This is a genomic window from Umezawaea beigongshangensis, from assembly GCF_016464305.1.
Classification (GTDB): Bacteria; Actinomycetota; Actinomycetes; order Mycobacteriales; family Pseudonocardiaceae; genus Umezawaea_A; species Umezawaea_A beigongshangensis.
The window spans coordinates 113,501-169,129 of record NZ_JAEIOJ010000011.1 but is presented as its reverse complement, the minus strand read 5'-3'; the positions used below and the strand labels follow the sequence as shown (position 1 = coordinate 169,129).

Sequence of the window (55,629 nt, the reverse complement as noted above, 5' to 3'; positions counted from 1 at the left end):
CCACCTCGGACTGATGCAACTGGCCTGCGTACTGATCTGCTACCGCAAGCTAGCAACCTCATTATGAAACGAGCTGTAAGAGAGGTATCCGATCTTGGTTTGGGGTGATCTGTCCGGTTTGCCGACCGCTCTAAAGTTGATCAACTGTGAGCTCTCGGCGTGCGTACCCCAGTGACCTGTCCGATGCCCGGTGGGCGTTGATCGAACCGATGCTGACGACCTGGCGGGCCGCCCGGCGCGGGCCGGGAACCGCGGCACGGGTGCACGACTTACGGGAAATCGTCAACGCGATCCTCTACGTGTACCGGACGGGGATCGCATGGGCCTACCTGCCGCACGACTTCCCGCCCTACAAGACTGTCTACGACTACTACGCCAAGTGGGAGGCCGACGGTACCGCCGAGGCGTTGCACGATCTGCTGCGAGACCGGGGTCGTGTCGCAAGTGGACGAATGGTCACGCCGACGGCGGCGATCCTCGACTCGCAGAGTGTGAAAACCTCGTGCAATGTCAACGAATCCAGCCAGGGCATCGACGCGGGCAAGAAGATCAAGGGACGCAAACGGCACATCGCCATCGACGTACTCGGACTGCTGCTCGCGGTGATCGTGACCGGGCCCTCCGTCCAGGACTCGCCCGCTGGTCGGCAACTCCTGGACCACCTGGCTGTGGCGCACCCGACCGTGTCCACGGCCTGGGTGGACGGCGGTTACAAGGACGAGGTACTACGTCACGGCGCCACACCCGGGATCCGCGTGGAGGTCGTCAAACGTATTGCGGCTACGGGGTTTCACGTGTTGCCCAGGCGTTGGGTGGTCGAACGCACCCTGGGGTGGCTGATGCAGCACCGCCGCCTCGCTCGCGACTACGAGACCCTGCCGCAACGTTCACGCACCATGGTCCACTGGGCGATGACTAACATAATGAGCCGCGTTCTGACCGGAGAATCCACCCAAACCTGGCGAAACGATCTACGTAAAACGGATATGCACACCCAAAAGTAGATCAGATGCCCTCTAACTGGTCCTAACAAAATCGTCGGACGTGTCGGTAGCAGATGATGCAGGTGGCGAGGTCGAGGAGTGCTTCGTGCATGTCGTCGCGTCGTTCCCAGCGGATGCGTAGGCGTTTCATGCCGTGGTGCCAGGCGATCGTGCGCTCCACGACCCAGCGGACGGTGCCCAGGCCGGAGCCGTGGGGTTCGCCGCGACGGGCGATCCGAGGGGTAATTCCCCTGGCGCGCAGGCGTCGGCGGTACTTGTCGTGGTCGTAGCCGCGGTCGGCGTAGACCGTCTTCGGGCGTCGGCGGGGTCGATCCCGCCTGCCGCGCACGTTCGGCACCGCGTCCAGCAGGGATTCCAGGCCGATGACGTCGCCTGCGGTTGCCGCCGGTCAGCAGCACCGCGAGCGGGATGCCGCCGCCCTCGGTCAGGACGTGGTGCTCGGAGCCCGGTCGGGCGCGGTCGACCGGGCTCGGCCCGCTTGTGGGCCGCGTCGCGCGGCCCGCACGTGCGAAGTGTCGACCACCGCGCGGACCCAGTCCAGCCTCCCCGCCGAGTGCAACTCCGCGAGCAGCAGCTCGTGCAACCGGGACCACCATGTCGATGCCGGAAAACGCGTGTCCGTCACGGGTTGAAAATATCATTTCTCGGCGATTCTGCGATGCGTAGAGGTGGTACGACTGGCCGGGATGTAGAATCTGCTGGCCGAGTACGACACCAAGACGGCAAACATGCCGACCGTGACAATTGCGACTGCCGGCAGCAGATCAGGAATGGGCGTGGAGGTGTCGGTGAAGCTTATGAGCGCAGTCGCAACCAGGAGTGAGGCCGATGAGAGGCATGCGGCAGCAATAGAGATAAAGCGCGTGACACGGAGGTGGTGCTGAGGCTTGCCGTAGAGCCTGACGGCGAAGATCCCCCCTGTCGCCCATGTAACCAGAAGGATCGACATGGATATCCAGTCGAGGCCGACGAAACCTGCGTCAACACCATATTTTTGAATGGCATGGTCGCGCACTCCGCTCCACATCAAGAGAACGATGAGCGGCGACACGGCTAGCACGATCACCGTTCTGACCAGGTTGGCCATCGCATGACTGGTCGCCCTGTTCCTTGGTACATCGCTGGCCAGGCCGCGAACAAGGACGAGAATCGAGTACAGCAACATCAAACCGGCAACGCTGAATCCCAGACCGGACGTCGTCTGCAGTGCGGCCACTCGCGCAGTTCCAGCGGTCTCACCCGCGACGATAGCGTAGTTCAAGCTCGACACGGCAAGCGCCAGGAAAGCAGCCAGCAAAGGAGCGCCACTTTCCAACGTTCTCCCTGCGTGATTGGTCGTCAATTGAGCAGCGATCAGTGCGATCAGACCTGCGAAACCAAACCCTGCAAGCACACCCGCAAGTTGCGAATAGAGCGCAGCTACCGCAGGCAGGTTAGGCGGTGCTTGCGCGGACAACACGACGATCAACTACGGCCACCCCCTTCGCAAGTACTGACGCTATCGCGATCCTCCGATGAGCGCTACGGCTCCGACCAGCCAGATCCACGTCATTTGTCATATGCGATCGGTACATCCACGGACAGCAGTCTGCCGCAATGCGCAGGTTGGCTTCGACGAACAGTCCCTGGTGATCGCAGGCCAGGACGAAGTCCGGACGTGGCTCAGCGGACAGGTTGAGGGAAGGGAACGTCGGGCACCACCACGCACGAAGGAAGCATCAGGACCCGGCGACGGCGAACACCCCGCCCGGTCGCCCAGCAGGAACGCGCACTGCGCCTTCCGAGGCGCGAGGACGGGGAGCGCCTGGCCGGGTCGGCGCTGCGACGACGCGCAACGGCACGACCGGCGCGCGATCGGAGCACGGCCGGTCACCTGACGATGGGCCTGACCTCACCGCACCGGTGTCGGCGGTGGTGCAGCTGGTGTCGAGCCGCAGATCGCCTTGGCCGCCGATGCGGATGACGCCGCACCGCCGGGACCAGGGCGGTCATCGCTTGCCTCCCTCGTCCTCACCGAAGAGCGTCGCGGGCGGTAGCAGCTGCGGCACAGGTACTCGGTCCGCCCGCCGGTCGGGGTGGGTGATGCGCCCCCAGACGGGACGCGGAGGATGCGCACGGGCTTGCCGTGGGCCTCGGCGAAGGCGATCTCGCTGCGGGTGGAGTCGCCGATGTAGTCGGTCTCCTCGGACACCACGGCGATCTCGTCGGCGAGGCGGATCGGGCCTGTCCGCCGGGGCAGCGTCCGTCCACACTCGACACACGCCAGCGCCGCTTGGTGGCAGGTGCCGTCGATTTCGTGACGCTCGGGTCACGGCCTGCCGGTCAGCCACAGCCCTCGTGCGACACCGGTCGTGTAGCGGCGGTCGTCCCGGCGCCGACTGGGCGTGTCCCAGCCTGCACGTGCCGGTCTGACGTGGACCAGTCGCCACCCGGCCGCCCGTAGGCTGGCACCGGACTCCCCGGCCGACGTGTAGGTGATCATGTGGTCCAGGCCGAGCACCCGACGCAACCGCTGCGATGTCCACAGAGGGCGGAGTTGACGTTGGGGTGCTGCCGGTGCAGGTCCGGTGCACTTCCCAGGTCACGTGGTCCTGGTAGCCGCGGGCCGCGGGTTGCCGATGATCGCGACCCCCACGACGGTGCTGGCGATGCGCGCCGCGCGGGAGAGGCGGTGTCCGGGCAGCGGACCGTGGCGCACGAGCGCATTCGCGACGGCGAGGTCTGTGATGCGGAGCGGCACCCCGGGCGTGAGCGGCCTGGCACGCGTCTCCCGACCACCTGCGAGGAACCGGCGACAGCGCCGACGACCAACGCAGGAAACCCGGCTCCTCATCCGGGCCGGCAGCGCGGCGACGGCGTTCGTGCCGGATCCACGCAGCGCCCTCTTTCCCGCCTGCGCCGCGCCACCGGCCCTGGCGGCGGGCGGCTGTCTCGCGGGCGAGCCGCCACCGTCGCGCAGGGGCGTGTGTGCCGGCCGCCATCACGTGCAGGTCGACATCGGGGGTCGCGGTCGCCCGCTGGTCGCGGTCGGGGATCGGTGTGGACCCGGTTGACACCTGAGGGCTCTCCCGCACCCGCCGCTCGCGCACTCCGGAGCCGGAGCCGGAGTTGCGCCGCGCGCTGCACGGGGCACGGTTCACGACGCCACCGGCGACGAGATCGGCCCGGTATGCGTGCACAACCGACCAACGGCCCGACCGCTCCCCGGTGCTGAACCCCGCCGCCGCACCGATGTACTCCCGCGCCGAAGCCGCCATCCCCGCTACTGGATCCTCGACCTGTCCGCTCCGCTGTCGCTGGTCGACTGCCACCACGCCGGGGAGTTCTGCTACCAGGACGCCGCAGCGGTCTCCGGCACCTGTAGCTCGACCGTGACCGCACGCGACGGACAGACCTTCCCCGTGGACCTCGCTCTGGACCGCCTGCTCTGACGGTCACGACGCGGCTGCTGCTTCACCTCGTGCGTCCGGCTCCTGCGCCGACCGGCGGCGCTGGGCGTGCGGCCGGCCGCTGCACCGGCCCGGCCCCCCTGAGCACCGCTGTCGGTCGACGACCTCGTCGTGTGCGGGGGTGCACGACCGGTCAGGACGCAGCGTGGGCCGATCGTTGCGCACCGGCGTGCTGTGACAGGCCTGGCACCAGCCGGGCCGCGCCGCGGTGGCCGCGTACCTCGCGGTGGGCGAGGCGGCCACGCTCCGGAGGTGGGCACAGCAGGCCGGGTCTGCGCACTTGTGCGGTGTGCTGGCAGGTCGCGGGTTTGCATGGTGTGGGTTTGCACGGTGGGCGTGCTGGTGGATCGGTGGGGTCAAGCGGGAGCGGGACGGTGTGCGTGGCGGACGCGGGTGCCGGGAACGAGCCGGGAGAGGGTGGGGACGCGGCCAGGGTCGAGCAGCACGTGGCTGCCTCCAGCGCTGGGACGGTGGTGCAGGCCGGTCGTGATGCGATGGTCGCCCTCCAGCAGCTGGCACCGCGGGTGCTGTGGCCGGTGCGGATAGGAGTTCCACCTGTGCTGGCGGGGCACTACCAGGACCGGCAAGCCCACGTGCTGCTGAGGTCAGCGCTGACCGCCGATCACGCGGCGGCGCTGACAGGCCCCCCGCCAGGGTCGGGTGTGGTGGTGTCGGGGTTGGGCGGGGTGGGCAAGTCCCAACTGGCCGCACGGCACGCCCGACGGGTGTGGTCGGACCCAGGTCTGGACGTGGCCGTGTGGATCTCGGCGGTCTCGCGGGCGGCGGTGGTCACCGCCTACGCCGAGGCGGCTCGGCGGATTCTCCTCGAGGACGACCGGTGCGTCGCCGAGCGGCCTGCGGAGCAGGCCGCTCAGGCGTTTCGGGAGTGGCTGGCCGCTACGTCGCGGCGGTGGCTGGTGGTGCTCGACGACCTCGGTGATCCCGCCGACGTGCGAGGGCTGGAACTGTCCGGGGGGCCGGGCGGGCAGGTGATCGTCACCAGCCGGCTGCGCGGTGCGGCGCTGGCGCGCGGCGGGTACCGGGTGATCGAGCTGGAGGTGTTCACCGAGGACGAAGCGCTGGCCTACTTCACCGCGACGCTCGAGCAGCACGGCAAGGGCGGCGATCTCGAGCAGCTGCGGAGCCTGGCGCGAGAGCTGGGGCGGCTGCCGCTGGCGCTGGGTCAGGCCGCGGCGTTCATCGCCGATCAGCCCGTGCTGACCGTCGCCGGCTACCGCCGGATGCTGGCCGATGAGCACCGCGCCCTGGCCGAGCTGTCCCCACCGCAGAGCAGGCTGCCCGAACACCAGCTCGCGGTGGCGGCGACGTGGTCGTTGTCCATCGAACGCGCCGACCGGCCCGACGATCCGGCACGGCCAGCGGGCGCGGGCCTGGCCCGGCCGCTGCTGCAGATCGCGAGCCTGCTCGACCCCGACGGCGCCCCGCTCGGGTTGTTCACCAGCACACCGGTCCTGGAGCACCTCGCGGCCCGCGCGGATCGCGAGGTCAGCGTCGAGGACGTCCACGACGGGCTGACCCGGCTGCACCGGTTCACCCTGATCACCCTCGTGCCCGCCCGCAGCGCGCGGGAGGTGGCCGTGCACGCACTGCTGCAACGCGCTGTCCGCGACACCATTCCCGCCGACCGGCTGCACGAGCTCGCCCGTGTCACCGCCGAGGCCCTGCGCGCCCTGTGGCCCAGCACCGACACCGACGATCCCGACCTGGTCGGGGCGCTGCGTCGCAGCAGCGACACCCTGCTCGCCCAGGCCGGCACCGCCCTGTGGACTCCCGCGCCCGATCCGCTGCTCGATCGTGTGGGCGCTTCGCTGGCCGGCGCCGGCCAGGTCGACGCCGCGCTGGCCCACTGGCGCACCCTGCACCACCAGGCCCACGCCCTGCTGGGCCCCGATCACCCCGACACCCTGACCACGCGGCACAACCTCGCCCACTGGCGCGGTGAGGCCGGTGACCCGCCACGGGCGGTGGCGGAGCTCACTGCTGTGCTTGCCGACCGGCTGCGGCTTCTGGGTCCCGAACACCCCCACACCCTGACCGCGCGCAACAACCTCGCCCACTGGCGGGGCGAGGTCCGTGGCGGAGCGGACACGGTGACACAGTTGCAGGCCCTGCTGCCCGACCAGGTGCGGATACTGGGCGCCGATCACCCCGAAACGCTGTCCACCCGCCACAACCTGGCCACGTGGCTGGGGCGTCACAGCAGTGCGGCACGCGCGGCGCAGGAGCTTCAGGCTCTGCTGCCCGACTGCCTGCGGGTGCTCGGGCCCGATCACCCCTACACCCTCACCACCCGGCACAACCTCACCCACTGGCAGAGCCTGGCCCTGGGCCACAACATCATCTTCTGGCCGGGCGAGCTCCGCGACTCGGCGCGTGTGGCCGAGGAGTTCGAAGCCCTGCTGCGCGATTCCCTGCACGTTCTGGGCCCCGACCACCCCGACACCCTGAGCACCCGCGCCAACCTCGCCCGGTGGCGCGGTGAGGTCGGCGATCCGGCAGGCGCCGCAGCCCAGTACGAGGCCGTGCTGACCTCCACGCTCCGCATCCGGGGAGCTGCCCACCCCGACACCGCCCACGCCCGCGCTCTCCTCGACCACTGGCGAGCTCGGGCGCACTCCGCAGCGCGAACAGCCGACTCGCACGACCCGCCCGAAGCCGGGTTCTCACCGGCCTGGAGCGACGAGCAGTCCTCCACCCTGATCATCCGCCACAAGCTCGCCTACCTGCAGGCGATGATCGGCAACTGGGCAGGCGCGGCCGCCGCGTTCGAGATCGTGCTGACCGCGACGCAGCAGATGCTGGGCCACGACCACCGCTGCACCCTCGCCGCCCGCAACAACCTCGCCCACTGCAGGGGCAAGACCGGCGACACCGCAGGCGCGACGGCCGAGCTGCAGGCCCTGCTCGTCGACCAGCTGCGCATCCTGGGCCCGCAGCACCCCGACACCCTGACCACCCGCCACAACCACACCCACTGGACAGCAGCGGCACGACAGCACGGCACCGTGAACTCGGCACCGACCACCGACCCGACATGACCCCCGCCGTGACCAGCCCAACCAGACGTGCGCCCGCGGACACAGCGGCCGCTGCCGCACACGCCCGCTCGCCGGCCAGTTCCCGCTCCAGCAGCGGCAGCCAGTCGCCCAACAGTCCCCGCCCTGCGTCACCGCCGCTGACACCACCACACGAGCGCCGTCACCCTCGGCTCGCGCAGCATCAGTCCGACCCGCCCCCTGTGGCCGACGACGAGGTCGCTGATGCCAGACGGTGCGATCGGGATCTGCCACCCCCCGACGTCCCGGCGGGGCGATAGATCTGTTCCGTCCTACAGGCGCGTTCTCGCCACGGCCTGCGCTCAGCGGGTGATCGCCCCCTTCCAGATCGACTCGGCGCACGTCACCCGCAGGAGCGAGCACGAACTGGCCGACGTCTGATCGAGCTTCACCGCTGAGAAGCGCACGTCGACCCCCGCGGCGTGCTGCCGCACGCGACGGTTCACCACGACGACGAGGGCACCCCGCGTGAGGGGGCGTGGGTCGCCGAGGCCACCGGCGTGCTGGACCTGTCCGGATGGCCGAAGGGCATGCGGATCATCGTCCGCAAGGAGCGCCCGCATCCCGGCGCGCAGCTGCGGTTCACCGACGCCGACGGCCTGCGGCTGACCGCGTTCGCCACCAACACCGGTCGCGGACAGTTGGCGGACCTGGAGTTGCGGCACCGCCGTCGGGCACGCGCGGAGGACCGCATCCGCGCCGCGAAGGCCACCGGGCTGACCAACCTGCCGCTGCACGGCTTCGCCCACAACCGGGTCTGGGTCGCGATCGTCGCTTTGGCGCTGGAACTCACCGCCTGCACCCAGATGCTCGCCCCGACCGACCATCCGGCCCGACGCTGGGAACCCAAACGCCTGCGGCTACGCCTGTTCTCCGTCGCCGGACGCCTCACCCACCACGCCCGACAAGTCCACCTTCGACTCGCCGCCCACGCACCCTGGGCCGATCTGATCCTGACCGGCCACCGACGCCTACACGTCCTACCCCGAGTGACCTGACCAGGTCCAACCCGCCCCTACCAGGAGCAAGCACCACCACCGGGCAGTGGAACCCTGCGGCAACCCAGCCGACAACGGGCCACCTCGACCACCCCGAACAGCGGAAGGAGGACACGCAACAGCTACCGGCCACGGCCGCGACCCAGGACACCAACCACGTGAAAGATCCGGGCTGGCGGTGCGGCTGATACCGCAGGCGGAAGTCGGTGATGTCGACCCGGTCTCCGCCGTGGTAGCGCTGGCTTCCCTGACCGTGGCGCTGGTGTCGGCCAGGCAGGCGGTGCTCGCGCTGCGCTCCGCACACCCGGTCACCGTCGAGGTCGCGGCACGGTTGGCCATCGAGATGCGGCACCGGGAGAGCCAGGCCCACGCACGACTGCTGGGCGGGCGCAGCCGCACGATCGACGTGGACTTCGACTTCCGCCCGGCCCCCGCCCACGACGCCGGATCGGCAGCAGGTGGCGGCGCCTCGACCCCGGACGCCAAGCCCTGCTGGTCCTGGCCCACCTGCGCTGCGGCGACACCCACACCCGCTTCGCCGCCGGGTTCGGCATCGCCCCTGGCCACCGTCTGCCGCCACATCCACGAAGCCGTCCGGGTCTTCGCCGACCTCGCTCCGGATCTCGCCGTCGCGGCGCGGGTCGCCGCCCGCATCCGCGCCCTCGGCGAACGAGCCGTCTCCACCCTCAAGACCTGGCGACTACTGCGCAGACTCCGCTGCTCCACCACCCGCATTACCGACCTGACCCGAGCCGTTCTCACGCTCCACCTCAACGCCGAATGAGGTTGAAAGGGCTCACTGGAGACCTTATCGACCTCAAGAGAAAAACCGGCTATGACCCGGCCTCCTACGAGGACAATAAGACCATGTCCTACATGGTGGTTTTGAGGAGGCGTTTCCAGCAGAGCATGGCCGCGGCCAAGTCGAGGAAGGCCAGGTAGTTGCGCAGAAGCCTTTCATAGCAAGGTGAAAGGCGCCGGTAGCCGGTCAGCCAGGACATGGTGCGCTCGATCGCCCAGCGGTGGCAGCCCAGCCTTTGGGAGGACTCGACTCCCTTGCGGGCGATGCGCACCCCGATCCGCTTGCCTCGCACCCATCGCCGCAGGCCGGAGTGGTCGTAGGCCTTGTCCGCGTGCAGCTTGCGCGGCTTGGCGTGCCGGCCCCGATCAGGATCGTGGCGCGAGAGCAGGCCGGTGAGCACCGGCTTCAGGCCATCGGCGTCGACTGTGTTGCCACGTGAGACACCGACCACGAGAGGCATTCCCGACCGGTCGGACAGAACATGCATCTTGGTACCCGCTTTGCCCCGGTCCACGGGGCTCGGACCTGTGTGTTCGCCCCTTTTTTTGCCCTCACGTGGGCGGTGTCCAGCAGGACTCGGGACAGGTCGATCAGGCCCGCCCGCTCATTCTGTCCAGCACCTCCCGGTGCAGGCGGGCCCACACGCCGGCCTTCGCCCAGATCATGAATCTGCGGTGCACCGTCGACTTCGAGGCCCCGAAGCACGGCGGCAACGCCCGCCACGCACACCCCGACACCAGCACGTACACGATCGCGGCGAACACCGCCTCATCATCGAGCTTCCGCACCCCACCGCCCTGCGGACGCACCCTCGCCGCAGGCAGCAACGGCCGCGCCAACTCCCACAAGCCCTCCGGAACGATCCACGACCACCGGCCCTCAACCATGACCAACACAACGACCGACCACCATGTAGGACACGGTCTTACTGATTCTGCGGAGCTTGTCCCGGGTCGCGTGCTGGGCGACGATTTGCTCGGCGGGGTTGGGGCACTTCCTGAGCGAGCTGGCCGCAGGCGGCGCGTCGGCCTCGTTCAGCCCGTACGGCTCCTCTTTGCCTTGTTCGGCACACCATCTTCGGTAGACCGTGGGAAAGGCGCGCAAGCAGTCTCCGACGAAGAAGGTCCGCAGCGAGGCGCCTCCCTCCGCAGACCAGCCCTCGCCGACCAGGGCGTATCGGTGGAACACCCGCAGTGCGGTAGCCACGCTCTCCGCCGCCAGCTCGAACCGGAGCAACTTCGAGGTGGCCGGCCGTGCGCAGGCCGGAGCGTGGGTCAGTTGTAGATGAGGCGGTTGACCCGGACCAGGAAGTCCTTGCCGAGGTCGCTGGTGGGGTCGCCCATCAGTTCGGCGATGACGTGCATCGCCAGGTCCCGGCGTTTCGGGGAGCGTTCGGCGATGGCCTTGCCGAGCGCGGCGGGCATCTGTTCGGCGGTGAGGTCGGTGCAGTAGACGGGGCTGCCTGGCTGCTGGCGCCACGAGTCGGTGATGGTGCCGGCGTCGAAGCCCTCGAAGCCCGTCTGCTCGACCAGCGACATGCCCAGGGCCCGGTCGTCGTCATCGTCCGCGGCGACGGGGATCGCGATCCGGCCGGGGGTGCCGCTCGGGTTCGCGTAGGCAACGAAGGACTGTGCCGTGATGGCGTTCCACGCCTTGACGACGGGCCGGCCGAGGTGCTCCTCGACCCAGCGGCTTTCCACCTGCCCGCGATCGAGGGCCGCGATGTGCCCGTCGCGGGCCGGGTAGTAGTTCGAGGTGTCGATGACGACGGCGTCAGCGGGCAGGTCGGTCAGCAGCGGCTTGAGGTCGGGCACCCGGATGAGGGGGACCGAGGTGATGAGGACGTCCACGTCCGCGGCGACGTCGGCCGCCGGCACCGCCTGGGCGCCGGCGGCGAGGACGTCGGCGGGGATCGTCTCGGGCCCGCGCGAGTTCGCGATCTTGACGTGGTGGCCGTGGGCGCTCAGCCGCTGGGCCAGCACGCTGCCGATGCTGCCGGCTCCCATGATGCCGATCTTCATGAAGTTCTCCTCCTGAGTGATGTTCTGCGTGTCGTTCGTGTGCGCGGTGCTCTGCGGTTCTTCGTCTTCACGCCCCCACGACCAGGGCGATCAGCGAGAGCCGCGGGGAATCTGGTTGGCTCGGGCGCGGCACGCAAACGGTCGTCTCACTACTTGCGGCAATCACCTGAGTCCGGTCACTGCTCGGCGCCGGTGATGCGTGGGTCGAGTCCGTACTGGTGGGGCACGCCGAGGTTCGCGCGCAACGTCGTGCCCGGGTACTCGGTGGGGTAGATGCCGCGTTGCTGCAGGATCGGCACGACCTCGTCGACGAAGGCGTCGACGCCGTCCTCGTAGATGTCGGGTGTGACCCAGAAGCCGTCGGCGGCTCCCGCCTCGAACCACTCCTGCAGGTGGTCGGCGTGCAGCTGTCCCGGGCCCACGACCGTGGGGTGGAAGTCGATCACGCCGTGGGCGAGGACGTCGCGGGGGGACCAGCCCTGGAGTGCCACCGCGAGAGCGTTCGACGAGCGCGGGTCCCTCGGTGAGGCGTGCGCGAACGCCAACTGCTCCGGCGTGAGAGGTTCGTCGTACCGGTCCGGGTGGATCCGGATCCCGAGCATCGCGCCGAGGTGGGGCAGACGGGCCTCGATGACGTCGCCCGCATGTTTCAGGCGCCGGTCGAGGCCCTCGCGCACGGTCGGGGCGACGGTGGTCATGATGCCAGGAATGTACTTGATCTCGTCGGGGTCGCGGCCGGCTTCGCGTGCCGCGTTCCGCACGAGTTCGCGCTGGGCGCGCGCCTCCTCGATCGTCCACACCTCGGCGATGAAGCCGCTGGCGTAGCGGCCCGCGATCGACAGCAGGTGCGGGCTGGGGCCGCCGGCGGTGAAGACGACGGGCTGGCCCTGCTCCGACGGCGGGATCGCCAGGGGGCCTCGCGAAGCGAGGTACTCGCCTTTCAGGTTGATCGGTCGCAGCTTCGACGGGTCGATGAAACGGTCCGCTGCCTGGTCCTTGACCCACGCGCCCTGCTGCCAGCTGCCCCACAGCGCCTGGACGATCTGGATGGCCTCGTGGGCGCGCTGGTAACGCTCGTCGCGGTCGGCGACGGGTCTGCCGTAGTTGGCGGCGACGGCGGGATCGCTCGTCGTGACGGCATTCCAGCCTGTGCGACCGTGGCTCAGGACATCGAGGGCCTTGAACTGGCGTGCCGTGTTGAACGGCTCCTGAAAGGTCGTTGACCCGGTGGCGACGAAGCCGATGTTCGTCGTCTCGCGCGCGACGGCGGACAGCTGGATCAGCGGGTCCATGAGGTTGCTGATCGTCGAGTGCTCGACGTCGCCGCGCACGGCGGGGAAGTCGGGGGTGAACAGGAAGGTGAACTTGCCGCGCTCGGCGGCTCTGGCGTGACGCACGGTGGCGTCGACATCGGCGTACGCACCCGGGTCCACGTGCGGGGCACGCCAGGCTCCGTGCAGGCCACCGTATCCGTCGATCAGCCCCATACCGAGGATGAGCTGCTTGTCCGTCGTGGTCACCGGGCCACCGTCTCGCCGACCGCTGCGTCGGTGGCCGATGCGTCAGCCACCGCCTCGCCGCCGACCGGCACGGCCGCGACCGTCACGTCGGCGGCGGGACTCGGTGTCCGACGGACGAAGAAGGCGCCCACCAACACGAGCAGGCCGATGGCCCAGGCGGTCAGGAAGGCGGCGTGTCCGGCGGACGTGGCCTGGTCCGTGCTGAGCACGCCGGCGTCCCGAGCACCGGAACCGATGGTGTAGGCCGAGACGAACACCGCACCGAAAGCGGCACCGGCGAGCTGCTGGGCGGTGGCGAAGGCCGAGGCGGCGTGCGGGTAGAGCTCGGGGCGCAGGCCACCCATCGCACTCGTCGTCAGCGTCGCCCACATCGCGGCCTGCGCGCTGGTGAACACCAGCCACGCGACGATCAGCGTGACCACGCTCGTGCTCTCGTCGACCCGGCTGAGGAACCACAGGACGGCCAGCCAGACGATCGCGGCGGGGATCATCAACGGGCGTGGGCCGAAGCGGTCGTACACCCGGCCGCTCGCAGCCGCAACGATCGAGATCGCGGCCCCGCCGGGGATCAGGAAGAGGCCGAGCTGCAGGGTGCTCAGGCCGGTGACGTGGGTCAGCACCAGCGGGAGCACGACCAGCAGGCCGATCCCGTTGCCCGCGACGAAGAGCATCGTCAGGAGAGGTGCGGTGAACGACCTCCGGAGGAAGATCCGCATGTCCAGGAACGCGCTGTCGCGACGCTGCAGGGGAATCTGCCGGAGGACGAACGCCACCAGGCCTGCCAGGCCCACAGCGATCGGCAGGTACGGCGAGGTGGAGGTGTGCCCGGAGGACGCCTCGCCGATCAGGGAGAGTCCGTAGACCAGGCCGCCGAACCCGAGCGCGGACAGCAGCAGCGACGGCACGTCCAAAGCCACCGGCTCCGGGGTCGTGGTGTTGCGCAACTTCCACGCGCCCAGCGCCAGCGCAGCAACCGCGAACGGCAGCATCAGGATGAACAGCCAGCGCCAGCTCAGTGTGGACAGCACGAGACCTGACAGTGCCGGCCCGACCGCCGGCGCCACGGCCGGAACGGCCGTGGTGATCGCCATCATCTGGCCTCGGCGAGCGACGGGGACCAGGCGCATGGTCGTGGTCATCAACAGGGGCAGGAAGACGGCGGTGCCGGAGGCCTGGATGACGCGGCCGGCCACCAGGACGCCGAACGTCGGCGCGATTGCGGCGAGTGTCGTCCCGACGATGAACAGTGACAGCGCGACCAGGAAGACCGTTCGCATGGGGAACCGTCGCATCACGAAACTGCTGGCCGGGATCAGCACGGCCATGGTCAGCAGGAATCCGGTCGTGACCCACTGCCCGGTGCTCGGGGTGACCCCGAAGTCCTCGATCAGCGTCGGAAGCGCGACTCCCAGGAGCAACTCGTTGAGGAAGACGATGAACGTCGAGACGATCAGGATTCCGATGACCAGGGCGACGCCCGGCGGAAGCCGGTCGTCGGAGGGGACCGTCGGTGCCGGAGCGGCGACGTCAGATTCTGGTGGGGTGCTCATGTGCGTGCTCGCTGTCTCAGGAAGTCGGAAGAGGAGGATCAAGCGGTGCGACGTGCGCGAGTCGTCGGCGCTCAGGAGTCAGGTCCGGGCCGAACAAGTCGGCGCCCGAAGGACAACCGGGTGGGTGGCGGTCGGGCGTGGGTACTCACCGACCCGTGATCGTCTACGAGGATGGCGCTGCTTCCCGAACAGCCGACGATCTTCGCGGCGATGACCGCAGCGCCCCGTCGCGAAGCCCACACGGGTGCGCCGCATCGTCCGCGGTGTCACGTTCTGCGGGCGGCGTTGTGGGAGGTTGCTGGTCCGGACCATGCGACCATCGTGCAACCTTCACACCATGTGAATGTCAACCTCGAGAGACGAGGGGTCACTCACACCCCGTCAACCTTGACATGACTGTAAGGTTGCACAGGTGCCGAGGAGGTGATTATGAAGATTGGTGAACTGGCGAAACGCACCGAGGTCCCGACGCGCATGCTGCGCTACTACGAGGAACAAGGGCTCATCACGCCGCGGCGGCAGCAGAACGGCTACCGAGAGTACGACGAATACCTGGTGGATCGGGTGAAGAAGATTCGCGGCCTGCTCAACTCCGGCATCCCCACGCGCATCATCGGTGACATGCTGCCGTGCCTCAACCAGCCCCAGGAGATCGTTGTCGCTGATCCCGATCCTGAGCTGCGCGAGATGCTCGTGCGTGAGCGCGATCGGATGGCCGAGCGCGTCGCCCTGCTGGAGCACCATCGCCACGCCCTCACCCGGTACATCGCCGCCATGGACCGATCCATCGCTGCGACGACTGCGCCCCGCGTACCGACATGATTCTCCACCCGGGGTGACCGGAGTGACCTTGCTCTGTTCTCGACCCGGACCAGTCGCTCTCCCCACGCGGGCGGTCCGCAACGCCTCGACTTCACCCGGCCGGTGCCCGACGACGCGATCCGCGGGTGCGTGGCGATCGCCCTGCAAGAGCCGACGGGATCGAACATCGTGACCATGCGGTTCGTCGTGGTCCGCGAGGAGGCGAAGCCCCGGGCGGTCGGCGCCGCTTACACCCAACTCCGTCTCGCCCGCGGCGCGGTCGCCGATTCGCGCCGCCCTTGGGAACGTCCCGCACCAGCCGAGCGACTCACTCCCGCCCGAGTACGGCGAGGGTTCCGGCACCTCCACGGCAAGAGGGCCGTCCGCGAAAACCGGTGGGCCGAACCGTGGAATCCACGCTGACCAGTTCCAGCCCGACCTGCCCGCGGGACGCGACCTCGGCGATCGACGCGCCCACCAGCGCCTGGAACAACCCGGCCTCGACCCAGGTGTTGAACCGGGAGCAGACGGTCGACCACGGCCTGTACCGCTCGGGGACACCGCGCCAGCCAGAACCGGTGCGAAACCGTCACAGGATCCCGTTGAACTGATCCCGCACCCGACGCGGCAACGGCCCGGTGGCCGCCACCGGCACGTGCGGCTCGATCAAGGCCCACTCGGCATCGGTCAGACCACAACGCGCCACATCCGTGTTCTGCCAGCCCAACCAGCACACCACCGGGCCTCCCCCAGATCCGAACCCCGAACAGCACAGTGCTGAGCTTGTCCCCACCCGCCCCGCGTCCGGGGACAGGTCACGTACTCCCGAACAGCCGGTCCAGATGCACGTCGATCGCGGCGAGCGCGTCCCGGGGCTCGATCACGTCGAGTTCGATCAGGGAGGTGAAGCCGGTGAGGGCGAGGAGCAGGTTGGTCTCGGTGGCCGGGTCGCGGCCGGAGTCGATGTGCCCGTCGGCGATCGCCTGGCGAACCAGCTGCTCGACGTGGGTCCGCCCTTGGACGAGGCCGCGGCGCGCCTGCTCGTGCACGGCCTCGTCGTGCAGCGCCTCCAGGACGTAGGCGGCGCTCATCCGGCTGGTCGCGCGGGCGTCGGCATGCAGGGGAAGCATTTCCGCGAGCGTCAGTCGCAGCACGTCACGGGGGTGCGGACGGTCACCGAGCTTTTCGAGCCCCCGGTGCACGCGCGCCGAGGTCTGCTCGGACGCGAAATCCATGGCGAAGGAGAGCATGGCGGTCCGGGAGGCGAAGTAGTGCTGCAACTGCCCGAGTGACATGCCCGCTTCCTGCGCCACCACGCGCATCGTCAGCTGCGTGACGCCGCGCTGCTCCACCACCCGCCACAGTGCGCGGGCGATCGCTTCGCGGCGTCCGCGGTGATCCACCTGCTTCGGCATCGCCGGCCCCTCCCCAGCACCCGGGACTGTTCCAATACGATTGACATAATACACCTGACCTACAACCCTGGGTCCACTCCAGGGAAGGAATCGTCATGTCCGAACAGCCAAAGGTACGAACCACGCAAGGCGTGGTGCAGGGGCGCCGGCGGCAGGGGCACGCGGTGTTCCGCGGCATCCCCTACGCCCAGCCCCCGACCGGAGCGCTCCGCTTCGCCGCGCCCGCGCCGCCGCACCGCTGGGAGGGGACGAGACAGGCGGTCGAGTTCGGCCCCGTGGCGCCGTTGTCCCTGCCGATCGACGTGCCCCCGCAGGGCACCGACTGGCTGACGCTCAACGTCGGCACCCCGGATCCCGGCGCGGCGGGACTGCCGGTGCTGGTCTGGATCCCCGTGGGGGGCTACCTCTCGGCGGCGTCGAGCGACCCGATGTACGACCCGGCAGCGCTGGCCGAGGCGGGAGTCGTCGTGGTGACCATCAACTGCCGCGTGGGCGCGGAGGGATTCGCGTTCCTCGACGACGTGCCGCCCAACCGCGGATTCCTCGACCAGATCGCGGCGCTGGAGTGGGTGCAGCGCAACATCGCCGCCTTCGGAGGCGACCCCGGCCGGGTCACCGTGGGCGGGGTGTCCGCCGGGGCGGGCTCGGTCGCCGCCCTGCTGACGATGAAGTCCGCGCGCGGCCTGTTCCGGCGGGCCATCGCCCATTCGGTGCCGGGGCTGCACAGCACCCCCGCGCTGGCACGGCAGGTCACCGCCGCGTTCGCGGACCGGCTCGGCGCAGCGGCCCCCACCGCCGAGGCCCTGCGCGACATCGACCCGTGGCACCTGGCCGCCGAGCTCACCTCCTTCAACGCCGGCCTCCACGCGCACCGGGAGAGCTGGGGACGCCTCACGGAGACCGGCACCGCGCTGTGCCCCGTCGTCGACGGCGAGGTCCTCCCGGAAACGCCTTGGCCCGCGCTGACCGGCGCGCGCGCAAGCGGGACCGAACTGCTCGTCGGCCACACCAGGGACGAATTCCGGTACTTCAGCGTCATGAGCGGCCGGTACGGCACCTTCACCGAGGAGGACGCCCACGCAGCCCTGGAACTGCACGCCCCGCAGCCGGACGGCGCGCGGGCCTACCGTGCCGCGTTCCCGCAGGCAGACCCGGAGGAGCTGGTGGAGACGGTGTACTCCGACGCCCTCTTCCGCATGCCGTCGCAGAAGCTGGCCGAGGCGAACGCCGCAGTCGGCGGCACCTCCTACCTGTTCGAACTGTGCTGGGTCGCCCCGGCCCTCGGCGGCATCCTGGGCGCCTGCCACAGCCTCGACGTGCCCTTGGCGTTCGGCACGCTGGACAGCCCCGTCGGCACCCAGCTCATCGGCGAAGAGCCCACCCCCGAGGCCGTGGCGCTCTCCCGCGAACTCAAGGAGGCGTGGGTCCGCTTCGTCAGCACCGGCGACGCGGGCTGGTCCGCTCACCGGCCCGGCGAGCACCTCACCCGCGTCCTGGACACCGAGTCGAAGACTCTGCCCTACCCCGAACAGGCATCCCGCCAGATCTGGGAAGGCCACTACCCCGCCCCCTTCGATCTCACGTAGTCGTCCGGGTCGGCTCCCACGACTGCGACGCCGCCACTCACCCGCCCATCGGGAACAGCGCGAACTGGCGTACAGCCAGGCAACACCCGGCCCGGCGGCGCACGATGACGTGGGTACGACGTGACGGTGTTCCAGATCTCACCACCGAGACCGTCGATCACGACGGCGTGGTGGTCACGGCGCTCAACGGCGACATCGACACCACCAATGCCGGTCAGGCGCGCACCGCGCTCCAGGAGCAGCTCAACAACGCCCGATCGGGATCGTGGTCCACCCGGCGGTGGGCTTGCGCGCTTCGACAGGGCTGTCGAGGCACGGTGAGCCCATCGCCGAGCGCACCAGGCCGGAGTCGGTTTCGCGGTCGTGGCGGCAGCGCACTCAGCGCATCGTTCGTTGCAGGTCGCGGGTACGGATCGCAGCGTGCTGGTGCACGAGTCCGTTCCACGTCCGGTCGAGGCGCTGCGCACGGCCTCGGCGACCGAGCGGCCGATCGCGCACTCCGACGACCCCGGCGCCGCGCCCGCTTGTACACGCGAAGATCGCCCTGGTCGGCGTGCCACAGCGACCGGCCGCCGCGGTGCTGACACAAGAACGACCGAACAGCATCAGGTCACGGGCGTAGGCCTGCCTGGTGTGGTCAGACCTCGCGGCCCAGCAGTCGAGCTCTCCGACGAACCGGTTCAGGTGCACGTCGTAGGAACCGTCCGGCCCGAGCACAAACGGCATCCCAGCGCCGTGAAGCGTTCGGTGAACACGACGAACCACAGCGCGCCGCACGAGGCGACCGCGGACATGACGTTGACCCTCAGGCGTTTGCCGGTCACCCGCACGATCGGAGTCCTGCCCCTCGGCGCCCACGAGCGGCCTGGCGGTGCGGCGTCGGAGCGCAGCCCGCACTGGTCGACCCACGCGATCGCCGCACCCTCGGCCTTGGCGCGTGCCTCGATCACCGGACAGTCCTCGTCCAGACGAGTAGGTCCAAGGGGGACACCTGCAGACGCGAAGCGAGGGTGTCGACGTACGGGTTGTGACGACCGACATCGACACCCTCGCGACCGCACTCCACGTCAGAACCGACGACCTGCTGAAGGACGCGCCGCACCTGGCCCCCTGGCGGTCGAAGGTCGGTATAAGCCGAGGTTGACCGATGCGGAGCCGGTCACCCTGGCGGTGATGCAGGCCCTGCACTGGTTCACCGGCGAGGCCTGGTGCCTGCGCCACGCTCGCACCCACCTGCGCCACCTGTTTCGCCACCTTCCCGGCCAGTCCGGCTGCAACAAGCGGCTGCGCCACGCCACCGGCCTGGTCAAAGCGGTGATCCGGCTGCTGGCGGTGGACACCACGCTGTGGACCGACGACGTGTGGCTGGTCAACTCCACCCCGGTGGAGTGCGGCCGCTCCCGGTGGACCGCCAAGCGCTCGGACCTGGCCGGACGGGCGCAGTACGGCTACTGCGCCTGGCACTCCCGCTTCTTCTGGGGACCGCGACCGCACCTGCTGTGCACCCCCGGCGGCCTGCCGATCACCTTCGCTCTGACCGGCACCGAGGCCGACGAGCGCACCACCCTGCTCGGCCTCTCGGCCGTCGACCTCGACCTGGTCGCGCAGCGGCCCGGCCAGACCCTGATCGCCGACCGCAACTACTGCGGCCGCGAGTTCGAGCACACCCTGGCCGAGGCCGGGATCGTGCTGCTGCCCCCGGCCCGCAAAGGCGAAGCCCCGCAGCCCGGGGCGCGGCTGTTCGAGCTGCTGCGCCAGATCATCAAGTCGATCAACCAGACCTTCAAGGCCCACCTCGACCTGGAACGACACGGCGGACGCACCACACCCGGCGTGATCATCCGCGTCCTGCACCGCGTCCTCGCCCTGACCGCCGCCATCTGGCACAACAACCACACCGACCAACCCGTCAAACGATCACTGACCGCCTACGACCACCAACCACCGCTTGGACTTGATGGACGATGATTCGGGGCGCCGCTGCGTCATCCGGTATTCGATCGACGACAACATCCGCCCGAACCTCGACCGTTCATGCGGCTCGGTTTGGAATATTTCCGAGGTGTTGTTCGGTTTGTCGTGCGCTGGTAGCTTCACAAAGGTGCTGGGGAGGCACACACCGGGGCGGGGGTCCTGTGTTTTTCAGCGCTTTCGTGCGCTAGGGGGATTTTCTGTTCGCGGCCTCTCGGGCTGTTGTGTCCACAACGACGAAGGCGAGCGATGACAACACATATCACATGGTCGAGGCGTGGCCGGATGCGCGTTCTGGTTACGACACTGGCCGCGTTGGGAATGATCGCGGGCGGGATTGCGCCCGCGTCGGCGGATCCCGATGCGATTCCACCGGACCTGTTGTCCAAGGGCACGGTGGTGTCCTCGGAGTTGCGGTTCTTCCCGGCGAACGAGGTCGGGGCGAGCGACGACACGGGTGCCCGCAGCGGGCCGCGGCCCGGTCTGGAGCAGTTGCGGCAGGAGGACCGCGACGCGACGGCGACCTACCGGTCGCACTACTCCGCGCCGGAGGTCACCGCGCAGGACTGGTCCGCGCCACCGTTCGAGTACGACTACATCACCAGTGCTTTCGAGTGCCAGGAGCACGCGGCCGAGGCCGGTTCGGCCGACGGCTGGATCAAGAACCACTACGCGTTCTGCCGCATCATGCGAGGTGAGAAGGGCGACCGGGTCTGCATCGGATCGGCCTGCTTCGTCGTGAAGTCGACCTTTCGCGTCACGATCCTGGGGTTCGGGTCCGAGCGTGACCGGGCCGTGCGGTTCGTGACGTTCGTGGACGAGATCGTGTCCAACAACCAGGCGCTCAAGGAGGCGACCTTCCTCAAACTGGATCTGGAGTGCTTGGCGCTGGTCAACGGCGACGAGTGCACCGAGGACCCGCAGAACCCCGCGGAGGTGGAGAAGTCGTTGGGGCAGTGGGAACGAGTGCCCACCTACACCACGCGATTCACCTCCGCAGCCCCCGCGTTGACGCCGGAGAACCCCAACCGCCTCGGCTACATGGACTTCTGGTCGCGTGCCACCGCCAGGGTGGTCGGGCTGCCCGGCTCCAGGCCCCAGACGCAGGACAGCCCGCCGCAGAAGGTCCGGTACGACACCGTCAACTACCTGAACTTCAACGGCAACAACGGCGCCATCTTCAGTCGGGTCAAGGCCGTCATCCACTTCCCGGTGAGCCGCCCGGAATTCGCGGCGATGACGGAGTCGGCGGCGCACTACCGACTCGCGATGCAATCGCCGCAGCTCACCGTTCCGCGCATCGACGGCAAGACCATTCCCGGCGCGGTGGACGGCGAAGCCCTCACCCGGTGGTACTTCAACAACTTCAACCAGAACCGGACGGAGGCGGTGAAGGCGTGCGTCGCCGAATGGGGCGCCGGCTACACCGAAGATGGCAAGTACCAGTGCGACGAGTACCCGTTCAACGCCACCCACCAGGGCGCAGCCCGCGGTGACGGGCGGTTCTCGGTGGCCCGCATCCCCGGCCCCGACAACGAGGCCGCCGGCCGGTGGCTGGGCGCCTGGTACTCCTACGACCGGATCCTCGACAGCGACGCCTTCCACGTCGACGCCACACCGTGACGACGGGAGCGGGACGGGCGGTCATCCCGCCCGTCCCGCTCCCGTCCGGGGCCAGAACTGCATCACCCAGCGCTCGACGACCTCACCGGTGTAGGGCATGGCCCCCGCCTGCAGGGCCGCCTGCCGACCGCGACAGCACACGCGCACCGCGTACGCGCCGGGAGCGCCGATCCGCAGGGTCTGCTCGGACACCCCCGCCGTCACCGCGGCCAGTCGCAGCACTCCCGAGGTCACGGTGAGCTCGTCCTCCCACACCGCGTCCCACGCTCCCCCGGGCGGCTCCGGCGGCCCGTCCCAGGACTCCAGCCGCACCGCCGCCCGGTGCATCGCGCCGCCGCTGCGGAAGATCGCGCCGTTCCTGCCGGTCAGCATCGTCGTCGGCGAGCCCAGCGCGCCCCAGCCCCGCTCGCCCGGCTCCACCCGGTCGTCGTCGATCAGACCGAACACGTTCCACTCGACGTCCGCGTGGTCCTCCAGCGCGGTCAGCAACGTTCCCATCTCCGCCCCCTCGGCATCCGTGGTCCGTGATGCGCCGACCAGCATGCCCACCCGGCCGCGGATGCGGTACCGACACGCCACCCGGATGCCCCTTCCGGTGCGACGAGGATGCGGCGGGCGCCCCCACCCGACCGGCTCCCCTTCCACGTCGACGCCACACCGTGACGACGGGAGCGGGCCGGGCGGTCGCCGCCATCCTCGACGAGCGTCAACGGATCGGTGTGCTGGTCGACGACGCCGACACCGTCCTGCACGGCGCCATCGAGGACGTGCCACTGGAGCTGGCAGGCTCAGGGGCGGAGGGTGCGGGGCGTGCTGTGCGGGGAGCGTTGGCGGCATCGTCCGTGCGCGTCGTCGCTGCTCGCGTGAGCGGCTCGTTCAGAGGGACGTCCGGGCCACTCTGCACCGGGCCCAGCGGCGCGTCGCGCTGGTGGCGGGTGTGTGCGCGAACCCGCGCTCCCACACGCGCAGCACCGATGCGGCGAAGGCCGTGATCTCCTCGAGTGGCGCGGCGGCGAATCCGTCGAGGTCGTGGGCCCACTTCTCCGCGGCGTCGGGGTCGTGCCCCGACGCGGTGAGCCGGATCAACGGACGCGGCGACGCCGCGGCGCGGCTGATCGCCCGCACGGCGTCCGCGATCAGCGGCAGGTCGGACGAGCCGGGTGACAGGTCGGCGTGCTGCCCGGAGACGTGCTCGAATCCGAGCAGCGGCCAACCACCGGGCTCGATGTCCCCCAGCAGGCGCGGGCGAGCCGTTCGGGCAGGAACGCACTCACCGCGACCTCGTTGCGGTGCACCCACGCCGAGTCAGCACAGCTCCGATTTCGCGCTTCACAGCGCGCGTCACGGCGTCGGGGAGCGTGTGCCAGTCACGGCGATCGGTCGTGGTCTCCTCGTACGTCGACTCACCCAACACCCAACAGCTCGACAACAGCTGCTCGCGGTGCCCGCCGCGCAAGCCGCACTCGACCACACCGGCGGACGACGATCCGGGGCGTGGGAGCGCTCATCGGCGGGGGCAGGCCAGGACGGGGCCTGCCGCGATGGCGTGGTCGCAGCCGTAGCGGGTGTCGACGGACAGCGGGGCGTTGCTGTGGAACACGGACGGGTCTTTCTGCTCGACGGATGTGTCGGTCGCACTTCCGTCCCACCGCTGAAAGACCCGTCCCCTCGTCTCAGCTCCTACCGCCCGTCACCAACGTCACGACCCACAACAACTAGGTACCGGCGCCGCTGTCGAGGAGCCAGTGGTAGCGCATGCGCATCGCGCGCTCGACGGCGCCGATCGCGGCGCCGACACCGAGTGTCAGGTTGAGCCACGGCGGCAGCCTCACCTGCGACTCGAACGTGCCCAGCGTGGCGGCGATCGCCGGGATCTGGGAGATCGGTTCTGCAATCTGCAGCAGGTTCGATCCGACGCCGATGAGCAGCATCAGGATCGAGACGGCGCCGATGAGCCCGCTCGCGGCGGGATGCTCGCGCGCAAAGCGCATGCGTCGTCCCTCGGCGGATCGCGGGTCGGGCACGAGACGCTGCACCGTGCCGTCGTCGCCGACGAAGTGGCAGCGGCGCATGCCCGCCTCGCTCCTGTGGACCTCGATGTGACCGCCCGCGACCGGAAAGCGCGCCGGCAGCTTCGACTCCAGCCGGAGGCGGCCGTCGAGGTAGAGCCCGGCCCTCACCACACCCGACTCGGCGTCCCCGCCGTGCTCGACCTCGACCGTGTGCACGACCGGACGCCCGTGGACCGGGAGGGTGATCGACAACACCGAGCGCCGCACCATCTGCCACCAGCGGAAGGGCTTGAGCGCCCGCCCGTCGCCCGGCTTCGCGCGCTTGGCCAGCCGGCGTTCGTTCCAGCTCGCGCTCATGCCTCCTGACTCCCCTGGCGGTCGGCCGCGATGTGTCGCGTGGCTCGCTGCCGCCGATTCCGGCGGGGCGTCACCGCTCGTCCGACGTCGTGCCGACGAGCGCGCCGACCTCCGGTCCGCCGGCGCGCGTACCGCGTGTCGCCCCCCCGTTCCCCGGTGTGCGGGCGGGGCCGGTCCTGCGGGTCGTCCACCAGACGATGGCGGTGATGACGACCAGCGTCGCGCTGGGGACGAGGTTCGCCCACGAACCGACCGCCTCCGACCGGGCCGCGAGTTCGGCGCCCACGTCGACGTGCAGGGTCGTGGCGAGCACGAGGAACGACACGTTGTAGACGCCGTGCAGGACGACCGCGACCTCCAGTCCGCCCGTGCGCCAGGTGACGACCGCCATCGACGAGAACAGCACGAGGTAGGAGGCGAACAGGAACGGGTCGAGCGTTCCGTGGGCGAGTGAGAACAGCACGGTCGTCACGACGATGCCGAGGACCGCGCCGGACCGGGCCCCGCGGGTCCAGCCCCCGAGCACACGAAACATCAGGCCCCGGAACCCGTACTCCTCCCCCGCTGCGCCGAGAGGTGTCAGCAGCATTCCGATGACGAAGAACCAGACCAGATCAGCGGTCGTCCACGGAGCAGGGTCGTCGGCGCCCAGCGACCCGACCGCGATCACGACCAGCAGGGGCGGGCCGAACACCAGCAGCGCGCGGGCGAGGACGCCGAACCGGAACCGTCCCGCCACCGAGTGCAGCGACCTCGCGGGCACGCCGTAGAGGACACGCTGCACCAGCATGCTGTACGGGATCAACGCAGCCAGCCCCAGCGCACCCGCGGCCTGACGCAGCGGCGTCGAGGGCCCGGAACGTGCGAACAGAGCGGCGTCGACGACCTCCGAGAGACGGTGGAACAGGATCGCGAACCCGACGAACCCGGCCACCAGCAGCACGATCGCGACAATTCCGCGCAGGATGCCTCGTTTCTCGGTCGCGTAGACCCGGTGGTACTCGAGGCCCGTCGGCGTCGCGGGCGTCCACTCGGGGTGGTCACCTCGTAAGAGCCAGGGGTCGCGGTCGGCGACCGTCATCGTCTGCTCCTCGTCGTCTTGACGTGTGACCGTCTCGAGCCCGTCGCGATGACGCGAGCCACTCCGGGCGTGTCCACGCCTCCGCTATCCGACTCTTCGACTATCACACTGTACTAGTTTCTTCGCACTCTAGCACTCTGTGCTAGTAACGTCGGAGCTACCGCCGGATGAAGCGAACGGACCGATGCCACACAGCACGCGAGACAAGATCCTGATCGCCGCGGCGACCATGCTCGGCGAGGATCCGACGGCCAGGTTGAGCGTGCGGGCAGTCGCAGCGCGAGCGGGGGTCAGTACAGGATCACTTCGACACTTCTTCCCCACGCAGCGAGAACTGATCGACGCGGTCGTCGAAGGACTCCAGACGCTCGACCTTCCCGAGGATCCGATGAGGGACACCTCGCGCAGCCCGGCCGAGCGGCTCGAAGCATGCCTGCAACTACTGCTCTCGGGTGCAGGAACGGGCGAGAAGGCACGCCAGAACTGGACCGCTCTTCACGAGGCGTACGTGGCGTCAACCGTGCCCGAGGATGCGGTGCACGTGTTCTCCGCGCTGGAGCGCCTCTCCGTCGACCAGGTCGAACGATGGCTCGTCGTACTGCGCGACGAGGGCGTACTGGCGCCCGGCGACCTCGAGCAGCACGCTCGGTTCCTCCTCACGGTCGTGAACGGGTTGTCGCTCGAACGCGCCCTTCCCGGCGCGCACTCTCGCATCGGCTTCGAAGCGCACACGCTCAGGACCGCCGCCGCCGCCGTGCTGCAACACGGCATCGGCGCTCGCTCCGCCACGGGGGAACGATCCTGATCACGACGCCGCTGACGAGGTAGTTCCTCCACGGTGCGGAGGAGGTCGAGCGGAGCGCTCGGGGCGTGCTGCCCCACCGGTTCCCGCGATCGGTGCGCGAACGAGACGCATATCCACAACTGTTGCTGATGGAGGCGCAGCCGTCCGGCGTGCGTGCTGTCGTCAACACCACGACCGCGGCGGTGACGCTCGACGTCCGTTCGACCCGAGTCGCCTACCGCGGCCCGCCTCGAGCGCGCGGCATCGTCGAGGTCGTCGTGAACGGGGAACTTCGGGCGTCTCGCGAACTCACGGGAGGGGATCTCGTCGAGCTCGTCCTCCGCGACGGATCTCGGAGCCTCGTGGAGGGGCCGGTCGATCGGATCGCCGCCGCGGGGTCGGGCGACGAGCGCGTCGAGGGCAGCGCCCTCGTCGACCCCTGCACGGCACAAGTGATCCGAGAAACGCCGGCCGACATCTTCAGCGTCAAGCTCGGCATCAACGTCGTCACCACGGACGCGATGCGTCTGCGCAGCTTCGCACCCGCCGTCCACGGATTTCTCGACACCACCAGAGACGGCCATCCCGACACTCCGCTGCTCTTGATCTCCCGCTGCATCGCGGCATTCACGAGACGACCCCGGGCCGGGAGCGATCGATCCCGAGAGCTTCGGCACCGGCCCCCGCTTCACCGCCACCGGCACAGCCGGTGACGTGGCGGGCGGCAGGCTTACACTCACCGTCGTCCGTGACGCGCTGGCGACGGTCGCTGCCGCACGTAGCGATGATCCGCACCTGCGGTATGTCGATGGTCTGCGGCTCTTCGGCGCGGCCGACGCGGACCACCTTCCTCGATTCGCCGACCTCGCGCGGGACCTCGAGGTCGACGAGGTGGTCCGCGACGGCGGCATCGGCCTGGAAACGCTGCTGGACGCGGTGCCGAACGTGCGCGGCCAGCAGACCGTCCACTCCGACGACCAGCCCGATCAGTTCGACCGCCGCTTGGCGGGTCCACAGCGGCCCGCCGATCAGCGGCTCCTCCGGGGTGTGGTCGGCCATCGCGGCGAACAGGGTGTCCCGATCCTCCGCGCCGATCGGCTCGACAGGGCCGGGACGTCCCGCGCGGGTCGCCAAGCCCTCGCGGCCGTCCCGTCGGCAGGTGCCACCGGGCTCAGCACCTCACGCTCTGCGGGCGACAACCGGTGGGCACCCTCGACCTCCATCACGAGTGATCGACCTGCCGGAAGACGATCACTTTCGATTCAACGACTACCCGACCTTGCGGAAGTTCCTACGGAATGCCGGGCGACGCACCGCCTGATGTCGCCAGGCTGAACTTGTCCTGGTCGACAACGCGTTCCTCGCCGTAGAACTTGCCCAGCAAACTACCGCTGCGCCTGTTCTGCCCCGAGTCGATCATGCAGACGCTGTATCCGTCAGGTCCGGTGACGATCGGCAGATCCTTGACGTTGCAGTTGGCGTGAACGGTGCGGCCCAGGTCGGGATGGGCGGCTGCACCCTCGTAGCTGGACGCGAACGGGTATTCGTCGCAGTCGCGGCCGGTCAGGCGTCGGGCGTCAGCGGCAGGGCCCCTACGGGGGCAGGAGTGCTGACGGTTTATGTCCCGCTTGAGTTTGTCGGCCTGCCGGTGAAGAGGTCTGCTCGCCGAACCAGGCAGACCGGATGCGATCGCCTCGGCGACGTGCCAGGTCTGCTCGGTGGTGACCGATGTCAATTTGAATTCGGGCGTCACACCGGGGTACACGCACCCCTGGCGGAATTTCCCATTGGACAGCTTCATCGTGGAATCGCATCGCACGTTGGCGACTCGTATGTTGCCCCACTGCTGGCCAGGCACGATCTCGGGGTCCAAGTTTCCGAAGTTCCACGCGATGTTGACGACCGGGTACTTCAACGCCTCGTCGGCCATCGCCTGTTGCTTCCACTTCACGACGATGACTTTCGACTGGCCCGACTTGATCAGGGCCCCGTCGTCGGCTCCGTCGACGCTGTACGACCCGGCAGGCGCGTTGTTGTAGGCCAGCTTGTACCGGAAAGTCGGCTTGCCCGTCTTACCCGTCAGGCCGTGGAAGTCAACGCGGAACTCCTGCTGGAACTCGCCGGACTTGTGCGACGTGAGAACACCGGTCTTCACGGTGAAGGGGATCGACCCGACTTCAACGCCCTTGGTGTCGATCACGTCGACGTCCAGGTTCCAGATCATGCACGCGTGCTTTCGTTCCGTGCGCCACTGCCCATCCCACGGCTGGTCCAGGCACAGAGGGGAGATGAACGTTCCCTGCGTGTCGGGGCCGTCGATGATCGGATCGTCCGATGGGTCGTCGTTGGCAACTGCCGCCGCACGGTCGTGCATGCAGGACTGGCCTGCGGCGCAGGGCTCCAGTGTGCCGGTTTTGTCCTGGATCACCGGCCTGCCAGCACCTTCGGTGTTGGCGTCGGCGGCGAAGTCCGCCCACGTCACCGGGACCTGGTCGCCCACGGTCGGGTCCGCGTCCGCGCCATCGGGGTCGCCAGCCGCGACCGGATCGGTCGGGAACCCCATCGTCCCGAACTGAAAGTCCTGGTCCCAGGACGATCCGCGCGACTGTTGGTCGGCGATCGGGTACCCGTACGGGCCCTTCTCGTAGCCGGACAGTTCCCACTTGATCAGCAGCCCGCCACTGACCGGATGCGCCCCGTACGCGGCAGTCCAGTAGATCATCCCGTGCTCGAACCTGGCACCTCTACCGATCCCGTCGGGCGTGACGAACTCCTCGGATGCGGGGTATCCCAGGTATCCGGCCTCCCATCCGCTTTCGGCCCACTTGTCGCGGATCGCTCCGCGCACGGCGTACGCCTCGTTCAGCTTCCAGTAGATGTCACCGGATTCGAAGTGCTGGCGGCGGCCGACACCATCAGGATTCACGATTTCATCCGACGTGGGGTAGCCGAGCGGTCCGGCCTCCCAGCCGTTACGGGCCCACGCCGCGAAGAAGTGGTTGACGACCGGATGCGCGCCCCCCTGCGGGGACCAGTAGATCGGCCCGTTGACGAACTCGGTGCGCTTGCCGACCCCGTCAGGATTTGCCAGCTCGTCGGATTTCGGGAACGACAGGAAGCTGCCCGGACCGCCGAGTTCGTTGTACTTGTCCCGGATCGCACCGCATACCGGATAGGGGGACGGCCAGTACACCTGACACTGGGCATCGGCACGATCACGCCGCCCGGAGGAACGCGATGCCGCCTCCACGGTCTCCGCCAAGTCCGCATCCTCGTCGCTGAACCCGGCGGGGACCGGCTCCCGGTCCGAGCGCATCCCACCCGGCACCACCGTGGCGTTCGGGTGATCGGTCGGTGTCCACGCATACTGCGCCGAGTCCGCTTGCGCAGCCGCAACACCACTGGTTCCCGCCAGGATCACCACCGCCACGACGAGCACGACCCGGGACCATCGGGAAACCCGCCGTGCCGAGCTTCTCTGACCGAAGATCATGGACCACCCCCGTGAATTCACGTGCGACTGAGCGACATCGCAAATCCTGAGCGTAGTCGCGAGATAACAGTTCGTCACAGCAAAAGTGCGGAGGCGCCGCCGCCCGCGGAGCGCGTCAGCTCGGACCCCGACTTGGGCTAGTGATTCCTGATCGGACGCAGGGGGTGACAGTCGGGGCTCGGGTGGCGAATTGAGCCAGAAGGTATGTCAGGCGGTGCACCGACGGCCCAGGTCGGGTTGTCGCACATGATCAGTTGCGACGGTTCTGCGAACGATCTCCACCAAGGTCGTTCTCCAGGTTGCGATTCTCGTAATACCTCTTACAACTGCACGGTTCCAGAAGGGTTTCGGATACGACCCGCCCGTGAACAGGCTGCTGGCGCAGTCAACGGAACAGACTGAGGGCTTCGTGGTAGTGATCGGCGGCCTGCTCGCGCAGACCAAGCCGCGAGCAGGCGTTACCCGGGAGGCGATGGGCGCGGACGAGGTGGGCGAGGTCGGGCAGGTGGGCGGCGGGCCAGGTCGAGCAGGAACTCGCGCTCGACGTCGTCGAGCCGTGGGGTGTGGTTCGCGCGGCGGGAGATCAGGAACTCCCGCACCTCGTCCTTCGTGCTCTTGACGTGCACGGTAGGCACGTCCCCGCGTCGAGTGGGAGGTTCCGCCAGGGCCACCCGCCCGACGGGGACTGCTGCCCCTCATCGGCGCAGTCGCTCAAGAGGGCCTGAGAGTGCCTCCCAGCAGGACGGTCCGAGGTGGTTGGCTGGGACGCGCCGGAGCCCCACCGCTCCGTCCCCGCCGCTCCGGAAGCGGACCGGCGGGAGTTGGTGAACCGATTCAGCAAAGGACGTCGATGACTGCCGCACGCGCCTGCACCGCGACCTCACCCACCGGCCCGCTCGTCCCCGGAGTCGTCGAGCGACGTGACCCGGGCCCGAAGGACGTGCTGATCGAGATCGCCTGGGCCGGGATCTGCCACTCCGACATCCACACCGTGCGCGGCGACTGGGGCGACATCTCCTACCCGCTCACCGTCGGGCACGAGATCGCCGGAACCGTCACCGCCGTCGGCTCCGAGGTCACCGCGCACGCGGTCGGCGACCGGGTCGGTGTGGGCTGCATGGTCGACTCGTGCCGCACCTGCGCGAACTGCCTGGCCGGTCACGAGCAGCACTGCCTCAACGGGTTCACCGACACCTACAACGGCGTCGACCGCGACGGCAGCACCACCCAGGGCGGATACTCCACCCACATCGTCGTCGACGAGCACTTCGTGCTGCACATCCCCGACGCCATCCCGTTCGAGAAGGCCGCTCCCCTGCTGTGCGCGGGCATCACGACCTACTCGCCGCTGCGGCACTGGAACGCCGGGCCGGGCACGAAGGTCGCCGTCATCGGCCTGGGCGGCCTCGGGCACATGGCCGTCAAGCTCGCCCACGCGATGGGAGCGGAGGTGACCGTGCTGTCGCAGAGCCTGCGCAAGCGCGAGGACGGCCTCGCCCTCGGCGCCGACCACTACCACGCCACCAGCGACCCGGCGACCTTCGAGCAGCTCGCCAACACCTTCGACCTGATCATCAACACCGTCAGCGCGCAGATCGACCTCGACGCCTACCTGCGACTGCTGACCCTGCACGGCACGATCGTCAGCGTCGGCGCACCACCCGAACCGGTTCCGGTGACACTGTTCACCCTCTTCGACAACCGTCGTTCCTTCGCCGGCTCGAAGATCGGCAGCATCGCCGAGACCCGGGAGATGCTCGACTTCTGCGCCGAGCACGGCATCGTCCCCGAGGTCGAGATCATCCGCGCCGACCAGGTCAACGAGGCCTGGAAGCGCGTGCTCGACGCCGACGTGCGCTACCGGTTCGTCATCGACATCTCCACCCTCGCCGACTGACCCCGACCATCACGACGTCACCGCGGGCGGCGGGGGCACGTCCCCGCCGCCCGCGGCCGTCCCGTCACCCGCGCTCGCCACGCCACTGGCCCTCCACGCCCCGGCCATGCGAACACCACTGCCACGACGGTGGAAGACGATCAACGCGAACCCGCTGTCCGGACAGGCGCAGAACTGGTACCACCCGGAACAGGAACACCACTGCGCGCAGAGCGGGCACCCCTGGACACCTGCGGCCTGCGAGGCAGCCGAAGAGACGAGCAACCGAAGTCCCTCCTCGGAGACGGCACCGGACCCCGCGCTGCAGACGATGAGAGCCGGGCGTCATCGACCCTGTGCGGGGGCGGTCTTGCGCTCAGCACGACCCCGGCCGAACCGCGCACCACAACGACCACGCCGATGATCATGCACAACACCCCCGGACACCGCCACCAACCGCCAGAGCGCGTCCACGGCAATTCCGAGCAGCGCGCGGATGAACAGAGCCAGTTCCCCGACAGCTCCAAGTTGCCCCACGGCACACCTCCTGCCGCCCAAGGCGATCCACCGGGCCCGGGGCCGGCGATGACTTCTCGAGCGGCACAACCCCCACGCCGCCTGACCTGCACGAACACCATTCTCGGCAAGCACAACGCCGGTGGCGTGGTCGAGGATGCTTGGACCACGAGGAAGTAGCGGCCTGACATGATGCGGGGTGCGGACGAGAGCTCGTCCACACCCCGCTCGATCGACGCACTTGGAGCAATTGATGTCTGTGTTCAGTTGGCTGATTCGTGATCCGATCGGGCGCAAGGAATGGTTTTTCCCTCTAGGACCAGCGATCGTTCTACTCGCGACACGGACAGTCTTCGACTGGCCAAAAACTCCTCCTAACGACATCATCAGCGCCTTGCTGCTCGTCTGCATCCTTGGAACAGTGGCGGCAAGCGTTGTGATCAGCTACTACTACTGGCGGCGAGACCAGCAAGCAACTGAAAGCACGAGCCGGTCCACCGATTCAGAATGATTGAGCGTTTTCCATCGTGGTTGGCGGCGGGTCTCGATGTGGTGCAGGGCGTGGGAGCACTCATCGGCGGGGGCAGGCCACGACGTGCCCGGTCGCGATCGCGTGGTCGCAGTCGTAGTGGGTGTCGATGATCGCGCGCGCCTGTTCGGGCAGTGCGGGGATGCGGAACCAGGACGGCTGCGCGAGGAGGTGGCGGGAGGACTCCTCGGACAGGCAGGCGAGGTTCTCGCGGTGGCTGACCAGCTCGTCCACACCCGCGAGGTAGGTCGTGCGCTGTAGGAACACCGGTGAGGGGTAGCGGCAAGCGGTCGGGTTGCCCAGCTGGTAGACCATGTCGCCGAAGGCCGGGCAGGAAGAACACCCGTTCCTGGCCGATCTGGACGTCACGTCGCGCCGCGCACAGCGGTCGCCGAGTCAGCGGTGGTCCAGACCCTGGTCGAGTACTGCAACCCCGCCCCGCTGGATGTCCTGCGACAGGTTCACGCCCTCATCAAGAAAACCCCCGAAGCGGCCCGCTGACCTGGTGGCCGACGGGCCGCCGCGGGGTCTACGAGCAGACGAGATCATCCGCCGGGCGCTCGCCCGTGGTCAGATAGGTGGTGACCGCGTCGTTCAGGCACTGGTTCGCGCCGATCAGGTAGGCGCCGTGACCAGTCTGCTCGGCGGTGACCATCCGGGACCGGTCACCGAGGGCCTGGTGCATCTTCTGAGCACCGGCCAGCGGCGTGGCCGGATCGTTGGTGTTCTGCACCAGCAGCACGTTCGACGGGCCCCGGTCGCCGACGCGCACCGGCGCTTCGGCCGGTTCGGTCGACCAGAACGCGCATGGGCGGATGTTGGCTCCTGCTCCGCCGAACAGCGGGTGGCGCTCCCGGTCCACGGCGGTGTCGTGCACGTAGGTGCCGATCGACCGCGGCCAGCGGTTGTCGTTGCAGATCACGTGGAGGTGGCTAGACACCACGTTGTCCAGGTCCGGCTCCGCCGCTTCGGTCGCAGTGGGTGGCAGCGGCTGGTTCGTGTCGAGCGCCTGCCACGACGCGGCCAGGGTGGGAAACCGGCTGTCGCGGTAGAGCCCCCCGAAGGTCAGCAACCGGAACGTCGAGCCGTCGATGCCCTGCACCGGCGCTTGGTCCAGACGGTCGGACAGCTCGTAGAACTTCGCGGTCACCGCCTCCGGGGTGATGCCGAGGCCGTACTCGGGACGCGCGGCGGCGAACGCGGCGAAATCCGGGAACCGCTTCTGCATGCCGAGACCGAACAAGCGGCTGGCCTCGCGGTCCAGCCCGGCCGGGACCAGGCTGCTGTCGAGCACGATCCGGTCACTGCGATCGGGGAACAACGTGGTGTAGACCGCGCCGAGATGGGTGCCGTACGAGTAGCCGAGGAACGAGAGCTTGTCCTCGCCCAGCTTCCCGCGGATCAGGTCCATGTCCCGCGCGGTGGCCGCGGTCGAGGTGAACGGCAGCATGTGCGCGGTCTCGGACTTGGCGCACTGCTCGGCGACGCCCTTCGCCTTCTTCGCCTGCTTCACCACGTCGGCCGCGTTGTGCGCGTAGGGCGGGATGTTGCCGCGGAGCTGCTGCTCCGGGGTCAGGTCGCAGGTCACCGGCGTGCTGCGGCCGACACCACGCGGGTCGAACCCGATGATGTCGTAGGTGTCGAGCACCCCCTGCGGCAACCCGAGGTCGACGAGACCGCCGGGGAAGTCCAGCCCGGCTCCGCCCGGCCCGCCGGGATTGGTCAGCAGCACGCCCCGGCGCTGCTCGGGATTCTTGCTCGCCAGCCGGGAAAGCGCGATCTCGATCTGCGGCCCGTCCGGGTTCCGGTGGTCGAGCGGAACGTCCACGACAGTGCACTGCAGGCCGGGAACGTCCAGCCCGTCGCAGGTACCCCACCGCAACGACGGTTCTGCGAGCACCGGTGGTGCGAATGCCGTCGCGGCCGCGACCGCGGCGACGAGGATGGTCAAGGCTTTGCGCACGGTTTCCCTCCCTGGTGGACGGACGGACGCCCGCCCCCGTCCGAGTAGAAACCGTGCCCCTGAGGCATGGTCAAGAAAATCGACTTCCGTACCGATCAGAATAAAAATCGGCCGGTAACGGCGCCACCGGCGACAACCCACCAGGGCTGTGTTGGGTGGAGTGGTGGGATGCGTGGGCGGTGGGTCTCCTGCGGTGGTGACGCCGGCGGAGATGGCCCGGGTTCGGCTCCTGCGCGGTTGATGTCAGCAACCACGACCTGTGCGCCTGCGGCAGCCAGCGCCTTCGCGATCGCGGCGCCGATTCCCTGCGGCGACGACCTGCTCCGTCTGCCCATCAGGGATCCGCAGGAGCCCCGAGCCGAGGATCGGCATGCGCACGCCGTTGTTCGGCGTGACGGTCGGAACGTTCGGTGAAAAGGCGAAGCCTCCTGCTCGCGCTCTGACCGCCGGTGCAGCCATCTGGGGGCGCACGCCTGACACGACACACCCAATATGGGTTGATCAACCCAACTTATACCGGAGTTGTTTGGGTTGCTCAACCCACTCGACTAGGCTGGCGACGTGACGTTGACCCGCAAAGGCCAGGCAACCAGGGAACGCATCCTCGAAGCAGCGACCGCGCTCATCGCCCAGAACGGCGTGGCCGGTACCAGCACCGAGGACGTGCGCAAAGCGGCCGGCATCAGCGGCTCGCAGCTCTACCACTACTTCGACAGCAAACAAGCCCTGATCAGAGCTGTCATCACACGCCAGGCCGAAGCGCCCCTCGTCCCCGGCCAGCCGCTGATGGGAGCACTCGACAGCTTCGACGCCCTGCGCGCCTGGGCCGATGCCGCCATCGAGAGCCAGGAGCACAACAACGGCCGCGGCAACTGCACGCTGGCCACCCTGGCAGGCGAGCTCAACCCCACCGACGACCAGACCCGCGAAGACCTCTGCAACGTCTTCCAGCGCTGGCAAGCCCTGCTCCACGACGGCCTCGAGGCCATGCGCGAACGAGGCGACCTGCACTCGACGGCGGATCTCGACGAGCTCGCCCTCGCCCTGCTCACCGCACTGCAGGGCGGCACCCTGCTCAGCCAGACCCTCCGCACCACCCAGCCCATGCGCGCCGCGATGAACGCCGCCCTCGCCTACATCCAGACCTTCACCACCTGACATTCGCCGGAGCCACCGCGGAGCGACTCGCCGCACGCGGAGCCGAGGTCACGGTGCACGAGCAGAGCTCCCACCACGGTCACACCGAACGGGGCTGCTTACGGCGCCTCGAAGCAGCACGGAGACGTCGACGCGCTACCGGGTCACCGAGTTCGGGGCGCGACACACCGGGTCAACGAGATCGGGTTCGGCCCGGTGAGCATCCGGGGGACCGAGCCGCTGCTGGCCGTTCTCGGCGACGCGATGAACCGGGCGGCCGCCCGTGATCAGAGCAGCGACCCGAACGAAGTCGCGGACGTCGTGCTGCACCTGGCCGGGGATCGCGGCAGGTACGTCAACGGCGCCCTGTTCGGCGTCTACGGCGGAGAACTCAGCTCGCTGCCCGGCTGGACGACCAGCGCAGCCAGAACACCGTGTCACACCGGTGCAGCCTCCACGCCCATCACGCTGGATCTGGTCGTGCGGCGAGGCCGGCGCAGCAACAGTCGCTGCCCTGATCGGCCGCGCGCGAGCCTTGGCGAGCGGGGCCGATCAGGTGCACGTGCTTCACCGTTTCGACCGGACCGATGCATCAGCACCAGGACCGGCAAACCGTCGTTCCAGCGTCAGCGTGATGGCCGACTGATCTCATCGAGCAGGTCGAGGTGCTGCGGCTTCCAGCCGAGCACGCGACGTGCCTTGTCGCTCGACGACTGGCTGTTCGAGGCCCAGTACTCCCCCACGAACGGGAAGCCGATGGCCGCCTCGAGTTCTGACATCTCCAAGGCGATGGTCTTGCCGCCGAGTCCCGTGCCCCGGCTCAGCGCGGTAGCGATGTCCCGGGTGCGAAGACCGCTCTGCGCACCGGTGTGGAACAGCTCGCCGGCGGGCGTCTGGTCGAGGGCGAGGACGAAGAGGTCGGCCAGGTCGTCGACGTGGACGTAGGCCCAGCGGTTGCCTTCGGATCCGATCGCGTAGGGCACGGCCCCCAGCTTCTTCGCCGCCTCCCGGATCATCCAGAACACCGCGCGCCCGTCACCACGTCCGTAGACGTTGGGGGGTCGCAGCACGATGCCGCTGACACCAGCGGCTCCGAGCACGGCCTTCTCGGTGTCGAGGCGCTGCTGAAGTGCCTTGACCGCGGGAAGTTCCGAGGGCACGACCGGTGTGTCCTCGTCGTAGACGATCTCACCGGTGTTGCCGAGAACTCCCGTGCCGCTCGTGTAGATGAACGGCTTTCCGGTTCCACGCAGTCCGGCGATCACGGCGTTGACGGCCGCGACGTCTCCGGCGTTGGCCGCCGTCCAGTCGAGAGAACTCGAATCGAAAACGGTGTGGACGACCCCGTCCACTCCCCTGGCCACGTCCGTGAGCCTCTCGGTGTCGCCGATCTCGCCGCGAACAGGCTCGACGCCCTGCCCCTTCAGCTTGTCAGCTGAGGTGTCAGAGCGGGCAAGTCCTACGACGTCGTGTCCGGCCTGCAGCAACTTCTCGGCGATGACACTGCCGATGTAGCCGGTGGCACCCGTCAGGAACACCTTCATCACACCATCTCCTTGCGTAGGTGTCGTCGGAGTGCGACGTCCGTTGAAAGGTGCGGAGAAGCGGTCGCGACGTGCGAACTCGCCACCAGCACTCGTCTCCGCACCCGCTTCCGGACGGTTGGTGAGATCGCTAGCACGGCACGCCGGCTTCGTGGTTGAGCGGAAGCGGCGGGTAGTCGGTGTAGCCCTCGTCGCCGCCGCCGAAGAAGGTGCGGCGATCGCCCTGCGCGAACGGAGCACCGGTGGCGAGCCGGTGCGGCAGGTCGGGATTGGCGATGAAGTGGGCGCCGAAGGCGAGCAGATCGGTGGTGCCGTCCTCGATGAGCTGCAGCTCACCGGGGCCCGTCGGAGTGGAACCCGTGTCGGGGTTGAGGATGAACGTGGTCGGCCACGCCGCGCGGAAGCGCTTGGTCAGGTCGCGGCCGGCGCGCTCGGCCAGGTGCAGGTAGACGAGGTCGAGAGCGCCCAGTTGCCGGAGCAGCGGCAAGAACGTGGCGTTGTGGTCGGGATCGTCGTTGATGTCGTTCACGACGGTGCCGGGCGAGATGCGGATTCCGACCCTGTCGGCTCCGATGGCCTCGCTCGTCGCCCTGGCCACCTCGACGGCGAACCGGATCCTGCCCTCCGCCGAGCCGCCCCACCGGTCGTCACGCCGGTTCGTGTGCGTCGAGAGGAACTGGTTGATGAGGTAGCCGTTCGCACCGTGCAGCTCCACGCCGTCGAACCCCGCCGCGACAGCGTTGCGCGCAGCCGAGGCGTAGTCCTCGACGGTGGCGAGGATGTCGTCCTCGGTGAGCTCCTTCGGTACGACGAAGTCCTGCATTCCGGTGTGGGTGAACAGCTGTCCCTCGGCTCGCACGGGCGACGGAGCGACGAGGACCAGTCCGTCTGGCAGCAGGTCCGGGTGTCCGATGCGGCCGGAGTGCATGAGCTGCGCGAAGATCACGCCGCCCTCGGCGTGCACGGCGTCGGTGACGGTTCGCCAGGCGTCCACCTGCTCGGGCGAGTGCAGGCCGGGGGTGTCGGTGCAGCCCTGTCCCTGCACGGACGGCTGGGTGCCCTCGGTGATGATGAGGCCGGCTCCGGCGCGCTGCGCGTAGTAGAGGGCCGTCGACCGGGTCGGCGTCCCGCCGGGAGCACGGCTCCTGGTCATGGGGGCCATGACGATGCGGTTCTTCAGCGTCTTCCCGGCGAGCCGGTACGACTCGAAGGCCTTGGCGGGCATCGCAGTTCCTTTGAACGATCTGGGTCGGGGACGGTTGTTCTCGGCACCGGAGGCGGGCAGCAGTGCCCTGATCTGCTGGATCGGCGGGTGACAAGTGATCGTCACGCACCTCGTCATTTTCTGGGTCAATCAACCCATTATTACCGGACAGATCTGGGTTGTGCAACCCAATCACTGAGCGCGGAGCTCGAGCGGGCGGCTAGGTCGCGGTACGGCCGGCGAGCCGGTCGACGAAGTTCCCGGTCGACGTGGCGGCTCCGGCGAGGGTCTCCCGCAGGACCGCGTCCAGCGGTGTCGGCCGCACGCCGAGGACGGCCTCGGTCCGGGTGGAGTCGATGACGTGCGGGTTCTCGTTGCTGTACAACAACTCGACGAGCTCTCCGAACAGCGGCTGCTGTTGTGCCAGGGTGAGCAGCTCGTCGCGGTCGAGGCGGCGCAGCTCGGGCGCGGGCATACCGGCCAGCTCGGCCACCCGTTCGGCCAGCGCCCGCACCGGCAGGGACGACGTGACCGGCACGTGCCAGGCCCGGCCCCACGCGCGGTCGTCCAGGCTTGCGGCCACGAGCGTACGGGCGATGTCCTCCGTGTAGCTCCAGCTGTGCGGTGCGTCGGGGTCACCCGGATAGGACGCGACCTCACCCGCCAGTGCGGGACCGAGCACGAACACGACGAAGGGGCCCACCGGGCCCGGACCGAGGAACCCTCCGGCGCGCACCTCGGTGACCTGCGCCCGGCCCGCTTCGTGCGAGGCCAGCGCGTCGAGCCACATCCGCGCTCGGACACGGCCCTTGACCGTGGTGGCGGCCATCGGCAGGTCTTCGGTCATCGGCCCGTCGACGGGTCCGTACCCGTAGGTGTTGCCCAGCATCACGTAGCCGGCACCGGTCCGTTCCACGGCGGTCAGCAGAGCCCGGGCCATCGGCGGCACGTCGACGGCCCAGCGGTCGTACGCGGGAATGGCGCGGTTGACCACGACGCGCGCTCCGTCGACGAGCTCGGTGAGCAGGTCGGTGTCGGTGATGTCAGCGGCGACGCGCTCGACGAGCGGATGGTCGGCGCCGCGACCGCTGCGGGTGATCTGACGGACTCGCTCGCCGATCTCCGCGAACCGACGTGCGACGGGGAGGCCGGCCGCGCCGGCCCCGGTGACGACCACGAATGACATGCCCTCACCCTGCCGAGCTGTGCGGAGTTACAGTAGTGGCTGGAATGCCACAGATCCGGAGGTTCGGGCCACGCACCGCATCGTCGTCGTCGCGGTGCCCCCGGTCACCGCCTTCGACCTGTCCATTCCGGAACTGATCTTCACCCCGGTCGAGGCCGACGGGCGGCCCGCGTACGACATCCGGGTCTGCACGGCGGAGCCCGGAATCCTGCGGGCCGGCGGCGCGTTCGACGTGTCCGTCCACAGAGGGTTGGAGGCCGTGGCGAAAGCCGACACGGTGATGGTGACCGGTGGAGCCGGCCGTGAGGACGTCCCGCCTGCCGTCCTGATCGCGCTGCGCGAGGCGGCCGCGGCCGGCAAGCGCATCGCGTCGATCTGCACCGGTGCCTTCGTGCTGGCCGAGGCGGGCCTGCTGGAGGGCAGGCGCGCGACCACGTACTGGGCCAAGTCGGAGGCGTTCCGGCGCCGCTACCCCGCCGTGCGGCTCGAACCGGACGTCCTGTTCGTGGAGGACGGTCCGGTTCTCACCTCGGCCGGGCTGGCGGCCGGTATCGACCTGTGCCTGCACATGATCCGGTCCGACCACGGCGCGGCGGCGGCCAACGAGGTGGCCCGGCTGGCCGTCGTGGCTCCCGTGCGCCCCGGCGGTCAAGCACAGTTCATCGAGACTCCGCTGCCCACCGAGACCGGCGTCTCACTCGCCGAGACCCGAGCCCGGGCCCTGCAGCGGCTCGACCAGCAGCTCACGCTCACCGATCTGGCCCGGCACGCCGGCAACAGCGTCCGGACGCTGACCCGCCGGTTCCGCGACGAGACCGGGCTGAGCCCGCTGAAGTGGTTGCTGCACCAGCGCATCATCCGAGCTCGGGAACTGCTGGAGTCCACCGGTCTGTCGATGGACGCCGTCGCCGCGCGCAGCGGACTGGGCAGCGCGGACTCGATGCGCCAGCACCTGGTCCGGCGGACCGGGCTGACCCCGACGGCCTACCGGCGTTCCTTCACCCGCCTGTCAGAACACCGGTAGCCGCCGTTCGGCGAGCTCAGTTCGCGGGCTGGCCCAGTTCGTCGAGGACGTCGAGGTGTCGCGGTTCCCAGCCGAGCACGCGACGCGCCTTCTCCCCCGAGATCTGGCTGTTGATGGACCAGTAGTCCGCAAGCGGCGGTGCGCCGAGAGCTTCGGCGAGTTCGTTCCTGTCCAGCGCGACGGTCTTGCCTCCGAGCCCTGCGCCACGACTGATCGCGGCGGCGACGTCCCGGGTGCGAAGCCCACTGCGGGACGCAGCGTGGAACAACTCGCCACCAGGCGCTTTCTCCACTGCCAGGACGTAGAGATCCGCCAGATCGTCGACGTGGACCAGAGACCACAGGTTGTCGCCCGCCTCCGCCGGGTAGGGAACGGCGCCCAGCTTCTGACCCGCCGCTCCGATCAGCCACAGGACCGAGCGGCCGCCCCCACGCCCGAAGACGTTCGGTGGCCGCAGCGCGACACCACGCAGACCAGTCGCACCGGTCACGGTCTTCTCCGTCTCGAAGCGCAGCTGAAGCGCTCGCACGGTAGGAGATTCCGATGGGGCGACGGGGGTCTCCTCGTCGTAGACGGTGGAGCCGGTGTCTCCCAGGCCTCCCGTGCCGCTGGTGTAGACGAGCGGCTTGTCACTGCCCTGCAGTGCGGTGATCAAGGTGTAGACGGCCTTCGCTTCCTCAGCACTGGCCGTCGCGAAGTCGGCACCGAGGTCGAAGGCGTTCTGAACCACTCCGTCGGCGGCCCGAGCCGCGTCGGTCAGGAGCTGGGTGTCACCGAGGCTTCCGCGGAGGGGCTCGGCGCCGAGCTCCCGCAGGGCTTGAGCGGAGGCATCAGAACGGGCGAGTCCCACGACCCGGTGTCCGGCTTGCAGCAACTTCTCGGTGATGACACTGCCGATGTAACCGGTGGCGCCGGTCATGAAGATCTTCATGCGCTCTTCCTCGTCGTGGTTGGTTGAACAGTTGGGCTCGTCGCGTTCTTCCGGCCTGCCCGATGGCCGGAGCGCACACGTGCCCGAAGCACCGATCAGGCCCAGAAGGTCTTGACCTCTGCCGCGATCCTCTGGCCCTGGTCGTATCCGGCTCGTGCGCAGATCGCGCGGGAGTCCGGATCGAGGAGGTTCTGCAGCCCGGCCCGGGAGGCCTCGTCCGGCGTGATGGCGAGCAGCGGCGCGGAAACCGGTTCCACGTCACCGGTCTCCGGAAACCCGATCACGTCGAGGACCAGCACCTTGCCGCAGTCCCTGGCGACATCGGCGTTGGTCCCGCTGCGCACACCACCCGTGATCCGGGAGCCGGGCCTCGACGAGTGCACGACGCTCCGCCACCGGAACGCGGTCCTGCGCCAGCGACATGGCACCGACGCACCGGCGGACGACCTGCGAGTCGTCTCCGCTGCCCAGCATCTCGCGGACCTCAGCCAGCAGCGCGACCGGATCGACGTCGTGAATCGCCGGCTCCGGCGCTCCCGTGCCGTTGACCTGGTCGTCGTAGAGAGCACTGAGAGGCTTCGAGCTGGTCACCTGTGCCGCGACGGTCGCACCGGCGGACGTTCCGACCACCGGGTCCGCGTCGGTCACGTCGACACCCGCGTCAGCCAGTCCCGCCAGGATTCCGGTCTCCCGGGCGATGCCCGCGACACCGCCACCACCGAGCACGAGGGCTTTCGCGTCCTCGTCCGTCATCGCTCTCCCCTCCGCGCACCAGCGCTCGCGCCCCGAGCCACTCGCCCAGCCGAACTTTTTGGGTTTGGCAACCCATTCCTACCCGACCTTTCTGGGTTACGCAACCCAGTACGCGTGCTGGTGCTTGCTCAGCCGGGGTCGTCGTCGGCAGAAGTGCTGGTGACCGTCGGTTTCGTTCGGTCCTGAAGCAGACAGGTGACGACGGCACCGACGATGCCGACTGCGGCGGCCACCAGGGTGATGAGGTGCACCCCGGCGCGGAAGGCGATCCGCACGGCGACCGCGAACGGCCCTCAGAGAACCTCGGGCAGACCGGCCGAGGGGCCGGCGACGTCCCCGCCGATGACCGACCCGCTCAACGCGGGCATCTGATCGCGGATCGGCTCGAACTCCGGGGTGCCCGAGTTCGGCGTCTCGCGCAGTCGGGGCATCAGGCCCTGCTCGACGCGCTGGTGGGCGGCCTCCAGGTGACGGCGGACCAGTGCGGTGACGGGGCGGTCGAGCGAGTCGATCGCGGCGGTGCAGGACGACCGGTCGGCGGTGCGCAGGACGAACGCGACCGCCGGAGCGCCTCGGCACAGGCAGGCGTCGGGGTTCGCGCCGACCGGTCCGCGGGTCATGACCGCGACCCACCGGTGGGCGGTGTTCCACTCGGCGAGGCCCGTGAGGGTGCGGGCGAGGTGCAGCAACGCGATCCCGACCGCCCCGCACGACAGCGATGGGCCCCAGTCCGGTGAGGGGTCGTGCTCCGGGGGCGCGGTCGGCGGGTCGGCGCGGGACACCACCGCCTCGGCGACCCGGACATCCTGCTGGTCGCCGACGCCGGCTACGACGGGCCGCGCCTGGCCCACGTGCTGGCCGACCTGCCGGTCACCGTGCTGGTGCGGATGCGCTCGGACCGGGTCCTGCGCCGAGCCGCGCCGCAGCACCCGCCCGGCACGACGGGCCGACCACGGCGACACGGCGACACGGCGGCGAGTTCGCCTTCGGTGCCCCCGGCACCTGGGGCGAACCGGGCGTCGACACCCGGACCGCGACCCGGCTCGACGACGCGGCCCGCATCAGGGCGTGGGATCGCCTGCACCCCGGGCTGACCCACCGCGTCGCCTGGGCCGACCACGCCGGGACCCGCCGATCCTGGAAGGCACCGTGATCCGCCTTCAGGTCGACCGGTTGCCCTCCGGGGCGATCCCGAAACCGGTGTGGTGGTGGTACTCCCGCACCGACCTCGACCCGGCCGAGGTGGATCTGGCCCGGCAGGCGTTCCTGCGCCGGTTCGACGTCGAGCACACCTTCCGCATGCTCGATCGGCGCAACGCGGCGAGCATCGTCAACCATCTTCTGACGCGGTTGAGCGTGATGCTCCGGGGTGTTGGAGTGCGGGGTCGGCAGGAGGCAGAGCTGCTGACGGCGCTTCACGAGTGGTCAGATCCGGATCGACCACGATGCCGACCACCCCGCTGACCCCACCCCGCACGCTCACTGGCGCACAGCGATGGCGATCTTGCCGCGTGGGCGTCTACGGCCCTCGCCGGCAGAGCCGCCCTCCAACAGCGCGTGCGCCCGTGCGATGTCGGCCAGCGGTAGCACGGCGCCGATCACCGGCCGGAGTTTGCCCCGGTCGACCAGTCGGCCGAGTGCCGCGAGCTTCGCCCGGCCCGGGCTGGCGAAGAGGAAGTGGTAGGTCGCGTTCACGCCCCACGCAGCGAGCAGGTTCTGCGGTTCGGCGGTGTCCACGATGGACACCACGCGCCCCCGGTCGGCGATGACCTCCGGGCTGCGGGCGAGGGTGTCCCCGCCCACCGTGTCCAGGACGACGTCCACTCCACCCAGTGCGCGGACCTGCGGCACGTAGTCACCGGCCGAGAAGTCGATCGCGATGTCGGCTCCCAGTCCGGTGACGAACTCGTGATCCCCCGCCCGTGCTGTGGTCACCACCTCGGCTCCCAGCGCGCTGGCGAGCTGGACGGCGGCCGAGCCGACCCCGCCCGCTCCGCCGTGCACCAGGACCCGTTCCCCGCCCCGCACCCCGGCGCGTTCGACCAGCGCCTCCCACACCGTGACGCCCACCAGCGCGAGACCGGCGGCCTCCACGTGCGACAACCCCGCGGGTTTGCGGGCGACCAGAGCCTGCTCGACCACGTGGAACTCGGCGTAGGTTCCCCGCCCGGTGAAGATCGGCGCCAGGTACCAGACCTCGTCGCCCGGCTGGAAGTCGTCTGCCCCGGGACCGGTCTCGACCACCACGCCGGACACGTCGTTGCCGATCACCGCGGGTAACGCCACCTGGTCGCGGTAGTCGCCGCGCCGAGTCTGCAGATCGAGAGGGTTCACGGACGTGGCCTCCACGCGCACCAGCACCTGGCCGGGCCCGGGAGCGGGTCTTGGCAGCTCTCGAACGGCGAACGCGGTGTCCGCGTCACCGAAGCGGACGAGTTCCACCACACGCATCAAAGTCGACATGCGACCACCTTAGATCGCAATATCGCGAATCGTCAATATGTCTGTGCGTTACGCTCACCGCATGTTCTCGGAGGCGGAGTTGCTGGCTGTGTTCCGGGCCCTGTCCAACCCGGCCCGCCGTCAGATGCTGGTGTGGCTCAAGGAGCCGATGAGCTTCCCCGGCCAGGAGCCCGACGACGTCGAGATCGGTGTCTGCGTGACCGACATCCAGCAGCGCACGGGCCTGGGACAGTCGACCACCTCGCAGTACCTCGCGATGCTGCGACAAGCAGGGCTGGTGGTCGCCACCCGACGGGGCAAGTGGACCTACTACCGCCGCGACGAGGCGAACATCGCCCGTCTCCTGGAGACCCTGCACGACGTGTTCTAGGGCTTGTCCGCAGTCGTGGTCAGCGGGCGGGGTGCAGGCTTTCGACGGTGCCGCGTCCCCCGCAGAGCTCGGCGTCGCAGGCGACGGGCCACCCGCCCCGGTGACCCTCGCACCCGATCATCGTCACGTGGTGCCTGGCGCACCAGGACCGGGCGACGAGCGCCAGGGGAACGAGGGGGAACCCCCGGCGCCGATCTCGTGCACCACCCCACTGCCCAGCCGCTGCACCGCGAGGGCCGCGACGGTCGATCTTCGCAGCGGGCCCTCGCGGTGCAGCCTGAACGGGTTCTTCGGCAGGCGGTCGGTCAGAACGGGGGCGACGGGGTCTCCGCACCAGCCGACGATCACCTCGATGCGGTGGATCGGGTTCTGCGTGCGCGCGATCGGGGCGGAACGGTCTCGCCGCCTCCGAAGTCGGACGAGGACGTGGTGGCCGTCTTCGATCCGCGCTTCGTCACCGCTTCATCAGGGCCTCACTCCCCCGTCGTGGACGACCTGCGACCCCGAGGTGGTCTGCGGCGCTCTCAAGCGCCCTGGCGAGACCCGGGCCCGGTGATCCGCTCGCCCAACTCGTCGCGGTAGGCCTGAGCGTCCCGCGGTTCGGGTTCGGAGCCGATCGACGCCTCACGCCGTGCGAAGGCAGATCGAAGCCGGGGACTTGTGGCTGCCGGTCGACCGGGCCTGCGCGCTCGTGAGATCGCCGGAGCGCCGTGCGTCAGCGGGAAGTGCCGCGTTCGAGTGCGCGTGGCCCTTCGTCGGCTGAAGTCTCTCCGGGCGCCCGACGCGTTGGTCTTCGTCAGCCGTGATCCGCCGAGCGGGAGTGGACGTGGGCCAGTGCGGCGTGCACGGCGGCTTCGAGCGGTTGGACGTGGCGGATGGTCCGGGACAGGAGGACGCCGCCCTGCAGTGCGGCGAGGAGGGCGAACGCGAGTTCGTCGAGGTCTGCGTCGGCACGCAGTTCCTGCCGGTCGCGCATCGCGCGGAGCCCGTTGAGGAGGAGGTCGCGCCAGCGAATGAACCCGTTGGCGAGGTCTTCGCGGGACTGTTCGTCGGTGGCGCTGAGCTCGCCGGCCAGTGAGCCGAGGTCGCACTCGCCCCGGTAGTCGTTCTCCCGTTGTCGTTCGATCGCGGCGTCGGCCCAGGCGCGCAGTGCTTCGAAGCTGTCGAGCGCATCGATGCGCGGGCTGCCGGGTTCGAGCACCGAGTCGGCCTGGCGGGTGATGACGGCCCGGATCAGTGCTTGTTTGCCGTCGAAGTAGTGGTACAGCTGGGATCCGCTCACCCCGGCCGCCGCCCGGACGTCGTCGATCCCGGTGCCGGCCACGCCGTGCCGGGCGATGAGGCCGGTCGCCGCGTCGAAGATCCGGTTTCTGGTGGCCTGCCCCTTCGGCGTCAGGCGCCGTGTCTTCGTCGGCTCGCTCACGATCGACATCCTACGCCAGACTGGGTTGTGCGATCCATTTTTGATGACTAGCTTTCTGGACAGAACAACCCAGAAAGTGAGGACGACCCGTGACTCCGTCCCAGCCGCACCACCGAACTGCCCTGATCACCGGAGCTACCGCGGGTATCGGGAGGGCCGTCGCCCGCCAGCTGGCCGCGGATGGCATCCACGTGCTCGCCCACGGCCGCGACCCCGAACGCGGCGCCCAGCTCGTGAAGGAGATCGCGGCCGAAGGCGGCTCCGCCCGGTTCCTGACCGCCGACCTGACCGGTTCCGCCGAGGTCCTGGCGCTCGCCGCAGCGGCGGGCGAGGTGGACATCCTGGTGAACAACGCCGGGATCTACGCCTTCACCGGCACCGCGGACACCACTGCGGAGAGCTTCGACCGGCAGTTCGCCGTCAACACCCGCGCGCCGTTCCTGCTCGTCGGCGCGCTCGCCCCGGCCATGGCCGGCCGCGGGCACGGCGTCATCGTCAACATCACCTCGACCGCGGCCACCTCGCCGGCACCCATCGGTGCCGCCTACGGCGCCTCGAAAGCCGCCGTCGAACTGCTGACCCGTTCCTGGGCGACGGAGTTCGGCGCTCGCGGCGTCCGGGTCATCGGCGTGTCCCCCGGCCCGGTTCGCACCGCGGGCACGACGGCCATGCTCGGCGACAACGTCGAGCTGCTCGGCCGTGCCAACCTCCGGGAACGGATCGGCGAGCCGGACGAGATCGCCCACATCGTCCGGTTCCTCGTCGACGCCGACAGCGGCTACATCAACGGCACCGTCATCGTCGCCAACGGCGGCGAGCCCAGTGCCCTGCCCGCCTGACCCGTCCTGAACAGGAGCACCTGCCATGCCTGAGTCCGCAACCACTCCCGAGCCCGACTGGCTTCCCGACGGCTTCGAGATCCGGACGGCCGACACCAACGGCGTCCGGCTCTCCGCCGCCCTGGGCGGCCGCGGACCCCTCGTGGTTCTGCTGCACGGCTGGCCGCAGACCGGCCGCGCCTGGGCCGAGGTCATGCCGGCCCTCGCCGAGCACTACACGCTGCTCGTCCCCGACCTGCGCGGAACCGGAGCCAGCGACCGCCCCGCCGACGGCTACGACAAACGCAACCAGGTCGACGACCTGCGCGGCACTATCGACGCGCTGGGCCTGACCGGCCCGGTGATCGTGGTCGGCCACGACATCGGCAGCATGGTCGCCTTCGCCTGGGCCCTGCACCACCCCGACGACGTCACCGCCGCCGTCCTCGTCGACGCCTTCCTGCCCGGTGTCGACCTGGAAGAGTCCATGAACGTCGTCACCGGCGGCAGCTGGCACTTCGGGTTCTTCATGGCACCGCACTTCCCCGAGATGCTGGTCGACGGCCACGAGCTCGAATTCTTCACGACGACGTTCAGGGCCCTGAGCGCGGAACAGGTCTTCACCGACGAGCACCTCGCGTTCTACGCGAAAGCCTACGAAGGTCGTGACCGCCTTCGCGGCGGCTTCGGCCACTACCGGACCCTCCTGGAGGACGGCCGGGAGAACCGCGCGGCCCTCGCCACCGGGCAGATGACCGTCCCGGTGCTGTCCATCGGCGGCCGGGGCTCGGTGGGGACGCGCACGACCGAGGCGTTGGAGCCGCACGTCGAGCGGCTCACCGGCCTCGTCGCCCCCACCGGCCACTTCGTCGCCGAGGAAGCACCGGAGTGGTTCGTCCGGAACGTGCGCGAGTTCCTCGCCGCCACGACGGACACCGTCGCGGCGGGTCGCTCGTGAAGATCCTCGTGATCGGCGCCACCGGCTTCGTCGGTGGCGCCGTCGCCCGCTACCTCCGCGGAGCGGGCCACGACGTCGTGGGCCTGGCACGCTCGGACCGGACCGCCGCACGGCTCGCCGTCCAGGACATCTCGCCACTGCGAGCCGATCTGGACTCCGGCCTCGCGAAGGTCCTCACGGCGGCGACGTCAGTGGACGCCGTCGTGGTCGCCGCCCAGTTGGTGCCCGAGACGGAAACAACCGTGGTCTCCGCACTGCTGGACACGCTGACCGGCAGCGGGAAGACCTTCGTGTTCACCTCCGGCAGCGGTGTCCTCATGCAGCGCACCGCCGGCGCCTGGAGCGAGGACACCTTCACCGAAGACGACCCCTTCACCGTCGAACCACTCGCGACGGAACGCCTAGCCGTCGAGAAGCTGGTCCGTGCTGCGGCGGAACGGGACATCCGCAGCGTGGTCGTCCGGCCCGGCCTCATCTGGGGCCCTGGGGACCACGGGCACGTGTCGATGATCTACCGGTCGGTCGCCCGCACCGGCGCCGCCTGCTACGTCGGCGAAGGGCTCAACACCTACAGCCACGTGCACGTCGACGACGTGATCCGCCTCTTCGAACTCGTCCTGGCCCGGGGCGCCAGCGGCGGGCTCTACCACGCGGTCGCCGGTGAGACACCCAACCGCTGGCTCGCCGAGGCCGTCGGCCGCGACCTGGACCGGCCCACCCGCAGCCTGCCGCCGGCGGAAGCGGCCGCCGTGTGGGGTGAGTTCGGTGCGCTCATCATGGGCGCCTCCAGCCGCATCCGCGCGCCACGCGCCCGTGAAGAACTGGGCTGGACTCCCCGCAACGACGACATGCTCACGATGGTCGGGGAGCCCCGCCTCCGCGAACTGGCACGGGGGTGACGTCGGTCGGCGCGGTGATGCGCGGGTTCCAGAACAGGTGACCGAGCGGTTGACCGTGCTTTCCCTCGTGGCGTGGAGACCTGAACCCGGAGAGACGGTTGGGTCGTGGGAGACAGGAGTCGCCGGTTCGATCCGGAGTTCCGTGCGGTGTGGATCGTGGTCGGGACCGGCGAGCCGGTCGCGCGGGATCTGGGGATCAGCGTCTGCACCCTGCACGACCGGGTGACGGCCGACCGGCAGGCCGGACGGGACGACGGGCCCCTGGACGAGGTCGAGCGCGAGGAGTTGGCGCGGCTGCGGGCCGAGCGGGCGCGGTGGGAGAAGGAACGCGCCGAGTTGGGGGTGGAGCGTGATGTCCTCAAGCGCTCGGTGGTCCTGCGGGTGAAGGACTCGGTGAACCGGTGCCGGACGCACACCCGGCCCACCACCACGACCGCCCCGGCGGCCCTGCCGTCACGTACCGCAGCACTCATCGGTCCCCCAGCCCTCACCGCGGTGGCGGGCGATGGTCACCCGAGGTGCCGGACGTCCTGGACCGGACTCGGAATGACGGCGGGGAGCACGGCCACCCCTTCCCCGGAATCAGCGCGACAGCACGATCACGGTCCCCGCCAACCGGTCGCGTGCTCGCAACGGCCTTCTGCCGGAGGGATGGGACGGGGAACTCGGAACCGCGCCCGCGCGATCAGCGGATCGACGCGAGTCCGGCTTGGACCTCCTCCCGATTCATCACGGGGGTCAACTGGACCTTCGCCTTGAGGCCGTCGAAGAACGGCTCCATCATCGACGGGATGCGCGACGGGTCGTCGAGGTCGAAGACCAGGAACATCGTGCGCACGCCGTCCAGGGGACCGAAGTAGGCCGCCTCCGGCTGGAGCCGCGACATGATCCGGTCCATCAACTGGCGCATGGCCCCGCTCCGGACGGCCTCGTTCCCGGCCTCGACGTCGATCTGTGCGATTGCGAGCATGCGCATGGCACTCGCCTCCTCTGCCGCGTCGGGCGGGACGCCCTCCGCACCCCGGTCACCCGGCGGTCGGCGATGACTTCAAGGGTACGAGCGCCCCGCGCTCCCCACCACCGCCAGCGCTCCGCCGCCCTCGCGGCGGCACCACGCTCGGCAGCGGTGGCACGACCCCACACCGCGGACACGGACTCCGCCACCGCTCGACGTCGGCCGGCTCGCCGAACTCCGACGCGGGGTTGGAAGCGGGTCGGCCGAAGTCGGCGCCCTCAGACCGAGGTGCGTCCGCGGGCCGGGAGTGGTCGGGGCGTCTCCCGTGCTCAGCGTGCGGTGGGGTCGGTCCGGCGCTCGTGGCGCGAGCGGGCGAGGTGGTGAGCCGTGCTCAGCAGCTCACGAGTGACCTCTTCGGTTCGAGTGCCGGGGTCGACCACCGCCAGCCAGCCGACGGCGCCGTAGACGGGGTGTGCGATCACGGTGTCGACGGCGCTGGGATCGACCTCGCTGGTGGCGGCTTCGCGTGGCGCGTGGCCGGTCCAGCGGACGAACGCCTCCTTGCCCGCGGCCACGTTCACGCGGAAGGCGCCCGGCCGGTCCAGACGCGATGCCTCGTCGCCGGGGTAGTTCTTGGTCACGATCGTCGCGAAGGGCTGCGCCGTCGTCGGGATGACGCCGTCGGGTGAGTAGTAGAAGAACGTGTCGCCCCACGCGATCTCCGGTGAACCGTCACCGGGCGTCGGTCGCAGGGTCAGGACGCCGTCGAGGCCGGTCACGAAGTCGATGATCTCTTCCGCGGTCATGTGCTCCAGCGTTACATTGACGTGCTTGTGGAGACTTCCAGGCCGGCACCGAGGGCATTCGGGGTGCCAGGTCTCAAATCAGGGGGAATGCGGACCGTCGACGTCGCGCGGCAAGCCGGGTGCTCGGTTCAGCAGGTGCGCAACCTCGAACGCGACGGTGTCCTGCCGCCGGCGACGCGCACGGCCACGGGTTACCGGGTCTACGGACAGGTGCACCTGCAGTCCGCACTGGCCTACCGGGCACTTGCGGTGGGCGCCGGTCCGGTCGAGGCCAAGAAGATCGTCCGTGCCGTCCACCGGTTCCCCGTCGCGCAGGTGGTGGCCCTTCTCGACGCGGTGCACGCCGGGCTCGACGCGGAGCGCAGGCAACTGCGGCGGGCCGAGGAGGCCGTCCGCGCGATCTCCGACGAGCCGATCGACGACGTGCGCGCATCGGACTCGATGAGCGTCTCCGAACTCGCCGCCGCCCTCGGCGTGCGCCCTTCGACGTTGCGGCACTGGGACGCCGAGGGGCTCGTCGTCCCCGACCGCGACCCCGTCCGAGGAACGCGGCGGTACGCACCAGCGCGGGTGCGGGACGCACGGATCGTGCACCAGCTGCGCCGGGCCGGTCACCGGATCGCGCCTCTCCGCGCCCTTGTGCCGGAGCTGCGGCGCGCCCACCGCCTGGAGGAGGTCACCTCCGCGCTGGCCGCCAGGGACGACGGCATCACCGCCCGCTCCAGAGCCCTCCTCGACGGTGCCGCCGCGCTCGGCGCCGCGCTGTCGCTCGCCGCCTCGGCCCACACCGGCGACCGCCCGCACGACGACCTCCGCGACCGGTGATGACAGACGAACCCGCAGGTCAGCGACATCTGCCCAGGCGGACACCGGGCTCGACCGCCGCTCCCGCGACCACGTCGGTCAGCTGTCGACGGTCCTTCGTCTGGCCGCACCCGAGACGAGGACGGTGTCCGCGCTGAGCGCGGACCCGGCGCGCGGGGATGACCTGCCGGCCGTCAGTCGCGACGTCGACCGCTTCCACCCGCTGCCGCAGCGCGCCGCAGCAACGCAGACGGCGGCGTGCCAGCGCTCCAGCCCCTCACACCGGACGTGCGAGACCTGTTCGGAACGACCGCGCCCTGCGCGCCCGGCCGGGGCTCGTCGTCACGAGTTCCGGGACTCACCACGGCCCCGAACCGCTCAACAGTTCGCCGGGGACCGCTGATCCTCCAGGCGTTCCCAGATCGCCCGCAACTGCTCCAGCTGCTCGGCGCTCAGCCGCCCGACGAACATCGAGCGCACGTCGTCGAGGTGGCGCGTGCGCGCCCGGTCCAGCAGTTGCCGGCCGGTCGGCGTGATGACCACGTCGAAACCACGCTTGTCCGTGGCCGACCGTCGCCGGGTGATCAGGTCCTGCTTCTCCAAGCGGTCCGCCATGCGGGTGAAACCGCCGGTGGACATCAGCCGGAGTGCCGCGAGATCGGACATGCGCACGCCCTGATCGCCCGCGTTCTCGAGCGCGGCCAGCACGCTGTACTCCGACATGGTGATGCCCGTCGACGCCAGGCCCGCCTCCATCGCGCGCCACAGCCGGTCGTGCGCGAGGAGGAAACCACCCCACGCCGCCTGCTCAAGGTCGGACAGCCTCATGGCAACACTCTACGGTCCGGCCCGCTGTGGCTCCTGTCACGTTGCCGTCCCACTCACCGCCTATATTGTTGCCTGCACAGGCAGATACTTGATCGGAGAGTGGCTCACATGACCGCACGTGACACGACCGTCCTGGTGGCGGGCGCGACCGGTGACCTCGGCAGTCAGATCGTGCAGAACCTGCTGGAGCGCGGCAGCACCGTCCGCGCGCTGGTGCGTCCGTCCTCCGCGGACGGCGGCGAGCGACTGCGCGGCGTGGCGGGGCACCCGAACCTGTCGCTGCGGGTCGGCGACCTCACCGACGGGGCGGCCTCGCTGGCCCCGCACGTCGACGGTGTGGACGTCGTCGTGTCGGCGGTGCAGGGCGGGCCGGACGTGATCGTCGACGGTCAGCGGGAGCTGCTGACCGCGGCGGCCGCGGCCGGTGTGCGCCGCATGATCCCGTCCGACTTCTCGATCAACCTCTACGGCTACGAGTACGGCGTCAACCTCTACTCCGACGTGCGCCGGAAGTTCTCCGAGGAGTTCCGCGACAGTCCGGTGCTGCGGACCTCGGTGACGGTCGGCGCGTTCCCGGAGTACTTCCTGGCCCCGCTGCACGAGGTGCTCGACGTCGCGGCCGGCACGTTCTCGATCTGGGGCGACGGCACGCAGCCGATCGACATCACCACGATTCCGGACACCGCCGCGTACACGGCCGCCATCGCGCTCGACCCGAGCACGGCGGGCCGCGACGTGCACGTGGTCGGCCAGCAGCTGTCCCTGCTGGAGTTGCACGAGGAGGTCGAGGCCGCGTCGGGCCGTCCCTGGCGACTGGTCCGCAGGGGTTCGCTGGAAGATCTGCAGGCCGAGATCATCCGGCGCCAGTTCGTCGCGACCAGCCCGTTCGAGTACCTCGCGCTGCAGTACCAGACGGTCATGTACAACGGCCGGGCCTCCGTCGTCGACGTCCGCAACGCCGACTACCCCTCCGTCGTCCCCACGTCGGTGGCGACGTACCTCGCGGGCCCCGGCGCGACGCACCTCGCGCGCTCCCCCGAGAACACCGCGTCTCAGCAGAGCACCTGACGCCCTCGCCGCACCAGGTCGTGCGCCGGTCTCACCCGACGACCAGCGCCCGTACCACCGCCAGGAACCCCGGCCGGCTGCGCCGAGCTGGATCACGGCAGTGGCGATGACGCCCGCACGCCCCGGGGCGCGTGCTCCACCGCGGCGGTCACGGTCAGCAGGCGGACCGCTGCCTTGGACGCCTGGTAGGCCGAGGCGGCTCCGCTGCCGATCGCCCCTGGACGGACTCGGTGGTGACCACCGAGCCGTTGCCGCTGGCGCGCAGCGGCGGCACGGCGTTCTGCACGCCCGGCCGGGTGCCGGTCTGGTCGACCGCGATCACCCGGTCGTCCCACGACCACCGCCGAAGGGTCGTCCCGGAACCGAGGCCCCGGTCCTGCGGCAGGAACTCCCACAGGACCGGGGTGTGCGGCACGCACAGGGATTTCGCACGACTCGTGCCGGTCCTGCACCCGCGTCCGGCCGGGATCGCGGGGCGGCACGAACAGCACGTCGACCGTCCTGTCAGGACCTCCGCCGGACGGACACGGCGCCGAAGGAGGAGCGGCCGGTGTGCGTCGAGCACTGGAGGCCCACGTAGCTGGTACGCGGGATCAGGGTGGGGTCCACCGCGGTCAGGACGAGGCGATCTCCGTCGTGCAGCGTCAGCGTGGACCCGATCAGGGTGAAGCGGAGCCGACGGGTTGTGCCGGGCACGACGGCGGCGGCGTCCCCGACGCCGGCGATCTTGGTGTTCACGCCGTCGGCGACGACACCGATCGCGTACTCGTCGCCCCACGAGGCGATGCCCGCGTAGTAGTAGCTGTCCCGGCCGGTGCACCGGGCCATCAGGACGGTGTCGCGGTCGGCGACGTCGGCGCTCAGCGGGGTCACGTCGGCCGCGAGCTCGTAGTCGGGGAACGGGATCGCGACGTTGCCCTGGAGGGTTTGCGGTGAGCCGGGTACGCCGTTGCCCAAGGTGGTGGCGCGGTTGCCGCCCACCGTGAACGACGCGCCGCTGGGGACCGCCCACCCCTGCGTCATGGTCCACTTCGCCGGGTCCACGATCTGCTGGGCCTCGCGCCAGACGGCCAGCTGGATCGTCTCGTTCCAACCAGGACGGTTGTTCTTCACGTTGTAGTACACGTGGTCCACACCCGCGTGCCGGACGACGAACTGGCGGTACACCATCGAGTCCTCCGGCCCCCCGGCCACACCGAGGTCCAGTTCGTGGGCGGAGCGCGTCAACTCCCACGTCACGCCGTCGCGCGACAACAACTTCCCGCCGCGCGAGGGGTAGTCGGCCTGCCAGCCCACGACGCGCATCTCGTAACCACCGTCGCCGGTGCGCCGGACGTTCGGGCCACCGATGCCCAGCGACGCCCAGCCGCCGTCGCGCATCGGACGCACCACGGGATTCGCCGGGTGCTTCGTCCACGGCCCGGCCGGGTGCTTCGCGGTGGCGTAGCAGATGTACTCGGGTTCACCGCCCGCTGACGCGATCTTGCCCGCCGTGTACCAGATCTTCCACGTTCGCTCGCCCCGGTCGTACATCAGCGCCGAGTTGTAGACGTAGTCGTCCTCCCACGGCATCGTCGACTCGAGCACGACACCGTGCTTGGTCCAGGGACCACCCGGCGCCGACGCCGACGCGTAGTGGACACGGCCCCTGCCCTCGCCGTCGATGCCGAAGTACGTCATGTGCCACGTGCCGTCCAGGTGCACGACGCTGGGCTGGTTGAGGTTGTTGCGGTCGCTGTCCAGCGAGCGGACCAGTACCGGTTCCGGCGCCTTGGTCCACTTCCGGCCGTCCTCGCTGGTCGCGTAGCCGACGAAGTACAGGGAGCCGTACCACATCTTGAACCGCGGACCGCCGCCCTCGTCGTAGACCAGGCACGGGTCCTGGAGCAGCGAGGTCTCCCAGGGCAGCGACTGCTGCATCACCACCCCCTGCCGCTGCCATCCCGCCACCGGGCCGAAGGTGTCGCGCAGGAACTCGTGTCCCGCGCGAGCGGCGGTCGCGGACGCGGTGCTCGTCGGGAGGCCAGTGG

At 69.6% G+C, this 55,629-nt stretch carries 50 protein-coding genes and 8 pseudogenes (1 of these 58 running past the window's edge); 23 read left to right on the top strand and 35 right to left on the bottom strand.

The genetic code is table 11. The annotated features are described in order from the left end of the window. The first annotated feature begins 146 nt into the window (after positions 1-146). Positions 147-1,004, top strand: a complete 858-nt coding sequence (locus tag IMZ35_RS24715; RefSeq protein WP_199443577.1) for an IS5 family transposase — start codon at positions 147-149, stop codon at positions 1,002-1,004. 22 nt (positions 1,005-1,026) lie between these two features. Here the strand turns inward: IMZ35_RS24715 and IMZ35_RS31000 are convergent. From IMZ35_RS31000 to IMZ35_RS32145, 3 genes and pseudogenes are all read right to left on the bottom strand, one after another. Continuing rightward, positions 1,027-1,596: pseudogene (locus IMZ35_RS31000) on the bottom strand (IS5 family transposase); the annotation flags it as partial. A gap of 45 nt (positions 1,597-1,641) precedes the next feature. Beyond that, positions 1,642-2,472 (bottom strand): hypothetical protein, encoded by an 831-nt coding sequence (locus tag IMZ35_RS24705; protein ID WP_199443575.1) that lies wholly within the window; start codon positions 2,470-2,472, stop codon positions 1,642-1,644. An 840-nt stretch (positions 2,473-3,312) separates the two neighbouring features. Next, positions 3,313-3,513, bottom strand: coding sequence for an XF1762 family protein (locus IMZ35_RS32145; protein WP_368857024.1), 201 nt, complete (start codon positions 3,511-3,513; stop codon positions 3,313-3,315). 1,320 nt (positions 3,514-4,833) lie between these two features. Here IMZ35_RS32145 and IMZ35_RS24700 point away from each other — a divergent pair. The 4 genes and pseudogenes from IMZ35_RS24700 to IMZ35_RS32300 all read left to right on the top strand — a co-directional run. Beyond that, positions 4,834-7,512 carry a tetratricopeptide repeat protein gene (locus tag IMZ35_RS24700; protein ID WP_199443574.1) on the top strand — a complete coding sequence of 893 codons (2,679 nt, stop codon included), beginning with the start codon at positions 4,834-4,836 and terminating at the stop codon, positions 7,510-7,512. Between the two features lie 464 nt (positions 7,513-7,976). After that, positions 7,977-8,528 (top strand): annotated as a pseudogene (locus IMZ35_RS24695) (transposase); the annotation flags it as partial. Between the two features lie 426 nt (positions 8,529-8,954). Further along, positions 8,955-9,192: pseudogene (locus IMZ35_RS32305) on the top strand (helix-turn-helix domain-containing protein); the annotation flags it as partial. Then, positions 9,166-9,312, top strand: a pseudogene (locus IMZ35_RS32300) (IS5/IS1182 family transposase); the annotation flags it as partial. The pseudogenes IMZ35_RS32305 and IMZ35_RS32300, both read left to right, overlap by 27 nt. Positions 9,313-9,400: 88 nt before the next feature. Here IMZ35_RS32300 and IMZ35_RS24685 read toward each other — a convergent pair. From IMZ35_RS24685 to IMZ35_RS24665, 5 genes and pseudogenes are all read right to left on the bottom strand, one after another. Then, positions 9,401-10,217: pseudogene (locus IMZ35_RS24685) on the bottom strand (IS5 family transposase). Next, positions 10,210-10,536, bottom strand: coding sequence for a hypothetical protein (locus IMZ35_RS24680; protein ID WP_199443573.1), 327 nt, complete (start codon positions 10,534-10,536; stop codon positions 10,210-10,212). The pseudogene IMZ35_RS24685 and the gene IMZ35_RS24680 overlap by 8 nt, the downstream one beginning before the upstream one ends. Positions 10,537-10,604: 68 nt before the next feature. After that, positions 10,605-11,375: pseudogene (locus IMZ35_RS24675) on the bottom strand (NADPH-dependent F420 reductase); the annotation flags it as partial. A 152-nt stretch (positions 11,376-11,527) separates the two neighbouring features. Then, positions 11,528-12,871, bottom strand: coding sequence for an NtaA/DmoA family FMN-dependent monooxygenase (locus IMZ35_RS24670; RefSeq protein ID WP_199443571.1), 1,344 nt, complete (start codon positions 12,869-12,871; stop codon positions 11,528-11,530). Continuing rightward, positions 12,868-14,421, bottom strand: a complete 1,554-nt coding sequence (locus tag IMZ35_RS24665) for an MFS transporter (protein WP_199443570.1) — start codon at positions 14,419-14,421, stop codon at positions 12,868-12,870. Before IMZ35_RS24665 ends, IMZ35_RS24670 begins: the two co-directional genes overlap by 4 nt. Before the next feature lie 429 nt (positions 14,422-14,850). On the opposite strand from IMZ35_RS24665, the gene IMZ35_RS24660 reads away from it, so the two are divergent. Then, positions 14,851-15,243 carry a MerR family transcriptional regulator gene (locus IMZ35_RS24660; RefSeq protein ID WP_199443569.1) on the top strand — a complete coding sequence of 131 codons (393 nt, stop codon included), beginning with the start codon at positions 14,851-14,853 and terminating at the stop codon, positions 15,241-15,243. 307 nt (positions 15,244-15,550) lie between these two features. Here IMZ35_RS24660 and IMZ35_RS32140 read toward each other — a convergent pair. From IMZ35_RS32140 to IMZ35_RS24645, 3 genes and pseudogenes are all read right to left on the bottom strand, one after another. Then, positions 15,551-15,796: pseudogene (locus tag IMZ35_RS32140) on the bottom strand (hypothetical protein); the annotation flags it as partial. Positions 15,797-15,811: 15 nt separating this feature from the next. After that, on the bottom strand, positions 15,812-15,949 hold the full coding sequence (locus IMZ35_RS24650; RefSeq protein ID WP_199443568.1) for a hypothetical protein: 138 nt from the start codon (positions 15,947-15,949) through the stop codon (positions 15,812-15,814). An 88-nt stretch (positions 15,950-16,037) separates the two neighbouring features. Further along, complete coding sequence (locus IMZ35_RS24645) at positions 16,038-16,637, bottom strand: TetR/AcrR family transcriptional regulator (protein ID WP_199443567.1); 600 nt, start codon at positions 16,635-16,637, stop codon at positions 16,038-16,040. A gap of 95 nt (positions 16,638-16,732) precedes the next feature. On the opposite strand from IMZ35_RS24645, the gene IMZ35_RS24640 reads away from it, so the two are divergent. Beyond that, complete coding sequence (locus IMZ35_RS24640) at positions 16,733-18,223, top strand: carboxylesterase/lipase family protein (protein WP_199443566.1); 1,491 nt, start codon at positions 16,733-16,735, stop codon at positions 18,221-18,223. Between the two features lie 680 nt (positions 18,224-18,903). Here IMZ35_RS24640 and IMZ35_RS24635 read toward each other — a convergent pair. Beyond that, entirely contained in the window at positions 18,904-19,173 is a 270-nt protein-coding gene (locus tag IMZ35_RS24635; protein ID WP_199443565.1) for a transposase, read from the bottom strand. Between the two features lie 77 nt (positions 19,174-19,250). On the opposite strand from IMZ35_RS24635, the pseudogene IMZ35_RS24630 reads away from it, so the two are divergent. Next, positions 19,251-20,191, top strand: a pseudogene (locus tag IMZ35_RS24630) (transposase family protein). Positions 20,192-20,575: 384 nt separating this feature from the next. Then, positions 20,576-21,817 (top strand): NucA/NucB deoxyribonuclease domain-containing protein, encoded by a 1,242-nt coding sequence (locus tag IMZ35_RS24625; protein ID WP_199443564.1) that lies wholly within the window; start codon positions 20,576-20,578, stop codon positions 21,815-21,817. 21 nt (positions 21,818-21,838) lie between these two features. Here the strand turns inward: IMZ35_RS24625 and IMZ35_RS24620 are convergent, their stop codons facing one another. The 4 genes from IMZ35_RS24620 to IMZ35_RS24605 form a co-directional block, all read right to left on the bottom strand. Next, the gene (locus IMZ35_RS24620; protein ID WP_199443563.1) at positions 21,839-22,315 is read right to left on the bottom strand and encodes a hypothetical protein; all 477 of its coding nucleotides are present in this window, start codon (positions 22,313-22,315) and stop codon (positions 21,839-21,841) included. A gap of 378 nt (positions 22,316-22,693) precedes the next feature. Beyond that, positions 22,694-23,116, bottom strand: coding sequence for a hypothetical protein (locus IMZ35_RS24615; RefSeq protein ID WP_199443562.1), 423 nt, complete (start codon positions 23,114-23,116; stop codon positions 22,694-22,696). Positions 23,117-23,532: 416 nt separating this feature from the next. Then, positions 23,533-24,186: a hypothetical protein gene (locus tag IMZ35_RS24610; protein ID WP_199443561.1), complete on the bottom strand. Its 654-nt coding sequence runs from the start codon at positions 24,184-24,186 to the stop codon at positions 23,533-23,535. A 70-nt stretch (positions 24,187-24,256) separates the two neighbouring features. Continuing rightward, on the bottom strand, positions 24,257-25,267 hold the full coding sequence (locus IMZ35_RS24605; protein WP_199443560.1) for a CPBP family intramembrane glutamic endopeptidase: 1,011 nt from the start codon (positions 25,265-25,267) through the stop codon (positions 24,257-24,259). A gap of 184 nt (positions 25,268-25,451) precedes the next feature. On the opposite strand from IMZ35_RS24605, the gene IMZ35_RS24600 reads away from it, so the two are divergent. Next, positions 25,452-26,072, top strand: coding sequence for a TetR/AcrR family transcriptional regulator (locus tag IMZ35_RS24600; RefSeq protein WP_199443559.1), 621 nt, complete (start codon positions 25,452-25,454; stop codon positions 26,070-26,072). Between the two features lie 122 nt (positions 26,073-26,194). Continuing rightward, positions 26,195-26,764 (top strand): SGNH/GDSL hydrolase family protein, encoded by a 570-nt coding sequence (locus IMZ35_RS24595; RefSeq protein ID WP_199443558.1) that lies wholly within the window; start codon positions 26,195-26,197, stop codon positions 26,762-26,764. Here IMZ35_RS24595 and IMZ35_RS24590 read toward each other — a convergent pair. Beyond that, positions 26,679-27,110, bottom strand: a complete 432-nt coding sequence (locus tag IMZ35_RS24590) for a hypothetical protein (protein ID WP_199443557.1) — start codon at positions 27,108-27,110, stop codon at positions 26,679-26,681. The two genes, IMZ35_RS24595 and IMZ35_RS24590, sit on opposite strands and share 86 nt — an antisense overlap. A gap of 232 nt (positions 27,111-27,342) precedes the next feature. Then, positions 27,343-29,490 (bottom strand): NucA/NucB deoxyribonuclease domain-containing protein, encoded by a 2,148-nt coding sequence (locus IMZ35_RS24585; RefSeq protein WP_199443556.1) that lies wholly within the window; start codon positions 29,488-29,490, stop codon positions 27,343-27,345. 904 nt (positions 29,491-30,394) lie between these two features. Here IMZ35_RS24585 and IMZ35_RS24580 point away from each other — a divergent pair. Then, complete coding sequence (locus tag IMZ35_RS24580; RefSeq protein ID WP_199443555.1) at positions 30,395-31,441, top strand: NAD(P)-dependent alcohol dehydrogenase; 1,047 nt, start codon at positions 30,395-30,397, stop codon at positions 31,439-31,441. 748 nt (positions 31,442-32,189) lie between these two features. Then, complete coding sequence (locus IMZ35_RS24575) at positions 32,190-32,447, top strand: hypothetical protein (RefSeq protein ID WP_199443554.1); 258 nt, start codon at positions 32,190-32,192, stop codon at positions 32,445-32,447. 60 nt (positions 32,448-32,507) lie between these two features. On the opposite strand, the gene IMZ35_RS24570 is transcribed toward IMZ35_RS24575, so the two are convergent. Both IMZ35_RS24570 and IMZ35_RS24565 read right to left on the bottom strand, forming a co-directional pair. Continuing rightward, on the bottom strand, positions 32,508-32,834 hold the full coding sequence (locus tag IMZ35_RS24570) for a hypothetical protein (protein WP_199443553.1): 327 nt from the start codon (positions 32,832-32,834) through the stop codon (positions 32,508-32,510). Between the two features lie 160 nt (positions 32,835-32,994). Beyond that, on the bottom strand, positions 32,995-34,428 hold the full coding sequence (locus tag IMZ35_RS24565) for an alpha/beta hydrolase (RefSeq protein ID WP_438816894.1): 1,434 nt from the start codon (positions 34,426-34,428) through the stop codon (positions 32,995-32,997). A gap of 561 nt (positions 34,429-34,989) precedes the next feature. Between IMZ35_RS24565 and IMZ35_RS24560 the strand changes: the two genes are divergently transcribed. Continuing rightward, positions 34,990-35,586, top strand: coding sequence for a TetR/AcrR family transcriptional regulator (locus IMZ35_RS24560; RefSeq protein ID WP_199443552.1), 597 nt, complete (start codon positions 34,990-34,992; stop codon positions 35,584-35,586). Positions 35,587-36,191: 605 nt separating this feature from the next. On the opposite strand, the gene IMZ35_RS24555 is transcribed toward IMZ35_RS24560, so the two are convergent. The 3 genes from IMZ35_RS24555 to IMZ35_RS24545 form a co-directional block, all read right to left on the bottom strand. After that, entirely contained in the window at positions 36,192-37,109 is a 918-nt protein-coding gene (locus tag IMZ35_RS24555; RefSeq protein WP_229373163.1) for an NAD-dependent epimerase/dehydratase family protein, read from the bottom strand. A gap of 130 nt (positions 37,110-37,239) precedes the next feature. Next, entirely contained in the window at positions 37,240-38,334 is a 1,095-nt protein-coding gene (locus IMZ35_RS24550; protein ID WP_199443550.1) for an alkene reductase, read from the bottom strand. 199 nt (positions 38,335-38,533) lie between these two features. Continuing rightward, a complete protein-coding gene (locus IMZ35_RS24545; protein WP_199443549.1) occupies positions 38,534-39,499 on the bottom strand; it encodes an NAD-dependent epimerase/dehydratase family protein in 966 nt (321 codons plus the stop codon). Positions 39,500-39,593: 94 nt separating this feature from the next. Between IMZ35_RS24545 and IMZ35_RS24540 the strand changes: the two genes are divergently transcribed. Further along, the gene (locus IMZ35_RS24540) at positions 39,594-40,523 is read left to right on the top strand and encodes a GlxA family transcriptional regulator (protein WP_307868719.1); all 930 of its coding nucleotides are present in this window, start codon (positions 39,594-39,596) and stop codon (positions 40,521-40,523) included. A 16-nt stretch (positions 40,524-40,539) separates the two neighbouring features. Here IMZ35_RS24540 and IMZ35_RS24535 read toward each other — a convergent pair whose 3' ends face one another. The 5 genes from IMZ35_RS24535 to IMZ35_RS30990 all read right to left on the bottom strand — a co-directional run bounded on the left by IMZ35_RS24535 (position 40,540) and on the right by IMZ35_RS30990 (position 43,169). Further along, positions 40,540-41,454 (bottom strand): NAD-dependent epimerase/dehydratase family protein, encoded by a 915-nt coding sequence (locus IMZ35_RS24535; protein WP_199443547.1) that lies wholly within the window; start codon positions 41,452-41,454, stop codon positions 40,540-40,542. A 95-nt stretch (positions 41,455-41,549) separates the two neighbouring features. Next, complete coding sequence (locus IMZ35_RS30995) at positions 41,550-41,753, bottom strand: hypothetical protein (protein ID WP_229373129.1); 204 nt, start codon at positions 41,751-41,753, stop codon at positions 41,550-41,552. Continuing rightward, on the bottom strand, positions 41,713-42,207 hold the full coding sequence (locus tag IMZ35_RS24530) for a hypothetical protein (RefSeq protein ID WP_229373128.1): 495 nt from the start codon (positions 42,205-42,207) through the stop codon (positions 41,713-41,715). The genes IMZ35_RS30995 and IMZ35_RS24530 overlap by 41 nt, the downstream gene beginning before the upstream one ends. Positions 42,208-42,335: 128 nt before the next feature. Then, complete coding sequence (locus tag IMZ35_RS24525) at positions 42,336-42,482, bottom strand: hypothetical protein (RefSeq protein WP_199443546.1); 147 nt, start codon at positions 42,480-42,482, stop codon at positions 42,336-42,338. An 18-nt stretch (positions 42,483-42,500) separates the two neighbouring features. Beyond that, the gene (locus IMZ35_RS30990) at positions 42,501-43,169 is read right to left on the bottom strand and encodes a glycoside hydrolase family protein (RefSeq protein WP_229373170.1); all 669 of its coding nucleotides are present in this window, start codon (positions 43,167-43,169) and stop codon (positions 42,501-42,503) included. On the opposite strand from IMZ35_RS30990, the gene IMZ35_RS24515 reads away from it, so the two are divergent. Continuing rightward, positions 43,050-43,301 carry a transposase gene (locus IMZ35_RS24515; RefSeq protein ID WP_229373162.1) on the top strand — a complete coding sequence of 84 codons (252 nt, stop codon included), beginning with the start codon at positions 43,050-43,052 and terminating at the stop codon, positions 43,299-43,301. The two genes, IMZ35_RS30990 and IMZ35_RS24515, sit on opposite strands and share 120 nt — an antisense overlap. A gap of 55 nt (positions 43,302-43,356) precedes the next feature. Further along, positions 43,357-43,671: a hypothetical protein gene (locus IMZ35_RS24510; RefSeq protein ID WP_199443544.1), complete on the top strand. Its 315-nt coding sequence runs from the start codon at positions 43,357-43,359 to the stop codon at positions 43,669-43,671. Between the two features lie 15 nt (positions 43,672-43,686). Here the strand turns inward: IMZ35_RS24510 and IMZ35_RS24505 are convergent, their stop codons facing one another. Further along, the gene (locus IMZ35_RS24505) at positions 43,687-44,670 is read right to left on the bottom strand and encodes a zinc-binding dehydrogenase (RefSeq protein WP_199443543.1); all 984 of its coding nucleotides are present in this window, start codon (positions 44,668-44,670) and stop codon (positions 43,687-43,689) included. 61 nt (positions 44,671-44,731) lie between these two features. Between IMZ35_RS24505 and IMZ35_RS24500 the strand changes: the two genes are divergently transcribed. Continuing rightward, positions 44,732-45,040 (top strand): ArsR/SmtB family transcription factor, encoded by a 309-nt coding sequence (locus IMZ35_RS24500; protein ID WP_229373127.1) that lies wholly within the window; start codon positions 44,732-44,734, stop codon positions 45,038-45,040. A 796-nt stretch (positions 45,041-45,836) separates the two neighbouring features. Here IMZ35_RS24500 and IMZ35_RS24495 read toward each other — a convergent pair. After that, positions 45,837-46,463: a TetR/AcrR family transcriptional regulator gene (locus tag IMZ35_RS24495; RefSeq protein WP_199443541.1), complete on the bottom strand. Its 627-nt coding sequence runs from the start codon at positions 46,461-46,463 to the stop codon at positions 45,837-45,839. An 89-nt stretch (positions 46,464-46,552) separates the two neighbouring features. Between IMZ35_RS24495 and IMZ35_RS24490 the strand changes: the two genes are divergently transcribed. Genes IMZ35_RS24490 through IMZ35_RS24480 form a run of 3 tightly spaced genes read left to right on the top strand, consistent with a single transcriptional unit; the run spans position 46,553 to position 49,138 of the window. Continuing rightward, complete coding sequence (locus IMZ35_RS24490) at positions 46,553-47,302, top strand: SDR family NAD(P)-dependent oxidoreductase (protein ID WP_199443540.1); 750 nt, start codon at positions 46,553-46,555, stop codon at positions 47,300-47,302. Between the two features lie 25 nt (positions 47,303-47,327). Continuing rightward, positions 47,328-48,239 (top strand): alpha/beta fold hydrolase, encoded by a 912-nt coding sequence (locus IMZ35_RS24485; RefSeq protein ID WP_199443539.1) that lies wholly within the window; start codon positions 47,328-47,330, stop codon positions 48,237-48,239. Then, a complete protein-coding gene (locus IMZ35_RS24480; protein ID WP_199443538.1) occupies positions 48,236-49,138 on the top strand; it encodes an NAD-dependent epimerase/dehydratase family protein in 903 nt (300 codons plus the stop codon). The genes IMZ35_RS24485 and IMZ35_RS24480 overlap by 4 nt, the downstream gene beginning before the upstream one ends. A 685-nt stretch (positions 49,139-49,823) precedes the next feature. On the opposite strand, the gene IMZ35_RS24475 is transcribed toward IMZ35_RS24480, so the two are convergent. Both IMZ35_RS24475 and IMZ35_RS24470 read right to left on the bottom strand, forming a co-directional pair. Next, entirely contained in the window at positions 49,824-50,114 is a 291-nt protein-coding gene (locus IMZ35_RS24475) for a DUF3303 family protein (protein ID WP_199443537.1), read from the bottom strand. Positions 50,115-50,422: 308 nt separating this feature from the next. Next, complete coding sequence (locus IMZ35_RS24470) at positions 50,423-50,899, bottom strand: DUF6194 family protein (RefSeq protein ID WP_199443536.1); 477 nt, start codon at positions 50,897-50,899, stop codon at positions 50,423-50,425. 87 nt (positions 50,900-50,986) lie between these two features. Between IMZ35_RS24470 and IMZ35_RS24465 the strand changes: the two genes are divergently transcribed. After that, the gene (locus IMZ35_RS24465) at positions 50,987-51,724 is read left to right on the top strand and encodes a MerR family transcriptional regulator (protein WP_199443535.1); all 738 of its coding nucleotides are present in this window, start codon (positions 50,987-50,989) and stop codon (positions 51,722-51,724) included. A gap of 357 nt (positions 51,725-52,081) precedes the next feature. Here the strand turns inward: IMZ35_RS24465 and IMZ35_RS24460 are convergent, their stop codons facing one another. Then, positions 52,082-52,531, bottom strand: a complete 450-nt coding sequence (locus tag IMZ35_RS24460; protein WP_199443534.1) for a MarR family winged helix-turn-helix transcriptional regulator — start codon at positions 52,529-52,531, stop codon at positions 52,082-52,084. Between the two features lie 108 nt (positions 52,532-52,639). Between IMZ35_RS24460 and IMZ35_RS24455 the strand changes: the two genes are divergently transcribed. Beyond that, positions 52,640-53,599 carry an NmrA family NAD(P)-binding protein gene (locus IMZ35_RS24455; protein ID WP_199443533.1) on the top strand — a complete coding sequence of 320 codons (960 nt, stop codon included), beginning with the start codon at positions 52,640-52,642 and terminating at the stop codon, positions 53,597-53,599. A 154-nt stretch (positions 53,600-53,753) separates the two neighbouring features. Here the strand turns inward: IMZ35_RS24455 and IMZ35_RS24450 are convergent, their stop codons facing one another. Then, positions 53,754-54,014, bottom strand: a complete 261-nt coding sequence (locus IMZ35_RS24450) for a hypothetical protein (protein ID WP_307868717.1) — start codon at positions 54,012-54,014, stop codon at positions 53,754-53,756. Positions 54,015-54,103: 89 nt separating this feature from the next. Then, positions 54,104-55,629: the 3' portion of a glycoside hydrolase family protein gene (locus IMZ35_RS24445; protein ID WP_199443532.1), read on the bottom strand. Its footprint extends 73 nt past the window's final position; 1,526 of the gene's 1,599 nt are visible here — the last part of the coding sequence; the start codon falls outside the window, past its right edge; its stop codon occupies positions 54,104-54,106.

Excerpts from the sequence above, each read along its gene's own strand:
- IMZ35_RS24545 (WP_199443549.1), bottom strand. The coding sequence starts at position 39,499 with ATGTCATTCGTGGTCGTCACCGGGGCCGGCGCGGCCGGCCTCCCCGTC.
- IMZ35_RS24470 (WP_199443536.1), bottom strand. The coding sequence starts at position 50,899 with ATGACCGCGGAAGAGATCATCGACTTCGTGACCGGCCTCGACGGCGTC.
- IMZ35_RS24535 (WP_199443547.1), bottom strand. The coding sequence starts at position 41,454 with ATGAAGATCTTCATGACCGGCGCCACCGGTTACATCGGCAGTGTCATC.
- IMZ35_RS24600 (WP_199443559.1), top strand. The coding sequence starts at position 25,452 with ATGCCACACAGCACGCGAGACAAGATCCTGATCGCCGCGGCGACCATG.
- IMZ35_RS24640 (WP_199443566.1), top strand. The coding sequence starts at position 16,733 with ATGTCCGAACAGCCAAAGGTACGAACCACGCAAGGCGTGGTGCAGGGG.
- IMZ35_RS24580 (WP_199443555.1), top strand. The coding sequence starts at position 30,395 with ATGACTGCCGCACGCGCCTGCACCGCGACCTCACCCACCGGCCCGCTC.
- IMZ35_RS24550 (WP_199443550.1), bottom strand. The coding sequence starts at position 38,334 with ATGCCCGCCAAGGCCTTCGAGTCGTACCGGCTCGCCGGGAAGACGCTG.
- IMZ35_RS24645 (WP_199443567.1), bottom strand. The coding sequence starts at position 16,637 with ATGCCGAAGCAGGTGGATCACCGCGGACGCCGCGAAGCGATCGCCCGC.
- IMZ35_RS24555 (WP_229373163.1), bottom strand. The coding sequence starts at position 37,109 with ATGAAGGTGTTCCTGACGGGTGCCACCGGCTACATCGGCAGTGTCATC.
- IMZ35_RS24455 (WP_199443533.1), top strand. The coding sequence starts at position 52,640 with ATGACCGCACGTGACACGACCGTCCTGGTGGCGGGCGCGACCGGTGAC.
- IMZ35_RS24530 (WP_229373128.1), bottom strand. The coding sequence starts at position 42,207 with ATGACGGACGAGGACGCGAAAGCCCTCGTGCTCGGTGGTGGCGGTGTC.
- IMZ35_RS24500 (WP_229373127.1), top strand. The coding sequence starts at position 44,732 with ATGTTCTCGGAGGCGGAGTTGCTGGCTGTGTTCCGGGCCCTGTCCAAC.
- IMZ35_RS24620 (WP_199443563.1), bottom strand. The coding sequence starts at position 22,315 with ATGGGAACGTTGCTGACCGCGCTGGAGGACCACGCGGACGTCGAGTGG.
- IMZ35_RS24665 (WP_199443570.1), bottom strand. The coding sequence starts at position 14,421 with ATGAGCACCCCACCAGAATCTGACGTCGCCGCTCCGGCACCGACGGTC.
- IMZ35_RS24610 (WP_199443561.1), bottom strand. The coding sequence starts at position 24,186 with ATGAGCGCGAGCTGGAACGAACGCCGGCTGGCCAAGCGCGCGAAGCCG.
- IMZ35_RS24475 (WP_199443537.1), bottom strand. The coding sequence starts at position 50,114 with ATGCGCATGCTCGCAATCGCACAGATCGACGTCGAGGCCGGGAACGAG.
- IMZ35_RS24575 (WP_199443554.1), top strand. The coding sequence starts at position 32,190 with ATGTCTGTGTTCAGTTGGCTGATTCGTGATCCGATCGGGCGCAAGGAA.
- IMZ35_RS24485 (WP_199443539.1), top strand. The coding sequence starts at position 47,328 with ATGCCTGAGTCCGCAACCACTCCCGAGCCCGACTGGCTTCCCGACGGC.
- IMZ35_RS24660 (WP_199443569.1), top strand. The coding sequence starts at position 14,851 with ATGAAGATTGGTGAACTGGCGAAACGCACCGAGGTCCCGACGCGCATG.
- IMZ35_RS24590 (WP_199443557.1), bottom strand. The coding sequence starts at position 27,110 with ATGGCCGACCACACCCCGGAGGAGCCGCTGATCGGCGGGCCGCTGTGG.
- IMZ35_RS24465 (WP_199443535.1), top strand. The coding sequence starts at position 50,987 with ATGCGGACCGTCGACGTCGCGCGGCAAGCCGGGTGCTCGGTTCAGCAG.
- IMZ35_RS24505 (WP_199443543.1), bottom strand. The coding sequence starts at position 44,670 with ATGTCGACTTTGATGCGTGTGGTGGAACTCGTCCGCTTCGGTGACGCG.
- IMZ35_RS24460 (WP_199443534.1), bottom strand. The coding sequence starts at position 52,531 with ATGAGGCTGTCCGACCTTGAGCAGGCGGCGTGGGGTGGTTTCCTCCTC.
- IMZ35_RS24605 (WP_199443560.1), bottom strand. The coding sequence starts at position 25,267 with ATGACGGTCGCCGACCGCGACCCCTGGCTCTTACGAGGTGACCACCCC.